The following is a 57,671-nucleotide window of genomic DNA, read 5'->3' as shown; positions in this document are numbered from 1 at the left end:
TCTCTTTGATGATCAAAACCGTGAGATTGTGTTGCAGGATGGGGAATCATGGACAGGAGATCATATCGGTGTAGAAGTCACCAATCAGGACAGAGCGCCTTCGCCGCAAACTTTTACAAGAAACTATGGTCTTTATGCACCTGAAGGAACCACATTTATAAAGCTGGGCAATACACTCAAGATTAAGCTGGGATCAAGCGAAAATTATTTGTCGCTCGCTACCCTGCCATCTGCATCAGAATTAGCATACTATTACCAACACGCCTATGCTTTTGTAACGGATACGAAGGTCGATTACGACTATAACGAGAGCACTTCACAAGTTACAACGACCTTTAACTCCGTTACACAAACGAAGCGTGCCAACTTTTCCGCCGACACATTAATGGCTTTGTTCCCGCACCAGTGGAAACTTGCAACAACTCCACTCACGGAGCTCGCTTATCCTTCTATTCGTGGAATGATGATAGTGAGCGAAGGCAACAGCTTTACGACACAGGATCGTTTCTACGGAATTATTCCGCAATTTGTGGAGCCGGATGATCCGACATACTCACGCGCGCAATTAATCAGTTATCTGGATCAGCTTGATGCAGATACGTCAGGCAATTTAATGAGCGAAGATCCCTACTGGCAGGGGAAAAAGCTTCATCCGCTTGCACTAGGTGTGCTCATTAGCGATCAGCTTGGAGATCAGGAACGTCGGGACCACTACCTGTCCCTGTTAAGAAGCATTTTGACCGACTGGTACACCTATTCACCGGATGAACGTCTGCACTCCTATTATTTCTATTACTCGGAGCAATGGGGAACGATCTTCCCTTATGGAAGCGGGTTCGGGGTCAATACCGGACTGACGGATCATCATTTTACGTATGGCTATTACGTCTTTGCATCTGCGGTGCTGGCTATGTATGATCCAGCTTTTGTACAGGATTATGGCGATATGGTTGAACTGTTGATCCGGGATTATGCCAATCCTTCACACACAGACGATCAATTCCCATGGATGCGTAATTTTGATCCTTATTCAGGTCATTCCTGGGCGGGCGGTTATGCCGACAATCGCAGCGGAAACAATCAGGAAGCTGCAGGTGAAGCTCTGTTCAGTTGGGTTGGACAATATATGTGGGGCGAAGTAACGGGGAACAAAGCCTATCGCGATGCGGGCATCTGGGGCTTCGTCACAGAGGAAAAAGCGGCCGAGCAATATTGGTTCAACTACGATGGGGACAACTGGCTGGAAGGATACAAACACGCTACCGTAGGGCATGTATACGGCAGTGCTTACCTGTATGGCACGTACTTCTCCAACGAGGCCGAGCATATTTACGGCATTCACTGGCTGCCGCCCGCAGAGTGGATGACCTATTATGGTCGTGATCCGAAGAATACCGCGGCACTATACAACGGTCTGATCAAGGATCTTGGTGGCCAGCAGGAGCACACATGGCAGCACATCATCTGGCCATTCCAATCCATCGGGGACCCGGAGACTGCTCTTGCAAAGTGGGATACAAAAGAGATGCAGCAAAACGAAGTCTTTAACGCCTACTGGTTCATGCATAGCATGGCATCCACAGGAACACGTACCATGGATATTTGGGCAGATTCTCCCGCAGCAACCGTATACGAAAAGGACGGTGTCTACACGGCGCAAATCTGGAATCCGTCAGATACCGCCAAAACGGTTCGTTTTTATAATGCAAGCGGAGCTTTGGGTTCAGCTACCGTCTATGCGAAAGCTCAAGTGAAAGTCAATCCATTGGAGCATACAGTGGTCAAGCAGCCAGATGCTTCACAAGGCGTCACCTATCTGGATCGCAGCGAATGGACGATTACCGCCTCTTCCAGTTCGGAAGCAGTCGAACGCATGATTGACGGAGATTTGACTACCCGCTGGTCATCTGGACAAACGCAACAGCCTGGAGACTGGCTCCATATTGATCTGGGCAACGAGCAGATGATGGACACACTTTTCATGAACTCCGGCAACAGCGGAGGTGATTATGCCCACGGGTATGAAGTTTACGTTTCGAAGGACGATGAAAACTGGAGCAAGCCAATTGCACAGGGAACAGGCTCATCTCCAAGCCTGTCCGTCGATTTGGGTATGCAGACGGCGCGTTATATCAAAATTGTATTGACTGCTCCCGCAGACAGTTGGTGGTCCATCTCGGAACTCAAGCTCGCCCGATTTGGAAAATTGCCTCAGACCCCTGAGTATCCAAATCCAGCTCCGTTGTCCGATCGCTCAAACTGGATCGTGACCGCTTCCTCCACGCAAGGAACGGATGTCACGACTCACATGCTGGATGGAAATAAAGACACGTTATGGACGAACGGGCGAAAACAAACGAGCGGACAGTGGATTACGATTGATCTTGGGGAAACGAGTGCTTTTGACGCAGTAGAGCTGGACCCGGGGAACGCGATGGATGACTATCCACGGCAATATCGCATTTTCGTTTCCGATGACGGGCAAAACTGGGGAACCTCTATTGCTGGAGGCGAAGGCGTGTCAGGACGTCTCTCCATCACCTTCCCTGAGCAGCAGGCTCGTTATGTGAAGATCATGCAGATGGGTGAATCCGATCAATGGTGGTCGGTCTCCGAGCTATTTGTTAATCACTATGGAACAGGAAAACAAAAACGTCTGCTTTCAGATGCATGGTCCGTCACAGCGTCTTCCGATGAGGAAGCTGCAACGGCGATACTGGATGGCTCGAACCAAACACGCTGGACTTCCGGTCAGGCACAAACAGGCGGTGAGTGGCTTCAGCTGGATCTGGGCAATTCAGAGACAGTGAACCGGATTGTACTGGATAGTGCGCACAACAGTGAGGATTATGCTCGCGGTTATGAAGTATACACCTCTCTGGATGGCATGGATTGGGGTAAAGCTGTGGCTATGGGTGAAGGGAAAAATGCCTTGCTCTTCATTGCATTCCCTGCTCATGAGGCCCGCTATATCAAAATCGTTCAGACCGGAACGGATTCTCACTGGTGGTCTGTAGCTGAAATCGCAGTTTATACTGCCGATCAGACACCATGGGCACCCGGGGAACAGGATGATCTGCTGCCTACCGAACTGGATCGGACATCTTGGACAGCTACAGCCTCCACGTCTGAAGACGTTGGTGCACTGCTGGATGATGATCTGAACTCACGCTGGACCTCTGCATCCGGACAACAAGCAGACCAGTGGATTCAGATCGATCTGGGAAGCATCCAGAATTTCAGCCGATTAACTATGGACTCAGGCAGCAGTACCAATGACTATGCCCGCAGTTTTACAATCGTCACTTCAACGGATGGCGAGCATTGGAATCCGGTTTCAGAAGCTTTGGGAACAGATTCTTTAATCTCAGCGACATTCACCAACCAGAAGGCACGATATGTCAAAATTGCTTTGACTACGGACAATGCTGAGTGGTGGTGGTCTATTGCTGAATTGAAGCTGTACCATTGATACGCTGAATTAAAAAACCATCAATTTTACGCAGCATTAAAAAATCATTAATCTAAGGAATTGAATATCGTTCATCCAGCCACCTCTCTCCCTCAATTTTGCAGGACAGGGGTGGTTTTTTGGTAATCACCCGCTTCTAAATGTAATAAGCAGTAGCAACTTTAGAGACCAGCATATGCTTCTTTGCGCTGTTCCCGAGATCAAAAATATTGGGAAATTGAGGATTGACAGCGCAAGTTATCCAATCTAATATAATCTTAGCGGAAAACTATGAATAAATTCAGTATCAATAAACCCACTAAAGGAGACTACAAAATGGCTGCCCTCCAAACGTTTAAAGCATCTGCTCATCTGCAAAACGGAGTTCAAGTGAAAGTAACATCTCGAAACTTCGAGTTTATTATCGACGAGCCCAAAAACTTGGGTGGAACCGATACCGGCATGAATCCGGTGGAAGCTTTACTCGCCTCACTGGGAGCATGTCAGTCGATCGTAGCTAGGGTATATGCACCTAAATTTGGGGTGAATCTCAAGGATTTTTTTGTGGATGTAGAAGGCGATATTGACCTGGATGGCTTTTTCGACAAATCAGAGGTGCGTCCGGGCTATTCCGATATTCGGTATACATTCCGTATCAAAACAGATTCTCCCCAAGAGCAGGTTGAAGCATTTGTACAATTCCTGGAGAACAAGTGCCCGGTTGGAGATACGTTGGCACATCCGGTTAATCTCAAGTTGGACAGAATTATCATCGAAAACTAAGCAGCCTATAAATACCGTGAAACCGGACTGATATTGGATTGCTAACCGTACAACATATTTAGATATTACAAAAGCCCGCGTTTTTCGCGGGCTTCTGGTCATAACCTAATAAACTCGGCTATAAACTTCGTTTGGCCCTTTGAGAAAATATCCTGTTCGAATTAAAGACACTCTCCTTATTTGTTTCCAACAAGCGCCTTTCTGTACGAAGTAGACATAAATTGGCAGCTTTTTTTGATTCATGATAACAAAAAAACCGTGATGGACATCTGTCCACCACGATTGAATAATGAAATCTATTATTATTGCTTTTTACTTAACGATACATTTGCTGTTAACGTCTTGTCGATCGTCGCCCAGTTGACATAAGCACCTAGTATTTCATTAATAACAGAGACCGGAACTACAGTTTCGCCATTTAAAAGCTTTGGTACGTTACTATTGAACACTAGTTTATCGTTAATTGAATACACATCTGAACCAATTTGAGCACTTATATTTTTCGTGCCTAATTTGATTTGAGTTGTACGCGTCTTATGATCCCATACTACTGTACCGCCCAATAGCTCCGAAATTGTTCGAATCGGTACGTAAAACTCATCGTTATGAACAACCGGTTTGATTGTCGTACCACCTACATTCATGGCAACGTCAACATATTCAAGGAAATCGGTCTTTCGAATGAGTCCATGAACGCCTTTCGTTCGGTCTACCACCTGAGATACTTCATAATCCGTTGCGGCCGATAGGTAAGCATAAGCTACACTTCTATCCATATCAAGCTTATCGGATAAGAATTGAATCGATTCACGTACGGATTCTTTCATTGCTTCATCCAAATCAGGGTCCAGTCCAATTGGAATCCAATAATCCTCTGTTTCAGCAAAGGGTTGCGTGAATTCTCCACGATGGGGCAGTGATGGATCACCTTTCTTTAACACCGTTAACCGAACTGTCCCCCTTAAGGAAGCTTCCAATGCAGTTAACGCTACTTCTCCATCTCCTTGAGCAAAGTGCGGATCTCCAGTATAGAATAGCCCGCCTTTAACTTGAATCGGATAATAAATAGTTGCACCAACACCCAACTCATTAATATCCATATTCCCTCCTGTTTCAATAGGTGGGATCGAACTCACAACTTCGCTGGTATTTGGTGCAACCCCCATAACACCTAAAAACGGGTTAATTGGGAAACGTACATTCTTGCCAGCTTTTGTTGGTAATACCCCATACCAATTGCCGTTGATTTCTTCAATAGGCGTAAATATAGATACATTATTATATAATTCCGGTTTTGTTGCGCTAGCTCCCTCTTGTGGACCTGTGTTTTCTGGAAATTCGTTAGGAAGAGCACCTTTACCATGGCGATTAGAAATGACACCATACGGAACTCGAGTCTGCAACGAAAGGACTTCTACTTTAAGAACATCTCCTGGCTCCGCTCCCTCAATCGCTACCGGCCCAGTGATAATATGAGGTCCGTCTTTTACATAATCATGCTTAATCGCAGAAGCCGCAATTGCCTTCGCATCATCCAACACTCCATCGGGTGAGATACCGAATTTGCCGAAGTACTCCACTGGATTTCTCCCCTGATCCTCTATCAATCCCTCATGGGATACCGTATCAAATGTTACAGCACTTCCTGATGGTACAGTAAGAATCGGAGAGCTGTCTCGATTAGGCAGTGATCCCCAGCGAATGTTCTCAATCGCAGACGTTACATAATAATCACCTTCTACCTTATCGATGGTTGTTGGTTGCAGTGGCATACTAAAGCCCACTGAAGGTAGAGCAAATGTAAACATACTTATAATCCCTACTGAAACCCCAAATTTCCTAATCGTTCGGTTAATAAACATTACGCTCCCCCTCTATACTATGTAATATTTTCTAACACAAACACACAATAACATATAAATACATTTACAACAATATTTTTTTGTCAATAAAAGTAACATTGAATAGCTGAAAATAAAGAAAAAACTTATAAAAACAAAAAAATATGTCATTATACTTATCATACGAAAGGCGTGTAAAACTAAAATAGTTCTAGTAACTTGAGGACCCTACTTGAGAGATTGGAACAAACGAAATTAAGTTGCATGGAAATTATGTATGTCTTTCATGTTTCTGAACTCGCGCAGGTATACTACTACACTCTCCGTTTCAGGCTTAATCACCTGTCCGTACGTGATTGCACTGCAAGAAGCGGGATTCTCGAATGTGAAGTTGTATTCCGGAAGCTGGAGCGACTGGATTAGCTAAGAGGGGAATGCCGTGGCTAACGGGCAAAAATAAAGACTAAAGAGCCCACGTTTTGCGCGGGCTTCTCTGTGCTTTCATTATATCCATGTAGCATTTTAGATGCTTACATTTCCGACTTCTGTCACGTTCAGATTTAGCTTATGTTTTCGGCATAATTCGTAAAAATCTTTTGAAACAATGGGTTTGAAGATATTTATATAATCCAGCATAAAAAATTCATGCTCGCCAATTCGCTCTTCATGAAGGCAGATTGAAGATACAACTTTGACGATCTTACGTGGAGGCTGTTGTACAGATGCAGCAATGACCGCTTTGCGCCCATATTCCGAACGTTCATAATCGAAAACATCCAAACGATCGAGCTGATGTGCAGTCCAATAGTTTTTTTCAACCGCACGACCGTCGTGGTAACACACCGTTGTCGGAATAAACTGTGTATTTGTTTTCGTTTCCTCCAACAGCGTTTTAAAACGATCTGATACATGTCTCGTTCCTGTGATCGTCTCAAAATAATCCACGTTCAGGTCCCGCACCGTAGGCAGTAACTCAACCTCTGCCGTTGTTCCCTCGGGCAACGGATTCTCTATCGCCAAATAATTCATATCTAATTGGGGAGTGAAGGTTGTTCCGCCACTAATAAACCCTCTACGTGGATATTGAGATTCCAGAAAATAATAGTTCAAAAAATGATGCCTCCTTTCCTAATGAAGTGCCTTTCAATCGATTATACGGGTAAATGGCCCCTCCAATTACTCCGCGGTTTTAAGCAAGTTATCCACAATAAAATCAAGCTGTTTGTCTAATGAATAAATATCATTGTAGAAAAATAAACCAAAGCTCATATCAATCAGACGTCCTTCTTTGACTGCCGGGATGTTATTCCAAATTGAATTGTCTGACAGATCAACCATTCCTTCAAAGGAAGAACGGAATATATAATCACCCACATATTCAGGTAATACTTCATAAGAAACGTCCTTGCTTGTCGCATCGTTTCTTGCGTTTTCAATTTCACGTTGCAAGACTTCAGGTGCTTTCATTCCTAAATATTGATAAATAATCTGCGACCCCCGGCCATAACCCAAGCCTGTCATTACAGCCATGGAACCTTTGTTACTTTCCATAATTGTGACGGTTTTATCCAAGATACCTGCTTGTTCAAGTTTTTCCTTGCTTTGCTCAACCTTTTTATGAAGGTTATCTAACATCTCCTGAGCTTGTCCCTCTTTACCCAGAATTTCTCCAAGCAAATTCATACGTTCTTCTACTGGCAGGTCATAAGGAATATATACTGTAGGGGCAATCATTTTAAGTCCTTCATATATTTCTTCATTGGTAACAATAATGAGATCGGGATTAAGCGCAGTTACTGCTTCCGGGTCCGGCTTAAATGCTCCTAATGAGGTGGCACCTTCCAGTTCGCTCGCAAAAGCCGCTCCTTCTTCTATAGAAGAAATCCCCACAGGATTTACGCCTAAAGCAAGCAAATCACCCATTAGATACAGGACAACCACTCGTTGTGGATTAACCGGTACTTCAATATCACCTTTTATGGTGGTTACGGTCTTCATTTGAGATTGTGTAGCTGTATTGTTAGAGCTGTTGGCCGCTACCTGGTTCGTTGGCTTCCCAGAACCTTCATTTGCCGAAGGACTTCCTGCCCCACCAGTTGAACAAGCGCTGAGCAATAGGGTTAAACAAAGTAATAATGTGATAGCCAAGGGTGTCTTTCTACTTCTGTACATCAATAATTCCTCCTCAAATATATGCTGATTATGATAATCATTATCAATATATAAGGAAGTTAGATCCTGTACAATGCCTAATCGTGCCACATTCGATGGTACATTAGGACTTTCATGCTGCTTTCGATAACGAATAGGTGCAATCCCCATATATTTTTTAAATATTTTAGCAAGATAATAACCATCCGGATAACCAACAGCCTTGGCAATCTCCTGTAAAGTAGCATCTGTAGCAAGCAGCAGTTCCTTCGCTTTGTTCATCCGGATTTGAATGACAAAATCAATCGGACTATGACCAGTCTGGCGTTTGAATAGCCTTGATAAGTGACGTGGACTGCTGTCCATAAGCTCTGCTAACAGGTCCATTGTAATGGGTTCAGCGTAATGTTCCTGCATATAGTATTTCATTTGTGCAACCAGGTCTGGCTTTATTGTAGGCAAGCGTCGATTGTGGATTTGCCATAATAACTCGTATACAAATTGATAAAATAATGACTTCACATGGAACTGTTCCAGTGCCTCTTGCTCTTCCCAAGCTGTCATCATGTATTGTACTTTGCTTAACAAGGAAACAGGCTGATCAGGTGTAAAGCCATATTGAAGCTTGAAGGGATTACGGTGCTCCATCAAGACCAGGATATCCTGACGCTCAGGTAGCGGGATGATGGCTTTGTAATAAATCATATAATATTCAAGGACCTCTTCAACAGGCAAAATGTTCAGGCAACAGCCCTTCCCACCATGCAAAACATGGAATCGCGAGACCTGATGATCTTCTCCATCCAACTGTATAACAGCATTGCCACGCACCGTGTATAAGAAACAGCTCGCAGGGAATCGATAGGAGTAAAGTCCCTCCTTCCTTTGCATAGTTATATGGCGAATATCCATTATTTTAATAGATGCCTTGTTCCATAATAAAAGATGTTCATTGAAATGTAAGATGGCTTCCCAGCTCCTTAAAAATCATTGGTCATATATAGTCAACAGAGAGTCAACTTGCATGCAAAATAGGGGCCGGATCACCCACTAACGTGAGTACCCGACCCCTTTCTTTAATATACATATGAATATACAGACCTTAATCAACACTTTAACAGATTGAAAATAAACAGTCTATATTTTTGGGAAAATATTCTATATATTTAGGTAGCTGGCCGGCAAAATACAGATGAAACGGAGCATACATCAATGATGTCCAACAACCATCTTACTCGTGAAGAATTACAGGATTATGTGTACAATGTATTTGGTGCCGGTTACCACATAACGCAGAGCGCAAGAATTCATGGAGGCGCACAAAAAGTCATTTACAAAATTGATTGCACGAATGGTTTCACTTGTATGTTGTACGTTTGGGATATTTCCAGCAACTATTTTCAGGAAGAGATCTTGAATGAACCCACTTTCCACAGTTCCTATGGCAGCGAACTTTTCACTTTGAATACTCGCTTTCTCGCTCAACATGGAATTCGAACACCAACTTTGTATGATCTGAATAACGATAGAGACCGGCACGCTTATGATTTTGCTCTTGTTGAGTATGTGGATGGACAGAAAGCCGAAGCCTATTTCCAGCATAAAAATCACAAAGATCGGAATGAGTTGTTTCAACGGATCGGGGATATGTTGTCTACTATGCATAACATCCAAAGAAACGTTTATGGAAACGCCAACGATAACAGCAAAAAGGCTGGACCTTGTTACAAAATTCAGCGTTTGGATGCCGAAACAGCCTTATCCTATGCATCCAAACATATGACAGATATCAGGAAAAATAACGAAAGGCTGCTTGAGAAACTTTACGAATTGGAAGCAGCCATTCAACCCAGAGATCTCTATAGTTTCATTCATGGAGAGTTAGGTCCGGATCATATATGGATAGATCATGCTATGCAACCATGCCTTATTGATATTGAGGGCGCAGGATTCTTCGATCTCGAATATGAGCATAGCTTTCTGGAATTTCGATTTGGAGACTTTTATCACTACTTAAAAAATAACGATCTCGACCCGGAGCGGATGACATTTTATCGATTTTGCCATCATTTGTCCTTGATATCAGGAGGATTGAAACTGCTTCACAGACAATTCCCCGATCAACAATTCGCTAGGGGTCTCGCGGAGTATCATGCCAGATGTGCAATTCAGATGCTTATGTGATAAGAACCATATACATGAATATGGATATAAGCCTGAAAGGAGGTTTGAGCATGGAATTTATTTACGAAGATGAAAAACTTGCAGTGAGCGTTATTCAAGCCATTCACACTGGAGATATTCCAACGTTAGAGCAGCAACTGACAGAGAATCCGGGATTGGCAAAGATAAGAATATTGGAAAGAAAGCCTGACAACGTAGATGCAGACTCCAGTATCTCTCGAACGCTGCTGCACGTGGTGACGGATTGGCCGGGGCACTTCCCTCATGGAGCGGATACCGTGCGAGTATTGATCAAGTTCGGTGCGGAAGTGAACGCTCCTTTGGTCGGTCCAAACATCGAGAAACCTTTGCATTGGGCTGCAAGCTCCAATGATGTTCAAGTGCTCGATGCCCTTCTTGATGCTGGTGCAGACATGGAAGCGCCTGGCGCGGTGATCGCCGGTGGCACACCGCTGGACGATGCTATTGCTTTTGCACAATGGGATGCAGCACGACGCTTGGTTGAGCGCGGTGCGATCTTTGCCCTTTGGCATGCGGCCGCCCTAGGAGATATTCACGCCATACTAGAACATTTTAAAGGAGTCAAACTCCCGGAACGTTATCCTTGGGGAACAAGCACCTCCCCTTCTCCTCCCGATGCAGTAACCGTTGCCTTCTGGTGCGCTTGCCATGGAGGTCAAAGAGAAACAGCCGAATACCTGCTTGACCACGGCGCCGAACTGAACTGGATAGCCACCTGGGATGGAATGACTCCACTGGACACGGCAAAACGCAATTTTTCAGCCGAATTAATCCCGTGGCTTGAAAGTCAAGGTGCCACGTCTGCTAGCTAGTTTCACAGGTAGATAAATGGCTAGCATGGAATTGCCAATCGCCAGCGATTTAGTTATGAGGAGAATCCAGTGGCTACTGGGAAAGTGTAGAAGACTCCAACAATCATACACAACGAAAAGGACATCGCCACTTGAGCGATGTCCTTTTCGTTGTGGAGTGATCCTAGAACCGTGAGAGGCGACAAGGGTCTAATTCATTTCTTGATTTGCCATCAATAATTTCACTTGCAGCCAGATTCGCAATCAGCGGCGCCAGCGTAATTGCAGAATGCATTAGCGTCAGATAAAGTCCATCAATGTGATCATGGAAGCCCACAATCGGATAACCGTCCTCAGGCATGGGTCTCCATCCAACCTTTATGCTCTCCAGTTCCAGTTGATTTCCGTGCTTGAGACTGTGACGCAATGTGTCGTAAGCTCGCTTACCGACCGCCTGTGGTCCGTTTTCCTCCGACTCGTCGATATAATCTTCCGCAGCCAGCAGCGTATAATCTGTCAGTTGACGCGCTTCAAATTGCGCATTGGATATTAATGTGTGTATCAGTTTATTAGCAGTTTTCATCCGAATCAGAATCGAAGGTGACGAAGTTACCGGCACGTGACAACCTAACGGGTTACAAAGTTCGGGTGTACCTGTTCCTGCCGCCAATACCACAACATCCGACTCCACAAAACTTTTGGATGTATGAACACCAACCAGACGGGAACCCTCTTGCTTCAGCTGTGTAACGTTGGTGTCGAACTGAATCTTTGCTCCGTACTCTTGCGCTTTGCTCAACAACAGCTCCGTTACAGCAATAGGGTCGACCGCACCTTCTTCGCTGACAAACATGGCTTCATCCGGATATTCCTTCAGATTGGGCTCCAATGCCTCAAGCTGCTCCCGGTTTAATTTTTGAAAGTGTTGCTCCCTTAGAGGCGGAGTGTCCCAAGTTAGCGCGCCATGCCAATGAATGTTCAGTTCGGACAACTCTTGCTGAAGTGTGTGATATTCTCCCACAGCTGCATCGTACAAATGCCAGTATTCAGGAGCCACTCTATGCGTCGTATGTATCCAGGCAAATGATTTTTCCGTGACTTCACGCGCCGCGGCTGAATGCCGTTCAATAACGGTTACATTTTGATTTCGTTTGGCTAGATGATAGGCCATACACGCCCCAACAATCCCTGCACCAATGATCACAATTTTTTGTTTATTCAAAACTAACTCTCCCTTGTCACCCTATCCCCCCAAGGAATCGATTTTCCGAGGTTAGGATGGGTGTGCTCCTTTTTCATCTTCTTCGCCGTACAGCTTCTCCATATGCTGCATATGGCCGGCTCCCCAGTTGCTCATTGTCTGGAGCACAGGTTTCATGAGCTGTCCGTACTCCGTAATCGAGTATTCGACCTTTGGCGGAATTTGCGGATACACTTCCCGATGCACAATATCGTGATACTCCAGTTCTTTTAACTGCTGGGTCAGCATCTTTTTCGAAATATCTGGAATGGCTTTTTGTAATTCGCTGAACCGCATTGTACCGTTGCTCAGCAGGCGTAGAAGAATCAAAGATTTCCATTTACCCGTGAGGATATCCAAGGCCGTTCCGAATCTGCAATACACCGTCATTCTTTTTCCTCACTTTCTGACCATACCCAGGTTTACTTTTGGTTACCTGGTTAGGTTTAAGTGCCTACTTCCTGATTCGGCTTTCTCACTTTAGTATAGAGGCAGATATTAAAATCGAGCAAGTAAGGGGAAAAGAAAAGATGAATGTAACGTTATGGATCGTACAAATCATATTGGCGCTAGGTTTCGTATATTCAGGATGGATGAAAACCATTCGTATCGAGTCGTCAAAAAAGACCTGGGCCTGGGTCAATGATGTGCCGAAGAATCTAGTTGTTCTGATCGGTATCGCGGAGCTACTAGGAGCACTTGGCCTAGTTTTGCCTTGGGCGCTGAACATCACTCCTGTGCTTACACCCATCGCCGCGATTGCTCTGGCTACGGTCACCCTTTTCGGGATGCTGTTTCATATTCGGCGTAAAGAGTACCGGGAGCTCGGCGTAAATATCTTTTTTATAGTTCTGGCATTGGTCATAGTTTTTGGAAGACTATAAAGGAAACGGTGAAGTACAAATCCCAAAAAACCTTAAAAGTGGATGGACAGGTGATAAGAGTGGGGATTCCGTTTTTGAAGGTCCTATCTGGGATAACCTCCCTGCTGTCCAGAATAATCACGTTTATCGCGAGGAAAGCCGTGGCTTCGTGTTTAGTGACCCAATTTCGTTGGAAGCCCAACTAAAATTTGTCGTAGACAGCCTAACCAAAACAGAGTGAATTTGAGTAGGCCACGGTATGTACGAGGCGAGGAGCAATCCTCCTCTTTTTATGTTTTTGTATAGTCCTTATCTTTCATTTGAAGAGAGTTTGAAAACAAAAGCACACACATAAACAGGGACCTCTCACCATGTTGGCAAGGGTCCCTGTCTTTAAATCTGTTATATAGCCCATTTTCCGTTAAGTGATGGTAAGGCCGCCGCTTGCATATCCAGCTACGGTTGTAGCCACATCAATTCCGGCTGTTACTGATGCTGAGAACACCATAAGCAGGCGGTCACCGGCAGATACCGGAATACTCAGTCCTGTTGTCACTCCGCTGGATATTGTGCCCAGTGCCAAAATGCCGGTCAGTGGAGGAGCTAAGGTTACCAATGCACCCGGTACAGCTGTAAAGGAGTTATTAGGTGTAGTGGATCTGAATAATTGTGCAGTTAAGGTTACTGTAGATCCAACCAAACTAAGTCCAGCTGTCGTGCTGAAATAAGCGGCCAGTGAAGTAATCGTTCCTGCACGCGATGCCGAGAAAGCAAAGTTAAGCAATGTGCCTGCAGCGCCTGTGAGATCAATAATTCCTCCGTTAACACTTACTCCGGTAGCACTGTTGCCAAAACCAACTAAACTGGAAGTATTCAAAAGTCCACCCAAAACTGTAGTCAAGACAACGGGAAGTCCTGATGCATAAGGAATAATTGTTCCAGAACCTGTCGCTCCCGTAGCCCCGGTTGCTCCGGTTGTACCTGCCGTGCCTGCCGTGCCTGTCGCTCCCGTTACACCCGTTGTACCCGCTGTGCCTGTTGCTCCCGTTGCACCTGTTGTGCCTGTTGCTCCCGTTGCTCCGGTTGTACCTGCTGTACCTGTCGCCCCGGTTACTCCGGTTGTACCCGCTGTACCTGTCGCTCCTGTTACTCCGGTTGTACCTGCTGTACCTGTCGCTCCTGTTACTCCGGTTGTGCCCGCTGTACCTGTCGCCCCGGTTAATCCGGTTGTGCCCGCTGTACCTGTCGCCCCGGTTACTCCGGTTGTGCCCGCTGTACCTGTCGCCCCGGTTACTCCGGTTGTACCCGCTGTACCTGTCGCTCCCGTTACTCCGGTTGTACCTGCCGTGCCTGTTGCTCCTGTTGCTCCTGTTGTACCTGGCGTGCCTGTCGCTCCCGTTACTCCGGTTGTGCCCGCTGTACCTGTCGCTCCCGTTACTCCGGTTGCACCTGTTGTGCCTGTGGCTCCCGTTGCTCCGGTTGTGCCCGCTGTACCTGTCGCTCCCGTTACTCCGGTTGCACCTGTTGTGCCTGTGGCTCCCGTTGCTCCGGTTGTGCCCGCTGTACCTGTCGCCCCGGTTACTCCGGTTGTGCCCGCTGTACCTGTCGCCCCGGTTACTCCGGTTGTACCCGCTGTACCTGTCGCTCCCGTTACTCCGGTTGTACCTGGCGTACCCGTCGCTCCTGTTGCTCCCGCTGTACCTTGTGCGCCTGTTGCACCTGTCACTCCAGCTGTCCCTGGTGTGCCTGTCGCTCCCGTAGCCCCGGTCGCGCCTGTAGCTCCGTTGATGCTTGGGGTTTCACCCAGCAATTCGGAAGAAACCAAACGATGGGCAGTTACCAATGCGCCTGTGCTGCTCTTACCCCATACTGATACTTGAACAGGATCATTAACCGTCGCTGGTGTTGAAAAAGTAAACTCGAAGGCATCAAAATTAGCATAATAGTTGTTGGTTATTACTTGATTGGGTACGATGTCAAAAGACTCACTGACGTACAGTACTCTTATTCCACTTTCCATGTAATACCCTTGTATCTGTACGGTTGAAGCTGTGGCATTACTACGGTTATCAATTCTGACAGTAACGGTCTGAGTCGGTCTTACACCGCTAACAGCATTATTTTCAATCGGCCCTGTTGATAAAAAGCTCATCGCTACATCTCCTCTTTTGGGGATTTTGATCTGCTAGATGTCATTAACTGTTTTTTCGTGCTGTACCACTCGGTGTGCATCAACCAATTGTCCAGAGGCTTGTTTGCCCCACACTGAAATCTCTACTTCCTCCACGCCTTCCACATCTGTTCCAAAAACAAACTCAAAAGCATCTAAATCTGCAAAATAATTTCTGGTCGCTGCTTCATTAGGGGCAATACTGATTACTTCACTCACATACAGCGTTCTTGTTGTGCTTAGCACATACCCCTGAATGGATACTGTTACAGAATCCACCTCAGCCCGACTTACCAATCTAATCGTTACCTGTTGGGTCGGTCTAACCCCGGAAACCAGATTGTTTTCAATCGGCCCAGTTGACAAAATAGCCATTTTCCCATCCCACCTTTATGAACCTCTGAGTCTAGCAGTATTTGGCATAAGCTCACTCGATAGTAATATTCAAACACTCAATCAACGGTGTGGACAAAACACAGGGGGCAATCCACCATTATCACTTAACAACCCTTTACGCACAGGGCTTTAGCTATACAAAAATTGGAATCTGTACAACAAAGAGAAGAAATTATGCAATGTCAAAGTTGGTCAGCAAGTAAGAGTAGATTTTGTTATGTAACCAGGATCGATTTCAGAAAATAACGAAATGACCGTTCCCCCGGTAGATTCCAGGGAAACGGTCGCAGCTTAAGACGTCTTTTTCTCGTATCTAATTGTTGGCCGGGCAAAGCTATGCTTGAAAGTGTAGTTTTATAGAGTACGAGATAGTATTTTTACCATCAAGCCCAATGTTAAACACACAGAATAATAATGGTCTTCTTCATTCTCTACTAAAAATAGAAAAAGATTGTATTATCTTAAAATTGTGATATGATATCGTCAAGTTAATAAACATTTAAAAGAAAATATGAAAAATAATTACATTTAAATGTGACCAAACTTCTTTCTTCGCCAAATTTCAGTGTTCTAACCCATTTTATTGAAAGCGATTACAAAAAGAAACCTGACAGATTATAGCTTTTCTAATCGCACTCATAGATGCAGGCTTACTTCGGGTTATAGCCACTCCCCTTGCTGCCGTGACCACGTACCCGGTGCACAGGTCGTCTGGCTTAAACCATATATGACAACATGAAGACTTATCCTAACAGCCAACCTAACCATTATTTCAAGAAGGGGGTGACATGAGGGAAATCTCTTCGTTTTTTCGGCATTTCATCATCTCAGCTATTCTGAATTTCAGCTCACCAACTAATCCAATCTCATGGAGGCGAAACGTATGATTCGTAAACCGCTAGTTTTGTTGTTGTCGTGTCTGCTAATCTTTGTCACCCTGCCCGTTGAATCCAGCCATGCAGCCAATGCAGCCGTTGCCAAACTTCCTGGAAACTCTAATCCCCTCATCGATCATAAACTGGGAGCCGATCCTTATGTGCTCGTCCATAACAATCGGGTCTATGTCTATATGACAGGTGATGCATATCTGTACAACAGTGACGGCTCTGTCCGAGAGAACCAGTACAGCACGATCGGGAAAATTAACGTCATCTCTTCAGCTGACATGGTGAACTGGACAGACCATGGTTCCATCCCGGTAGCGGGCGCGAATAATGCGAATAATGGACAAGGGATTGCCAAATGGGCTACTCAGTCCTGGGCTCCTGCCATGGCGAAGAAAACCATTGCTGGCAAAGAAAAGTTTTTCCTGTATTTTGCCAACTCAGGTGGAGGTATTGGCGTACTCACGGCGGATTCCCCCATTGGACCGTGGTCCGACCCGCTCGGACGTGCCCTCCTGACACACGGAACACCGGGTATGTCCGGCGTAACCTGGCTCTTTGATCCGGCTGTACTTGTCGATGATGATGGTTCTGCTTACTTGTATGCTGGAGGCGGCATTCCAAACGATACCAACGCTGCTTCCATTGCCAATCCCAAAACAGCTCGGGTCATTCGTCTCGGTGCCGACATGACCAGTGTGGTGGGCAGTGCTGTGACTATTGATTCTCCTTATATGTTCGAAGATTCCGGCATCCACAAGTATAACGGCAAATATTATTATTCCTACTGTATCAACTTCGCGGGAACACATCCCACTGCATATCCAAAAGGTGAGATCGGATACATGGTCAGCGACAGTCCGATGGGGCCTTTCACGTATAAAGGACACTTTCTGAAAAATCCTGGCACATTCTTCGGCGTAGGCGGCAATAACCACCATGCCGTGTTCCAATTCAACAACGAATGGTATGTGGCGTACCATGCGCAAACGGTAAGCAAGGCATTCCTCGGTGATGGTAAAGGGTACCGTTCCACACATATCAACAAACTGACACATAATGCGGATGGAACAATCCAGGAAGTTCAGGGGAATATGACAGGTGTACCTCAGACTACTAGCCTCAACCCGTATGTCCGCGTGGAAGCAGAAACCATTGGCTGGCAAGCAGGAATTAACACTGAACCAAGTCAAGCGAGCGGTGGCCCTGTAGCCAATCAGAATGTCACTAACATTCATAACGGGGATTGGATCGCGGTCAGTAATGTTGATTTTGGCTCAGCTGGAGCCTCCAAGTTCAAGGCCAATGTCGCTTCTACCGGAAATGGCAACATCGAGGTTCGACTGGACAGTCCGACAGGCCCACTAGTTGGAACACTTAACGTAAGCTCAACTGGTGGTTCGCAAACTTGGCGCGAGATGGAGACCAATGTTACCAATGCTACAGGGGTACATCGTTTGTATCTGGTGTTTACAGGCTCGGGCAATGGAAATCTGTTCAAACTGGACTACTGGCAATTCACATCCGGTTCGGGCGGCAACCCTAACCCAAATCCTAATCCTAATCCCAATCCAAACGTTACCCGTTACCAAGCCGAGAATATGACGCTTGGCGGCCAATACGCTGGCGTAATCAGTTCCCCTTTTAATGGAGTCGCTCTTTACGGGAACAATGATTATGCAGCATACAATCAATATTTTGCATTCCCAACCCATCAATTCTCTGTTCGCGGCGCTTCCAACAACAATAATACAGCTCGTGTTGATCTGGTCATCGGGGGTGTAACCGCTGGTTCTTTCTACTTCACTGGAACGGAGCCGACCGTTCAAACCCTCACCGGCATCACTCACGCTACAGGCAATCAGGAAATCAAGCTGGTCGTAACAACGGATAATGGTACTTGGGATGCTTACATTGATTATCTGGAGTACTCTCTTTAATTCATAGGACATGATCAATTGGGAGGATAGAATATGTGGAAAAAAATCAGTACTCTTCTACTCGCTCTTCCTTTGCTTATAACATCATTCCCTTTGACAAGTCCCGCTGCTTCAGCCGCAACGTTCAGCAATCCGGTTATTTACGCGGATGTTCCTGACAGTGACGTCATTCGGGTGGGCAATGCATTTTATATGACAAGCACAACGATGCATATGAATCCGGGAGTACCCATCATGAAGTCTTATGATCTGGTCAACTGGAGCATCGTAAACTATGTATACGATATGCTTGGGAACGGGGACATACAGAATCTGAACAATGGACAAAACGAGTACGGACGTGGTTCCTGGGCAAGCAGCTTACGGTACAACAACGGTATATATTATGTGGCCTTTGGCTCACTTTCCACGGGCAAGACGTATATTTACCAAACCAGCAATATTGAAACAGGACCATGGACACCTTACACATTGAACAGTTATTACCATGACCCTTCCCTTTTGTTTGACGGGAATCGAACCTTTCTTGTTCATGGCAGTGATAACATCAGTATCGTTGAGTTGACACCAGATGCCAAATCCGTCAAATCCGGCGGGCTCAATCAGGTCCTGATTCCAAACGCAAGCAGTGTAGCCGGCTCCAACATGATTGTAAAGGCAGAAGGAGCACACATTCAGAAGATCAATGGTATGTACTATGTATTCCTGATTGCCTGGCCTTCGGGTGATGGTCGCATTCAGCTTGCCTATCGTGCAAACACATTGACAGGTCCATACACAGGTAAAGTTGTACTCAGAGACTCGGGAATCGCCCAAGGAGGCATCGTGGATACCGCATCCGGCGCTTGGTACGGCTTGCTGTTTCGTGATAGTGGGGCCATTGGACGCATCCCCTATCTCGTTCCTGTGACGTGGTCGGATAACTGGCCTGTGTTTGGGGTGAACGGCAAGGTTCCCCTTAACATGAATATGCCCGTTGAAGGTCAGCCTGCTGCCAAAATCTACGGGTCGGATGAGTTCAACGCAACCACATCAGGCACACCCTCAGTAACGCAACTGTTAGTGAACGGCGGCTTTGAGGAAAGTAACATTCAGCCGTGGACCAGCAATAATACGGCGAACATCACCGTAACAAATGCCGAAGCGTTCAGCGGTACAAAAAGTCTGCTCGTCAGCGGCAGACAGCAGACAGCAGGCGGAGCCAAACAGATGGTTACAGGCAAGCTGGTACCGGGAGGAACATACTCTTTTTCGGCAAAGATCAAATACACTACTGGTCCTGCAACCAAAACGTTCAATCTTAGCATCCAGAACGGTGCAAGTTATACCGGAATTACCATTATGGGCAGTGCGACGTTAACCCGCGGACAGTGGGGTACCATTCAAGGTACGTATACCGTTCCGTCAAATGCAGACCTGTCCCAAAGCTTTATTTTTGTGGAAACACCGTATAACTCGAATCCGGACCCGACCAATGATCTGATGGCGTTTTATGTGGATGACGTCTCCTTGACGAGCAATTCATCTTCCGGTACATCCAGTCTCGCTACTTTCTGGCAGTGGAATCATAACCCTGATGCTGCCAACTGGTCCCTGCTCCAGCGGCCCGGTTTCATGCGGTTAACCGCAGGCAAACTCAGCAAAAACCTGTTAGAAGCCCGCAACACGCTGACACAACGAACCTTTGGTCCAAAAAGCACAGGGATGACCGCTTTGGATACAGCAGGCATGAAGGATGGTGATTATGCTGGACTCGCTGCTTTTCAGGCCAAATATGGTTTTGTCGGGGTAAAAATGACGGGCAGCACCAAATCCATCGTTATGGCTAATGCCAGTTCTGGCATCATGACTGAAGTAGCAACTGTGCCATTAAACCAGAACAGAATCTATCTCCGCCTCATCTGTGATTTTACGAACCAGACCGACAAAGCCTACTTTGCTTATAGCCTGAATGGCAGCAACTGGACAACCATTGGCAATACACTTCAAATGTCTTACACCCTGCCACACTTTATGGGATACCGGTTTGCACTATTCAATTATGCAACGAAGTCTACCGGAGGATATGCAGATTTCGATTATTTCCGCGTAGAATAAATGTAGTTTTATTCGGTTATTAATTTTTCGTTTATTGATCAGGACCTGGACTTCACCATGTGTGGAGCCAGGTCCTTTCAGTACATTTCTTATGAAGAGCTTCACCTTTTAACTTCAAAAATCCCGAATCTTGATAAGGATGAAGCATAACTCATGTAAACTTCATGTTCCATATATCACCTCTATAGTAAGATATAGATTAATGTAAATACTTAATCATTTCTAATCTGTAAGGAGGGTTTCATGTGAAAAATATAATTGTCTTCGGTGCAAGTAAAGGATTGGGCGATGCATTCGTCCGAGGCGTGCCACAGTCCGGCGATAAAGTTTGGGTGGTCTCCCGCAGCAAGCCGGAAAGTCTGTCCGTGGAGGATGGCGTCGAGCGAATATGGATTCAAGCTGATCTTTCCGAGCTTCAGGCCGCGGAGCAAGTTGCCAGCCAACTTCAAGGCGAGACGTTGGATGTGCTTATTTATAACGTGGGAATCTGGGAAAAGGAAGGATTTGAAGAGCACTACACGTTTGATAAGGATGAACCCGCAGATATTAGTCAGCTGATCCATGTGAATGTGACTTCTACGATTGTATGTATACAGGCTTTACTGCCTCAGCTCCGCCAATCTGAAGCAGGGAAGATCATCCTGATCGGTTCAACAGCCGGTTTGAGCAATGCAGGCAGCAGCCAGGTTTCTTTTGTCGCCTCCAAATTTGCCATACGGGGTATCACGGAAGCTCTAAGAGAACATACGAGAGATGACCGGATCGCGGTGACATGTATCAATCCGGGAGAACTGGCGGCAGAAATTCCGTATGAAGACGGAATGGAACGTGCACTCGCCGAGTATGACGGGACCCGTATTCCCCTACAGGATATGGTCGCCATCGTTCGATGTATTATCAGCTTGTCCAAAGCGGCCTGCGTGAAAGAGATCAACATACCCGCATTAACGGATACAAACACCTAGATAACAAGACATCTGCCCGCCTCAATCGGTCCGTTCACCTAAGTTCGTTCTGTATATATGCTGGACAAAAGCTCGTTTACATTAATACTTGCGACAAGTGTGCAATACCTATGGAATTCATGCGTTCATGTTCAGGGATATTTTCATATAACAAATGGGATTTTCCTGCCTTGGCCAGCTGATCACGCATAGCTGCAATCCGTCCTTTATTAACATCAATAAAACGAAAATCGATTTGGCGCAACTGCTCCATCCCGGTTAGTCCAGCAAACGAATCCGCCTTGAGCGCCGTATTCATCTCTTTCAGTTCAATAGACTCCAAAGCACGGGCTGTCCATAGATGTGTGGTATCTCGCAACGATTTCATATAGTCCAGTTCGAGCTGTCTGAGAGAGGTCAGATGGGAAAAGTCGCATAACTGCTCCAACTTGGGCAACGACAGATGCAGATATTCCAACCCGCGCATCTGTTCGAGTCCCTGAATACTCGTCAGCTTGCGAACAGAGCTTAGCTTCAACATCGAGATGGTCGACTGTGTCAATACATCCAGTCCCCCTTTTAACTCACAGTGATCCAGTGACAGATACTGAAGCATGGGCAATTCCGCTAACACATCAACACTTTCGACCGTGCAGTTCAGAATGAGCGTATGCAGTTGGAGACAAGCCGCAATGGAGTCAAATCCGTTGAATTTGCCACGCAGTTCAAGAAAGGTCAATCGTTTGTAGTGTTTAATAAAATCGAGCCCGGTCGCCTTTGCAGGTGAATTCAATCTTAGAAACTGCATCTGCTCCATCGCACCCAGTATCGTCAAATCCTGTGCCTGCGAAAGATCAAGCTGCAAGGCAGACACATGTTTCAACTGTGCCAGTCGCCCTAAAAATCCCGACGAATATACCCCTTTAGGGTCCATATGTGATATGTGCAGGATCAGATCCGGCCGGGCAAAGAACACTTTAGCATCTAGCTCGGCAAGGTCCTCGTATGTATCCGCGTCAACGCGAAAATGAACCGTTGCTCTGCGGCGCAACAGATGCACCGCCTGGTGCATCTTTTCGGCATTCCATGGAACCCCCTGTATCGAAGCATGCCATGTCTTATTCACAGATAATCCCCCTTTTTCCACGCCTATGGTTCCAATTCATTCCATTATAAACAACATTACCTGGATGAACCACCACTGGACCCTGTTTTTTTTCATACCTATCCTCTTTCCCCCTTTCATTTTCTCAGCCCTTTCCTTCCCGTTGCTTTCAGGATTATTCGACAGAAATCTACAGAAAACTATAGAATATGCCGACATATAACTTAGGCGTTTTGAGCTTTTTATTAATCATCTGGGGAGATGGGATATGTCGAACATGTTGAACAAGTGGGGGAAAAAGGGAGCACGGACATCCAGTATGGCAAATACGTTGTCCATTGTGCTGCTCGTCATTATCGTAGTTGTCTTTGCCGTACTGGGAACATTTATGTTTGCAAGCACACGAAACATTCTGGTGAAACAGCAGGAATCCATGCTCGAGACCAAGACACAAGCCATTGTTAGTGAATTTGATGCACTATTCAAGGAAAAGGGCGCGCTGGTCAAGCAAATGTCCACCAACACATTATTTCAGCAATACATAGAAACAACAGCATCTGCTGCGGATGCGGCAAGTTCTACCTACGCTGCGGAAACACAGGCGACACTCGCCGCTATCGTTAAGGCAGAGCCTTCGTTTGCCGATGCCTGGGTGGCGGGTCTGGATGGAAAAGGCTTTTGGATTCAAAACGATGGTGTTGTATCTGCACCGGACTTTGATATCCAGTCACGTCCATACTACAAGCCGGTTACCGCCGCAGACGGACTTTATTTCTCCGATCCGTACATTGATATTGCAGCAGGCGATGTACTCATGGGTATCTTTTATCCGATCAAAGACGACAACAACAACACGATCGGCTTTGCCGCAGCGGATATTGCATTCAAGGATATTCCGGCGATTATGGAGAGTTATTCCCTTGGAAGCACGGGCTATTCCATGTTGCTCTCCAAGAGTGGGGAAATTCTGTACCATCCGGATCAAGAGAAGGTATTGAAGGAGAACATCCTGGACAGTACGGGGGACATAGGGGACATCGGCAAGAAAATGCTTGCCGGTGAAAACGGCGTACAGCTTATGAACGACAATGGGGAACGTCGTTATATCGGCTACGCAACCAGCAAGGATACGGGATGGTCCGTTGGTCTGACCATATCCGAAGAAGAAGTTCTCGCGGAATTAAAAACATTCACGTGGATTACGCTTGGCGGTTTTGCTGCAGCCACCCTTCTACTTGTGATTATCTGTTACATTACCCTTCGCCGTCTGTTACGCTCCATACCACAGCTGCTGGCCAAGATTAAACAGATTGAACAAGGTGACCTGACTGTGAAACTGGATATCAAATCTAATAATGAAATTGGACAGATCGCCACAGGCTTGAATTCCATGGTGCAGAAAATTCAGAGCATGCTGCAAATGGTCGGTAGCTCGGCGCAAATCCTGAACCAGTCGTCGAATGATCTGCAAGCCATCTCCTCTCGAACAGCTGTAACCATGAATGACACATCAACAGCTATTAACGAGATTGCCAATGCAACGAATTATCAGTCCATCGAAACGGAAAATATTTTACGCAAAACAGGCTCTTTATCCAGCCAAATCGATGAAATTGCGACCGATGCGCAGGCTATGGGAACGGTCGTGCAGACATCTGCCGATCAGAGCAGCCAAGGACTCGCGGTCGTGGAGCAATTATCAAAATGGTCCGAGGAGAACCATCAGTCCACCCAAGCAATGTCCTCTATTATCCAGGAGATTGACCTGAGTCGGAATGAAATATCCAGTTTTGTGGATACGGTCAAACAGATAGCCTCTCAGACAAACCTGCTTGCCCTGAATGCCTCCATTGAGGCTGCACGTGCTGGCGAACATGGACGAGGATTTGCCGTCGTTGCCGAAGAGGTCCGCAAACTTGCAGAACAGACGGCTCAGGCAACAGAGGAAATCAACAAAAAGGTGAATGTTATTGAAGAGAAAACGACCCTATCGGTTGAACATACCATGCGCGGTATGAAGATTGCGGAGGAGAATGCCAAATCCGTAGAAGATACCAAACATGTATTCTTCAGTATTAACCAAGACCTGAAAGATCTGCAGCAACGTATGATGCAGATTACCACTAATACCGCCAATGTACACAAACACAAAGATGAGATATTCCAGGCACTGGAGATTATCTCTTCCACCACAGAGGAGAACTCGGCATCGACGGAAGAAGTAAGCGCCAGCACGCAGGAGCAGCTGGATAGTATCGAACAGGTAGCGGATCTGTCAAAACAGTTGAACCAGCTATCTGGCAAACTGCAAGAGGAACTAAGTCAGTTTAAAGTAAAGTCATGATCCACAAGCTTTCCTCTGCTCTTCTCTTTTAGTCGCTGTCCATTTATTATTAATGAATATGCGTACGAAGAGGATTGGAGGCTGAATCATCATCATGAACTTTGCTAAACGAATGGATCATTTCAACGAAGGAATTTTCACCCGGTTGCTGGAGATCAAGCGCCGCAGACTGGAGAACGGACTGCCGGTTATTGATCTCAGTGTGGGTACGCCGAATATCCCACCTGCGCAGCATATTATAACTGCACTATGTGAGGCCGCAGCTGATCCGGCTAATTATATATATGCAGTGAATGATCAGAGTGAGTTGCTGCAAGCTGCAAGCGATTGGTACAAGCAACGCTATCAGGTCGAGTTAGACCCGGCAACACAGATCTGTTCCTTGCTCGGTTCACAGGAAGGGCTGGCACATATATCCCTCTCCATTGTCGATGAAGGTGATCTGGTGCTGGTCCCTGACCCCTGCTATCCCGTCTTCGCGGATGGGCCGTTACTGGCAGGTGCAGAACTGTATTATATGCCGCAAAAAGAAGAAAACGGGTATGTTATTCAGCTTCAGGATATACCGGAAGATATCGCTCATCGAGCGAAATTCATGCTGGTCTCCTATCCCAACAATCCAACAACCGCGATGGCACCGGATCAATTCTATCTTGACCTGATTGCCTTTGCCAAGAAGTATGATATTATCGTGCTTCACGATAATGCGTACAGCGAGCTTGTGTTTGACGGAAAGTCATGTGGAAGCTTTCTTGCGTTCCCTGGCGCCATGGACGTCGGTGTGGAGTTCAATTCTCTATCAAAAACGTACGGACTGGCTGGAGCTCGAATCGGCTTCTGTGTGGGCAATACAACCATGGTCTCCATGCTGAAAAAGCTAAAATCCAATATGGATTACGGGATGTTCCTTCCGATCCAAAAAGCAGCAATTGCCGCCATTACCGGTGATCAATCCGAGGTTGAACGGGTCAGAGCTATTTATGAACAACGCAGAGACATCCTCTGTGAGGGCTTCAGCAATCTCGGTTGGCCGATTGCCAAACCTGAAGCAACGATGTTCGTCTGGAGCCGCATTCCCGCTCACTACGACAGCTCAGAGCAATTTGCCATGGATCTGGTTACACATGCAGGAGTCATTGCAACGCCAGGAAGTGCCTTTGGTCCTTCAGGGGAAGGGTATGTGCGCTTCGCCCTCGTTCAGGATAATGAAATATTACAACAAGCGGTACAATCCGTCGATGACAGCGGGATTCTGAAATCCAGCTAACGGGAGTACGATTCGAATGTGCTCAAGCAAAAATCCCCTCAAGGTCCACAGGGAGTAAGAGTTTCACGTTTGATAACGTGATCTCTACTTCTTGTAGACGTGAGGGGATTTTGTCATTTCGTGCGGGAGCAGACATTCATTGCATTAGGTGATTTAAGGTAGCGGCTGAATGGTACCACGTGACAGCAAAAGCCTGCTCGGGGAGCAGGCTTCTTGTTTCAACGATTTATACAGACTTGCGCCAGTTAGAACGATACATCAGATACAGGAAGTACGGTGTTCCGATGATTGCAATGAGTATGCCTGATGGAATCTCTGTCGGTGCCATGACGGTTCTGCCGATGGTATCGGCGAGCACCAGCATGACTGCACCCGCTAATGCGGATAGGAACATGGATCGTCTTAACTTATTCCCCGTCAGTAGCCGTACCATATGTGGTGCAATCAGGCCGATAAAACCAACGGTTCCTACGCAAGCAACCGCACCTGCTGCAAGTAATACACCAACTGTCATGGCTAATAATCGTGTACGACGTACTCCGAGACCAAGCCCGGATGCACTATTGTCGTCAAATACCAGCAGTTCGAATCTGCGTGCAAGCCACCAAGCCACCGGTACCAGAATAACTAAAAATAATCCGATAACCCTCACCTGTTCCCAGGTACGAGCATAGGTACTTCCTGTCAGCCAGATATATCCGCTGCTACCGTATACCGCACCACGGACAATCAGAATCTGAATACCTGCTCCAGCAATGGCAGACATCGCGATCCCCAGCAACACAACCGCCGAAGGGTTCAGTCCTTTCTTCCAGGCGAGGGAGAACACAACCACTGCAGCAATGGCTGCACCGATGATTGCCGCAATTGGCAACAAGTATATCGGAAGACCTGGCCATAAGATGATGACCATCATCGCTCCAAGCCCTGCACCTGAGGACACACCCACAATTGAAGCATCTGCCAGCGGGTTACGTACCGCCATCTGAATGAGCACACCACTGATTGCCAGGGCAGCTCCTGCACCTGCGGCAACAAGTGTACGCGGAATCCGAAGCTGAATCAGCGCGGAGAACAGTCCATCCGATTGGAACAGACTTGGTAACCAATCAGCCAGCGGAATTCGCATACCGCCAAACATCGTACTGAGCAAGATAAGCACGACCGTTATGACTGAGAATAATACAGCCATCGGGCCAAATGCAAAGCGACGCGCAGCTCCTCCTGTGCTCATTGAAGTTGACATGCCTGATCCGTTTGCAGCCTTCATACGTGTAAGAACAAGCCAGATGAGCCACGGTGCACCAATGATCGCCATAACGGCACCCGTTGGCAGTTCCATGCTGGAGTTATGCACCATCTTAGCGAGGACATCTGCTCCAACCAGGAGCGCTGCGCCCCATATGAACACACCGGGTAAAAGTAATCGATTAGAACGTACACCACTCAATCGAACCAGATGAGGTGCAACCAATCCCACAAAACCAATCGGTCCAATTACACTGACAATCACGGCGGCCAGCAATACAGCGAGGATTAACCCTCCTGCACGAGCCAATGCAACCTTTTGTCCCAAGGAAGAAGCCGTTGATTCATCCAACTCCAGCATATCCCACTGTCTGGACAGGATTAATGCGAGAAGGGTAATACCAACCACCCAAGGCAAAGCATAAAACACACCACTCCAGTCATTCTGGACAAGTGTTCCTGAACCCCAAAGGAACAACCCTTGTGTCTCCATGGAGAAAAAAATATGTAATGCACTCGTAAATGAACCAAGGACCATCGATACAATCATACCGGACAACGCAAGTCGAACCGGGCTTGATGTTCGTCCGCCGCCCATGAAATAAGCCGCAAATGCTGCCAGCAAACCACCCAGGGCTGCGAAAAGAAAAGGTGACTGACTTAATAGACCTGGAAAAGCGATAGCTCCCAGCACCACCACAAAGTATGCTCCCGCATTAATGCCCAGCGTATCTGAAGCAGCCAGTGGATTACGAGTAATCGTTTGCAGCAAAGCGCCCGCAACAGCCAGTGCGCCACCCGCAAGAATACCGATCACTGTACGCGGCATGCGCAAGTCCCAGACCATATTGTGCTCTAATGAATCCTGTCTGCCTGTAAGAGCGTCCCAAACGACATGCAAAGGAATGGATGCTTCTCCATAACACAGACTTACAAAAAAAAGCACGATGAGAGCGGTTAGACCGCCCCCATATATGCTTATTGTGCGCCAATTCATAGCTGGCTTAGATCCTTGAACCGAACTCATTTGGTAATCGCCTCGACTACCCCATCAACCAATACTTTGGAGGAGATGGGTCCACCAAATGTCCATGTTGTGCTATCGAGTTGATATGTGCGTTTTTCCTTCACAAAGTTCAGTCCGTTCCAAACCGAGTTATCTTTCATGGCTGTGCCAAAGACGTCATCGTCTGGTTGTGTAATATAAATGAAGTTACTGTCCTTCACATCGGTTAAGGATTCAATGCCTACTGTAGAGAAGCCATAGTTTTCAACTTTGTCCGGCTGCCAATCGTTAACCAGTCCGATTTTGTCCAAAGTACCAATCACAACCGAGTTATCGGTAAACATACGCAGGCTGACTGCATTTTGATATGTGAACGCTTGTGTCAGTGCAAAGTTAAAGTTTTCTTTCCCCGCAGCAGCCAGTTTTTCTTTGGCTTCTACATAGTGCTGATCGAGATTACTCAGAACTTCTTTTGCTTTGTCTTCTTTACCGAGAGCTGTTGCAATGTTATTAAAGATCTCTGTCATCTTGTCATAATCATAGCCGTCACCATCATACGGATCATATTCAATCGTTGGCGCAATCGCGTTAAGCTGATCGTAGACCGCCGTGTTATTATCTGCATTAGCAATGATCAGATCTGGCTTCAATGCAGCAATAGCTTCCAGATTTGGTTCACTGCGTGTTCCGATATCCGTTACACTGTCATCCAGTGCTGCTTCGGATGTTACCCACACTTTATAGTTAGCGTTATCTGCGTTACCTACTGGTTGAACACCCAGGGCAACAACATCTTCCGTATATGTCCATTCAAGCGTAACGACACGTTCTGCTGGCTTGTCCAGCTTAAGCTCTCCACGTTTATGCTTCACAGTAACAGGACCTGCTGTCTCTTCAGCCGGAGCACTACCCGAGCCACTACCTTGACTTGTATCTGTTGTAGTCGTGGTTTTACCACAGCCCGCCAAAACCAGCACAAAGGCCAGCATAATCAACAGTCCATTCAACCCTTTTTTCATATCTCTATTCTCCCCTGTTAATATGTATTTATATGATAACAATTATCATTATCACTATTGGATTATGCCGTAGGAATGGATTTTTGTCAATGGAAAGTACCTTATTCCAATTCTTTTATGAAATAAAAAAGGAAAGGGAGAGCTCAAAAGCCATCCTTCCCTTCTACTGTTTGCTGTTTGCATTAACTCAACTGCATCGTAGTGATGCATGTATTATCATTTTCGTATGTAGACAATTGCGTTTCCGCAACCTTTCCATCTCGAACAATACGAATCAGATAGGTTCTGTCTCTAGGCACCCAAAAATCCATAAATCCGTTTGCACCAGACTTCATCACTTCATCTTTCATAAAAGTGTTGCCTTGAGAATCGTGAATGGTAACACTGAATTCCTTATTGCTCATTTCCCCCTGACAACCGGTCAAGCTATGAATTGCACAGGGATGGGTCTGATCCACATAGGGTGCAATGGAAAGGAAAAATTCATTTTCAGGCAAATCGTATGTAGTGGTCTTTTTATCTTGATCGGTTACGATTAACTGTTTGGCATTGATGGAGGCAGATTCGGGTGTCTCTTTTCCTGTGCTGATATCTTCCACCAATTTTCGGATGTTGGGCGCATTGGCTGCACCCGCCTCTTCCTTGCCCGTATTACTTGCAAACAGATAGGTTCCGATTACAATCACAGCTGCAATACCTGCAAAGATCCATATTTGTTTTTTCATCTGGAGTCCATCTCCTCGTCCGTTTTGGTTTATTATAAGGTAGAACACAGTGATACGGACAGTTTACGACACCAAAGTCACCATATATTCACATTTTTGTATTGTAGTAAGCGTAATCTGCTGCCTGTGCACTGTATCATTGATAAGTAAGGGAGGTTGTGTATATGTTTAAGTCTCCATCTGTATCTGACACCGATCGAAGAGTACACAAATCCAAACATGCTCTGAAGTCAGCCCTTCTGGAATGGATGTCCCGTAAGCCATTGGCCAGTATAACCATCACCGATATTGTCAAATCCGCGGATTTGAACCGCAGCACATTTTATAAGCATTATGTATACAAAGAAGACCTGTTTGATGAATTGTTAAATGACGTGATTGACGATTTAAAATTAGCCTATCGAGCACCCTATCAGCATTTCCGAGATTTCGATATTAAGGACCTTAACGCCTCAGCAATTCAAATTTTCGACCATGTGCTGGCTCATGCCTCCTTCTATACATTGCTGGTTAATTCTAACGTGCTACTGGATTTCAGGGATACACTCTATATAACACTTAAGAACTTGTATCTGGAGGATGTGACCGATCTGTCACCTGATCCACGGTTGGATAAGGAACTTCTCGCCTGTTATCAGGCTAATGCCGTTCTTGGTTTAGTTACGAGTTGGGTGAAAAGCAACTTCAAATACAGCGCCTCCTATATGGCTGAACAACTGTTGGAATTCACACGCATGAACCGTTCCCAAGAGATTTATCGGTCTAATCTCCATTCTGCAACGAGTCCATCAAGATAAAGTTATGCCATGACTCTGTAGTGGGATCTGCTCTTAAAAAGAGGTACTGTCTCCCCTGAAGCTTGAGATACAGTACCTCTTTATCATGTCGAAACATTTATTTTAATTAGTTGCTGATCCAGCCACCATCTACAGGCAACTCAACACCTGTAATGAATTTGGATTCATCAGATGCCAAAAACAGGTAGGCGTAAGCAATATCCATAGATTCACCAGCATGTGGAGGCAGTGGAGCAAGATTTTTGTAATTCTCCCCCATCTCCACCTGGGATTTGATGCCTGCTTTCTCCACCATCCCCGTAAACACAGCACCCGGATGTACGGAGTTCACACGAATATTGTCTTTGGCAAACCACTGTGCCCCGTGTTTGGTCAATGAACGTACAGATCCCTTGGAAGCACTATAAGCTGCGCCCTGGGCATCTGCTATTCCACCAATGATTGCTGCTATGGAAGAGGTATTAACGATGGAACCTTGTCCATTCTTCTGCATATAAGGAATGACTGCCTTCATGCCGAGCCATACACCTGTACCATTAATGGACATAACCTTGTCCCAATCCTCTAGCTCGGCTTCCAAAATGCCTTTGGCCATATGAATTCCGGCATTGTTGACCAGAATATCTATTTTTCCGAATTTCGATACGGTTTCTTCCACAACAGCGTTCCAGGACTCTGGACTGGATACATCCAGCTTCAACGCAATGGCTTCCCCGCCATCGGCTACGATCTGTTTAACCTGTTCCTCCAAAGCTTCGATCGCCACATCGGTAGCCACTACCTTGGCTCCTTCTCTTGCAAATAATTGAATCCCTGCCAATCCCATTCCACTTGCGGCACCGGTTATAATTGCAACTTTTCCAGTTAATCTGCCCATTTCATATCATCCTTTCCTATTACGATGAATGCCTCATTCTGACACCCAACCTGTTAACACCTTTAGTATACGGATGAAATGAAAGCTCTTTCAATCAGCAAATAAACAGCCTTTTGTGGGATAACCGATAGCTAAGTATGGATCTGTTTATTCCCCAGATGTTAATCAACAACATGGACAACTTATGTTGGTTTTATTTTCAATCTACGAGTACTGCCAAAATCCGGCGATGGGATCTGTCCATCTACATTCACTGAATTGGCAAGCAAGTACAGTGCCCCATAACCAAAGACATACTCTTCAAACATTCCATCCGAATAGCCATCCTCATCAATTTGGATGAAAAAATCGTATCCGTCCTTATGCAGAGCTAAAAAGTAACTATCCACTTGCTTAAGTATCTTGTCCAGCTTGAACATAAAGACGGTCGTAATCTTAGTGCCCCCATACCTTCGGTAGCTACTAGCACCGTGATTCTTTTACCCAGACTTGGGGAGCTTAGCTTCGAAAACGGAGAGAGTAGCGGCGATGCCCTTTAATGTCATCGTCCCGCCACTCTCAAGCCCCCGATAAATCAGACTATCTTTTTGAATAAATAGACTTATTGACTGGATAAAACACATAAACTTTTATTTTTATGCTGACATAGACTATATTGAGAATCCGAATTAAGGAGTCAGTTTTAGAATGGTCACAGTGGTATTTAGATTGTTATGCAACTGTGCAGGAGTTGCATTCGCATTTACCAGCTGGATCGTCGTCGGAACCGTTGTAACCGTAACAATAACTTCAGCAGATATAGGTCCACCTCCATTACCTGTGAATGGCACAGGTGTTATGGGCGTTCCATTTACCGTGAGGTTGAAATCCGCATTGCCCTGATTATGAATGCTAAAAGAGATCAAGTAACTTCCTGTTTCATTGATTGTTATCGTGGAGGACGGCGGCACAAAAGTGAATGCACCTCCAACATTAGCCAAAACCCCGGTTAAAGTTATTGGTGAGTTGCCAGGTACTGTGTCTGTGCCTGTGCCAGGATCTGCTCGGAAAACACTTAGGAAATCGGATATTCCAGCCCCAACTGGACCGGCCGGACCTGTTGCTCCTGCTGGGCCTACTGGACCCACTGGACCTACTGGACCTACTGGACCCACTGCTCCGAGCGCGCCTGCTGGCCCGACTGGCCCTTGTATACCCGGAATCCCTTGCAGTCCTTGTGGTCCCGGTATCCCTTGAGCACCGGTCGCTCCTCTGAGACCTATCGGTCCTTGTGGTCCCGGTATCCCTTGAGCGCCAGTTGCCCCTTTTGGACCTATCGGTCCTATTGGTCCAGAAGTTCCTTGAGCGCCTTGCGGTGCATTAACAACAACCTTAGGTCTAACCTTTACCACCTTAACCTTAACACGACAATGCATGCTTTGTTTAAATTTACGTCTACAAATGCGTTTTCCATGACGATTTAACAATGAACTCACCTCCGTGATATTTCTCCCCATACTATGTGTATCCATCACAAGGGGCATAGACTATTAACTATAAATTAGAAAATTTTAGTGCCCATAATGAGAAAATTGGTCTATGAATCCAGTCTATAACATGAATGTATAGACCCATTTTCAATATAAAATGCAGATAAAAAAGCCAGTCGAACACGAGATATTCTCGATGTTTGACTGGCTTTTGCTATGCTTATCCCTTTCGCACAGGTTCTTCTTATTTTACAATAGTGCTTTGTTTTTCTCATAGAACCGGGCATTGTGAGAGGATACACCTGCCATATCGGAAGCAGCAGGTTCCAGATACGTCTTGGCGCTGTTGACGGCGAGCACCGCATCGTTAAAAGCACCTGCGATCAGCCTGACTTTGCTTCCATAAGTGATAAAGTCACCTGCTCCGAATATGCCTGGAATGTTGGTACGCATGCGCTGATCAACAGATACGCCGTAGTCTTCACGCGCTAGCCCCCATTGCACGAGGTTACCAAAATCACGATCATACCCATGGCTTACAACAACTTCATCCACTTCGACATGTGTGATCTCATCGGTTTCTACATGGGCCAACTCGACACGATCGATTTTATCACCTTTACCGTATAAGCGAGAGATAGTATATGGCGTCATGACGTTGGCTTGAGCTTTCATCTGAGCAACAGGCGACTCATGTCCGGTAAATTCATGACGTCTGTGTGCTACTGTAACTTCACTTGCGATCTTGCCTATTTCATTCGCCCAGTCGACTGCGGAATCGCCGCCGCCTGAGATCAGAACACGCTTCCCGGCAAATCGGTATAGATCAGTTACGGTATAGTGCAGATTTGTCAGCTCATACCGATTGGCACCCTCGACATCCAGCTTTTGCACCTGGGTCATGCCTCTGCCCGCACATAACAGGATGGTACGTGTGTAATGACGTTCGCCTGTTTTGGAAATGAGTACAAATACACCATCCTCACGTCGTTCAAGCTCGGCTATTTCCTGCCCAAATACAATCGTTGGATCGAACGTTCTCGCCTGTCTCTCCAGCGATTCAATCAGCTTCTCACAGCGAATCGGATCAATCCCGCCCACATCCCAGATCAGCTTCTCCGGGTACGTACGCATGAATCCACCCAGTTCCTGCTTGGCTTCGATGATCTTGGTACGCATGGCTCTCATACCACTATAAAATGAGGCATACATGCCAGCAGGCCCACCACCAATGATCGTAATATCGTAGATGTCTAATTGTGTCTCCGTTGTCATTTAAGGCACCAACTTTTCAACAACATAGTCCATCAATTTTACAGATCCAATCGGACCCACACCGGATACGAATTGGCTTGTCTTCAACGGGAAGACATGATCATTCTTCACAGCCTCCAGATTCGACCACACCTGGCTTGCTTTCAGATCTTCCATGGATTTCTTCGTGTCATAACCTACGAGGGTTCTATCTTCCAGAAAAATATAATCTGGATTCATCTCAGGCAAAAACTCCAGTGAGAACTGGCTAAACCAATCTGTAGAGTCTTTGATCGCTTCAGGGCTATTCAGACCCAGGATATCATAGAAGAAAACACTGCTGCTTCCTCCTTTGGGACCCATGAAACGGTAACGATTGTGCTCTACCCGGAGAACCAATACGGTCTTGTCTCCCAGGGCTGCCGCAATTTTCTCTTTCGCTTGTGAGGCTTTCTCATCAAATTCAGCCAATACTTTGGCAGATTCTTCGGTCTTGTCAAATATGGCAGCCAGCTTTGGCATAGCACGTTTCATTTCACTGTTGGCATCCAGTGCCACCGTAGGAGCAATTTTGGACAATTCATCATATACGCCCTGTTCCATACCTTCGCCAGCTGCAAGGATCATATCCGGTGACAACGCAAGCAACTGCTCATAATTATATTGATATTGCTCAACTTCAATGATCTGGACTCCATGTTCTTTCAAATAATCAGGGCGATATTCCGCTTCAACTTCTGGAGTTAACAAAACGATTTGAGGTGTAACACCCATTTCAATCAGATACTCGGCATAGATCGAATCAAACACAACCAGATTTTGAGGATGAGTTGGAATCGTTACTTCTCCAAACTGATCCTTCACCACCTTAGTCCCACTTTCAGTCGCTGTTTCTTCTGTTGTATTCGTTGCTCCTTCAGTTGGAGTACCTGCTGTTCCAGCTGTAGCGTTCCCTTCAGTAGTTCCACCGGAACATGCCGCCAGCATCATACTGATCACCAACAGCATGATGGCTAACCCTTTAAATCTTCGTGACATGATATACTTCGCCCCTTATGTACATTGATAATGATAATTATTATCAAATAGTATCAAATAAGAAGTGTTGCTTCCATAGCATATCGTGCGTATTCGGTTGGATTATTGTGCTCTCTCATGAAAAGGTTCCGTAAGATGGCGAACGATCTGATTTAGAATCAGAGTGTGACCCGTAATTCCGTGACCGTCTACCCACAGGTGAGTATCTACGTAAAATACCCGATTATTTTTCACAGCCTTCAGCTCGTTCCATTGCGGACTCTCCCATAGTTTCCTCATATTCTCTTCAGCGCTGAAGTGCTGCATGATCCGCTTCTCCACAAACACATAATCGGGATTGGCTTGTGTCAGTAGTTCAAGCGAACAAGGATTAAACCAGGCTGTACCTGAATCCAGTGCTTGCGGCAGTGTTAATCCAAGCTGTTCATATAACAAGTGTGATACCCCGTGTGAATGCCCACCCAGATATCGATAACCAAACGCTTCTACCCTTAGCAACATGACTGTGGCCGCGGATTGGATGATGGGTTGCAACTGTTGCTTAGCTACGCTGACTTCGTGTTTCATCTGCTGATGCAGTCTATAAGCTTCTTCTTCTTTAAGAAACCAGACTGCCAATTGATCGAGCATTGGTTCTACATCTTGATGAAGTCCAGTTAGAATCGGTGCAATTGTGCGCAGCTCCCTTTTGACCTCTTCCGTCAATACGCTTCCTATCAACATCTCCGGTTGAATTTGTCGAACAAGTTCTATCTCCACCTCATACTGTGTTACCTCCAGCATCTCTACTCCATACGCTGTAAATTGTTCATGATGATGTGGGGACAACAGGATCGGGGTGACCACTACGGCATGGGGGATGACACCCAGATGAATCATAATTTCTGCACAGATTGGAGAAAGTGATACGATCTTGCGCTGCGTCATCGTCTGCCTATATATCTTAGGTGATACGCCAGTCAGTTGTTTGAAGCGTCGGCTAAAATAATGAGCATCTTCAAATCCAGTCTTTTTGGCAATATCCTGTGAGGTTGCAGCTGTTAATATCAATTCTTCCTGCGCACGGTAGATTCGGTAGTGTGCCAGATAATCCAGAGGTGGCTTACCATATCGCTCGCTAAATTTGCGGGAGTAATGCCATGGACTGATTCCGGCAATCTGAGCTAACTGTGTACGTGTAATGACCTGATCATAATGCTGCTGCATGTAGTCAATGGAGCGAAGTATACCGTGTTCTGGCTTCAACTCGTTATCCGGCTGTTTCCGATATAGATTACTTAACAACTCATATAACAAATGCTGATGGCCAACCCTTTCTGCACTCTGATCCTGTGTATGTACTTCACTCCAATGCTGAATGATACTTGCCAGACCTCCACCGGACAGTTGCACTTTCTGATACGCCTCTCCTGACGGTAACCGCCATTCAAACTTCTCAGCTTCCCGTCGATCATGCAGCACCGAATATGTATCGAACTGAACATGCCAGCCTGCCAGATCCAGGTTGCCACCTTCAATGACCTCCATTACAGAGTTCTCTTCAAGCGCAATTAATTCACCATAGGAGACGTGAACTCGGTGTCCATTTATATTCCAGATCGCTTTTCCATCAATGATAAATATCAAGGTGTGACTGGGAAAGTGATGCAGCTCGCCTTTTGTTATCCATGCGTTGCTTAGTGCATTCGTTGACTTCCATTGCGCAATCCATTCCATGTTGTCAGACATAGGTTATCCTTTCAAAGGGATTAGTAATCCAGATTTATAGGTTTCACTATATCAAAATACATGACAACTCCATAACCAACAAGCTATGGCTTGAATAAAATGGTGGACAGCTACTGAGCATTTCATACTTGTATTATTCAGATAAAACTCAAAAGAGCCCGTACCATCAGGTATAGGCTCTTTCTTACAACTTTAACACTACTTTTTCAAAAGTACGTTTTACGTATTACTCAATGCTGGCCTTCGGTGACCCCTGTCCCCGTTTCTGTCCTTTTCTTGCCATCCAATACGTCAGTCCACCTGAGACACCGAAAGCAATAACCACACCAATGCATGTGTGTAACAGATTCAGGCTACCCTCTTCGATGAAGAGAGGGAGGCTGACCAAGCTCGGATTCCCCACCATAGAAAATGCCTTGACAGATAACAGTCCTAAATACAGTCCACCCGCAGCTCCACCCAGCAATGCAGCGTAGAAAGAGGATCTTTTTCTCATGTTGACCGCATACAATGCAGGCTCTACAACTCCAAGGAGGGCTGTTCCCGTTGCCCAGAAAGCAAGTCTTCTGGATGCTGGCTCTTTCGAATGCAAAGCGTTTGCAAGCGCAGCCCCTGCTTGTCCTACAATCGCCACTAACATGGCAGCAATCACCATAGAACCACCATTCATAACCATTTCATTAATGATGATGGCAATTATCCAGTAGTGTAATCCCGTAATTAACATCAGTGAGAAGACCGCTCCCAGTAACATCACCGACACCACTGGAGCATTAGTTACTAGTGTATCCAATGCCTCCGGCAGATGTTCATCAATCCAGGTGCCGACTGGACCAAGAATCATCAATACTAGCGGAACAAGAATCAGTAACGTCAGGAATGGAGCAACCATCCCTTTGGAAAATTTTGGACTACATCGTTCAACAACTCTTTCCAAGAAGGCGGCTACACAGATCGTTAGAATGACCCAGATGGGCGTAGAGTAAAAAGCAGGCTGGGACACCAGTGGCAAACCCAGGAAATGCACCTCTTTTTCCCCTGACATCAGCATCGTCATCTCCGGATAAAACATGAGTCCGCCAATCGATGCAGCAACATAGATGTTGCTCTTCAACCGATACGCTGTGCTGATTGCTACCAATATAGGCAGTACATAAAATACACCGTCTCCAATGATCCTGAAGATCGTAAAGGTCTGGCTGTCCATCAATACAGAAGAATCCGCAGAACTGTACGTATCCATTAACGCAATAATGGCGATTATAATTTTAATAACAGCGGCTCCGAGAATTGCAGGCATCAAGGGCCTGAACACATCGGATACAAAATGTAAGATCGAGAATCTGTTCTTCTTCGTGTGTCCTTCTTCCTGCAACGCTGTCGTTGTCGATTCCCAAGCGTCCATACCCAGTAACGTATTGTAGATAAGTGAAGATTCATCTCTTATTGCCAGATGGCACTGCTCACCCGTTATCCGAATATCTGCCACGACATCTGAGGAAGCAAGAATAGACATGTTCAATTGAGTACTGTCCTTTATTACCAGCGTCGTTGTGCCCTTATCATGTTCTACAAGCTTGATGTTCTCCTTGCCACCTGCGAGTTTCAACCAATCTTCAATCTGTGTGTCATGCATTATGTACAATCTCCTCATATTACGGTAAACCCGTGTTTTGTGATGTGTTATGATCTAATATGCCTCTATCTATATACACATTTCCATGAAAAAACTTCAATAGGATAAAAAAACTAATTTCCCTGACATTGCATGTTCATTTATACAAGGTATATTGACCTATGAAGGTCGAAAAAGCAAAAAAAGCCTACTCTTATGTAGGCTCTTATCCATCTTTACTTATGAGTCATACTCTTCATACTCACAACCGACATTCACAGTCATCAGATGGCGTTGCACGTAAATATACATCCTATGACAGTGCCAACATCGCGTTCATATCTTCTTCTGCTGTTGTAATTAACTTCAGACCAAACATATCCACGAGTACATCCAAGACACCTTCCGATATGAACTCAGGCGGTTTTGGTCCAATTCGAATGTCCTGAATGCCAAGGCTGAACAGGCCGAGCAGGATCGCAACTGCTTTTTGCTCAAACCAGGACAGGACAATGCTGACAGGCAACTCGTTCACGGTACAGCCAAAAGCATCCGCCAAAGCCATGGCAATTTTCACCGTAGAACCAGAATTATTGCATTGACCCAGGTCGATATAACGCGGTATACCCGTGTCTCCAACCGTACCATAATCCACATCGTTGAAGCGGAACTTACCACAGGATGTCGTCAGAATAACGGTGTCATTTGGCAACGATGTAGCGAGTTCACGATAGTAATTGCCACCTTTGCCTGGTGCATCACAACCTGCAATAACGAAGAATCGGCGGATATGACCGTCTTTTACCGCCTGAATAATCTCGGGCGCAAGTCCAATCACGGTCTCATGATGGTATCCTGTCGTTAAGACTTGCTCGGACTGTACATTAGCCGCAGGCAGTGACAATGCGCGTTCAATTAGAGGTGAGAAGTCATCCTCTGTAATTTTGGCAACACCCTCCAGACCCGCCACTTCGTAGGAGAAAAAGCGGTCTGCATATGTGCCTTTGATCGGCATGACACAGTTGGTTGTTGCAAGAATAGCACCCGGAAATTGTTCGAACAGTCTGCGCTGATCGTACCAGGCTTTGCCGATATTACCCTTGAGATGGGCGTATTTCTTCAGCGCAGGATAACCGTGCGCAGGCAACATTTCCGAGTGGGTATAGATGTTGATTCCTTTCCCTTCAGTTTGACGCAGCAACTCCTCCAATGCATACAGATTATGTCCCGTCACCACAATGCACTGTCCTTCAATCTGGTTCTGGCTAACCGTAATCGGTTGCGGTACACCAAAGCGGTCCGTGTGCGCATGATCCAACACATCCATAATGCGGATTGCTGCATTACCTACCTTCATCGCCATCTCCAGATGTTCCTGTACATTAAAATTCGAGTTCGTTAATGTCATATATAATGCCTCATGTGTAATCCGATCCACCTCAGGATCAGAATATCCCAACTGGCGTGCATGTGTCGCATAAGCAGCGATGCCTTTTAACGCAAAAATCATCGTATCCTGCAAACTTGCGATTGTTTCGTTTTTGCCGCATACCCCTACCACAGTACACCCGCCACTCGGCGTCTGTTCGCATTGATAACAAAACATATGGATTCCCCTCCAAACTTAGATTAAACGCAGTTCGTTATGTAATAGCGTAACAGACCCTGATATGAGCTAGTGTGATGGTGCACACACTTTCTGACCAACATCTAAATATAGTTCTCTAGACCATCATCCAAACTGGAAATAATAACATTCAAAAAAAGGCATATCTCGGATCATTATGAAAAATACTGTGTACAGCTAAAAACGTATAAATCCATAATTTTAAAAAATACGGAAATGAAACGATTCTAGATTTTGCCCGTAAGGGTAATACACAGAGAAATCTAATATTCAAGGAGCTGGTCAATTGCAACATTACAGACACAGTGCGGAGGAAACCCTTCAGGATGTGCAGAGTTCCTCCAAGGGACTCACAACATCCGAAGCTGCCAAGAGACTTGAAACGGAAGGATATAACGAGTTAAAAGGTAAAGATGCAACACCAGTCTGGAAATTGTTCCTCGAAAATTTCAAAGATCCGATGGTCATCGTGCTGCTGATTGCAGCCGCTGTACAGGTTGTACTTGGACACCTGATTGAATCGTTGATCATATTCCTGGTTATTTTGCTCAATGCGGTAATCAGCGTAGTTCAGACCAAAAAAGCCGAGAGCTCGCTCGACGCGCTGAAACAAATGTCTGCTCCTGAAGCCAAGGTCATTCGTGACGGGCAGAAAAAGACCATTCCAGCAAGAGAACTCGTTCCCGGTGATATTGTTATGCTGGATGCAGGTGATTATGTCCCGGCAGACGGGCGTATCCTGGAATCAGGAAGTTTGAAAATCAACGAAGGCATGCTGACCGGAGAATCGGAAGCTGCGGAGAAACACGCCGATACCATCCCGGATGAAGCTCCTATTGGAGATCGTCGCAATATGGCCTTCAGTGGCTCACTCGTCGTATATGGACGGGGCATGCTTGTCATTACAGGTACGGCTCTCAAAACCGAAATCGGTAAAATTGCCGAACTGATTGAAAATGCCGAAGCCAAAAACACGCCATTACAGCGCAAGTTGGAATCTTTCAGCAAAAAACTGGGCTTTTTCATCCTCGGCTTGTCGATTCTCATCTTTGGCATTGAAGCCGGTCGTGTATGGTTGACCGAAGGTACGGAGAATATCGGGCCATCCATCGTAAATGCACTGATGTTTGCCGTAGCTGTTGCGGTTGCTGCCATTCCTGAGGCGTTATCCTCCATTGTGACTATCGTATTGTCACTTGGAACAAATAAGATGGCCAAACAACATGCGATCATTCGCAGACTGCCTGCCGTGGAGGCGCTCGGTTCTGCCAGTATCATCTGTACAGATAAAACAGGAACACTAACTCAGAATAAGATGACTGTCGTCGATTATTACATTCCCCATGGCACCAAAGACGAATTCCCCGATGATCCCGATCAGTGGTCGGAAGAGGAACGACGTTTGTTACATATTGCGGTGCTCTGCAATGATTCGAATATTAACCAGGAAGGCAAGGAACTGGGTGATCCAACCGAAGTGGCCCTCATTGCCTTCAGCAACCGGGTGAACAAGGATTACAATGAAATCCGTGACCAGTTCCCGCGTGAAGCTGAGCTTCCTTTTGACTCGGATCGAAAGCTCATGAGTACGGTGCATACCTTCGAGGGACAGACGGCTTTGCTGACCAAAGGTGGACCGGATGTGCTGTTCAGTCGCTGTAGCCATGTGTTTATCAACGGAGAAGTTCAGCCACTCACACCCGAGATTCGCACACAGTTTGAAGAGAAAAATGAGGCATTCTCCAAACGCGCCTTCCGTGTGCTGGCCTATGCGTACAAAAAATTCGATGACAAAAACCAGGTCACCATTGATGACGAGCATGATCTGACACTGGTTGGCCTGACAGCGATGATTGACCCACCGCGTGAAGCGGTATACGGCTCTATTGAAGAGTCCAAAAAAGCGGGCATTCGCACCATCATGATCACTGGAGATCACAAAACGACGGCTCAGGCCATCGGTGTGGATATCGGCCTTGCCGAACCGGATGACCTCGCCATTACCGGAGCCGAACTGGACAAAATGTCCGATGAAGAACTGGATCAACAACTTGAACACATCTCGGTATACGCCAGAGTATCACCTGAGAATAAAATCCGGATTGTGCGTGCATGGCAGCGTAAAGGCAAAGTTGCAGCCATGACCGGAGATGGGGTTAACGACGCGCCTGCGCTGAAACAAGCCGACATCGGTGTAGCGATGGGTAGCGGAACAGATGTCGCCAAGGATGCGGCTGCCATGATTCTGACGGATGATAACTTTGTCTCCATCGTGAATGCAGTTAGTGTTGGGCGGATGGTGTTTGATAACATCAAAAAAGCCATCGCCTACCTGTTCGCCGGTAACCTCGGCGCGATTATCGCCATTTTGTTTGCCCTAGTGGTCGGTTGGGTTAATCCGTTTACAGCCCTTCAACTGCTGTTCATCAATCTGGTGAACGACTCCCTGCCTGCCATTGCTTTGGGTACAGAGAAACCCGAGCCGGATGTCATGCGACGCAAACCGCGTGATATTAACGAGGGGATCTTCGCAGGCGGAACCCTGCAAGCTGTGATTACACGTGGTGTCCTGATTGGTGCGGCTGTTATTGTATCCCAATATATCGGACTTGGCATCTCGGAGGAAATCAGTGTGGCTATGGCCTTCACAACCTTGATTCTGGCACGCAGTCTGCAAACTTTTGCAGCACGTTCCAACACACAGACCATCTTCCAGGTGGGCTTCATGACCAATAAATTCGTGCTTGGCTCCATTCTGGTATGTCTCTGTCTCTATGCAATCACACTGATTCCAGGTGTTCGCGGCGTCTTCGCAATCCCGGATACATTCGGCTGGAATGAGTTCTTCATTGCAGGCGGACTCGCTCTTGCAGCCGTCATTCTGATGGATGTCATCAAGTGGGTTCGCAATCGCGGCAAACAAGTTACTGCGGCATAAGTTCTGCAGATATCGCATGCACAAACAGGCGCTCTTATCGGAGCGCCTGTTTCTGTATCTAATTATCCCTGTTTGATGCCAAAAGCGATCCATCGTCCATCAATATCCTCGATCACAAACTCCTTGTTATTATAGTCTGTATGATTGAGGGTACGTACGATGTTCACATCGGCGTTGATCAATTCCTGTTGAAGCTCTTCCTGGTTCTTGGTAATAAAATATGCATCATATCCATACCCATATAATTTTCTGTTGGGAATGACTTTCTGACCATTGCTTTGGGTTAAAATAATCTCGGTAAGATCACGATACAGGCAGATATGAGGTTCCGCGGCATCAAGATATTCGACCACCCGAAAGCCCATCTTTTCTTCATAAAACTGCGCGGTTCGCTTCATATCCAGAGTCGGAAATACGCTGTGGGACATTAATAATAAGTGAGTCATACTGTAGTCTCCTTCAAAATCTCTTCAAAACATGATTATGTAATCCAACCATCATCTTACCCAATTTCAGGGAACTAGTCTATAAATTCCGACTCTACATCACTTAATTTTACTTATACTGCGCAATATACAGTATGACATTATTGCCATATAATAAAATAGAGCGTAAAATGATATATTGCTTTTCATCACATTTTCATCAAAGCTCCATCCGAATTCACATTCATAGATAAGACAGGAATGGTACCGTGAAAGATAAAATTGTCATGCCACTCTGGACATGCTGTTTATTCATCGTTGTGATGAACACCACCATGTTCAATGTTTCTTTGCCAGTCATTATTCATGATCTGCAGATTACCTCGGACCTGGGGTCTTGGGTCATCTCAAGTTATTCCATTGGTTACGCCCTGTCGACGGTAATTTACAGCCGATTGTCAGACCGTATTCCGGTACGCAAACTGCTAACGGTCGGGCTTCTTATTCTGGGGTTATCTTCGTTGCTCGGATTGTTCGCGCATAACTTCGCGATCCTGTTGCTGACACGCATACTGCAATCTGCGGGTGCAGGAGTTATGGCCGGGCTGGGTCTCGTCATTGCAAGTCGTTACATCCCGGTGGAACGGCGCGGAGCTGCCATCGCTCTCATCTCATCAGGTAGCGCCATGGCTTTTGGACTTGGCCCCATTGTCGGCGGACTCATTAGCGAGTACTGGGGCTGGAACGGACTTTTTGCCATAACGGTGCTTGTCCTGCTCGCCCTGCCTGTATTGCTCTATTTTCTCCCCCGTGAATCCGTCAAAACAGATCAGCCGTTCGATGTTATTGGTGCCATATTAACCGTCATTAATGCCACTACACTTCTGGTCGCGATCACCCAGCAGTCCTGGTTATGGTTTGCCATTGGCGTTATTTCACTTGTTGCACACCTCTTGTATATTCGGAAAGCAAGTCTTCCGTTTGTGAATCCACAAGTATTCCGAACGCCAGGATACACCCGGTTAATCCTTATCGGATTCTGCGTGCTGGTGGTAAATCTGGGCAATCTGTTTTTGATGCCACTTGTGCTTGCTGATCTATATGGACGCTCTTCGCTCGCCATTGGTTTGCTGATTGCTCCCGGAGCTATTGTTGCAGCATTTTGCACCCGCTTCGTCGGACGCTGGATCGACCGTTATGGCAATATGCGATTTATGATCATCGGACACATCCTGCTTGCAGCGGTACTTGCCCTATTCATGCTCGGACTGGATCAATCCGCCCTGGTCATTACCAGTGGTTATCTCTTTTTCTCACCGGCACTGTCAGCCTCCATGGCTTCACTGAATAATGAAGCGTCACGAGTGCTGCCCAAAGCGCAAATCGGTTCCGGTATGGGCATGTTACAACTGATTCAATTCTTCGGTGGTTCGGTGTCTGTAGCTGTGTGTGGGCTGTTACTGCATAGCATTCCGGGAGTCTCGGTAGAGAAAGCTTACCATGTGGTGTATGCATGTCTGTTGTTCGTCTGTGTCGTTTCACTGGGGCTAGCCATCTGGCATAGCAGAGCTTCACGCTCAAGCTTTAAACCTGTTCCATTGGACAATTGATAATTGATGTTTAAAGTTCAGAACCAAAAAGGCCCGCGCCAAGCGCGAGCCTTTTTTAGTTTGGAACAGAAATGCCTTTTTTTTAAAAGTGGATCACTCAATGAACTTGAACTTACAGGTTACTTTTCTTATTTCCTCCTACAGCAGCATGCCAACTATTTCCCGTCCAGTGCGAACTTCCAGGCCTCCATGATGCTAATTGGGGCTTTACTGCTGCTCTCGCCGTCACCTTCCTGCGTCCAAAGTGGTGGATAATACGCGAATACTTGTCCCGTCTGTAGCTGAGACATATCTTCCTGCCAGCCTTTCCAGCGAAAGGTCTGATAGAACTGCTCCAGATCCCCATTTGCGAGCCAATTCATGAAACCTGAATATGTCAGTTCTGTCGATTCCCACTCGAGTGTATCCGGGGCAAAATAATAGACCTGTCCCGTGCGGCCATACTTGCCTGTATCCATTCCGAAGAAACCGCCTGCCGCATCATATGCGACGACCATCATACCTTCCAGTACATCTACCCAAGGTTGCTCACTCACACCATTCCAACTGGTTAGACTTCCCGATGTACTGTCACCACCCGCACCAAGCAGCGTGATCCAGCCATGGTCCAGTACAATGCCCTCTGTCTCATAAGCAACAGCCCCCAGATAGGATTTGGTGCTTATTTGCAGACGATAGAGGGTATCCTCTCCAGCCTCCTGCTTTGCTGGAACATACACATATGTATTTTGCCCGCTGTCCAGGAGTTCCTTGAGTTCTTCCCATGCGTGATTCTCCCGATCTACTAATTCAGCTATCGTTAATTTATTCATGAGCAGTCTCCTCGCTGATTTTATTAGAGCATATCATGGCTTATTAACCCGTTCAAATCTGCTATAATCTATCTTCAAAGCTAAATTCAAGGGGGAAACGATTTGATTCGCGTAGTTATACTTATGATTCCGATTCTGATGGTGCTTATATCCGGTTGTCAGAATCATACATCTTCCATGAAGGAACCCGTGTCTGTTCAAAAGTCTGATCCCCAGGTCATCCATTACATATCACCCCAAGGAAACGACTCGAATAAAGGAACCATTCAATCTCCATGGAAAACGTTACAGCACGCAGCTGACCACGCTTCGCCAGGAAGCACGATTTATGTGCGGGAAGGTGTGTATCATCAGAAAGTCAAAATCACCAGGAGCGGTAATTCTTCCGCTAATCCAACCCTATTTTCAAGTTATCCTCAGGAGCAGGTTATCATTGATGGTAAAGGTTTATCTGTCCGGGGCATTGAAGGGTTGATTGAAATTGAAAATGCCAGTTATATCACGATTCAGAATCTCGAAATTCGTAACTTCACGACCACACTTGGGGGCCAAGTTCCAGCCGGGATCTATGTCCACGGAGCAGGTGAGCATATTCAGCTGTTAGGCAACACCATACACGCGATCGCTAGTTACGCAACTCCTGAAGGTCCCGATTTGCGGGGCAGGGATGCCCACGGTATTGCCATCTATGGCACAGAGCACCCTCAAGCATTACGCGATATCATCATCAAGGATAATGAATTATATGATCTTACACTTGGTTCAAGCGAGTCACTCGCAGTCAACGGTAATGTTGATACCTTTGCCATCCAGGACAATATCATCCATGATTCCGACAATATTGGTATTGATCTGATCGGGTACGAGGGTACATCTGAGGATGATACATACGATCAGGCTCGGAACGGCATTGTACGAGGCAACGAAGTATACGATATTACGTCCAATAATAATCCCTCCTACGGTACAGACCTGCCCAATGATACCAACTCGGCCGGTGGCATCTATGTAGATGGTGGGAAAGATCATATCATCGACCAGAACCGGGTATACCGGAGCGACATCGGAATTGAGATTGCCTCAGAGCATGCCGGACGTTCAACCAGCAACATTACTGTGCGTGATAACCTGATTTATTCCAACAGATTGACGGGTATTGCCATGGGAGGTTATGACGAGGAACGAGGAGCTACCGAGGATAGCAAGATTATGTACAATACACTTGTGGGAAATGATACCCTGAATGCAGGCAATGGACAGCTATTCACACAGTCACGGACGAAGAACAATACGTTCATGCGTAACATTCTCGTATCGGGCAGCTCGGAAGTACTGATATACAACGAATATACTAGCAATACCGGCAATGTGTTTGACCATAATGTCTATTACTCACCAGGTGAGCAGGGAGATGCCCTGTGGGTTTGGAAAAATAAAGCCTACTCCGGCATCGCCGCCTACATCAAGGGATCTGGCAATGATGCACACTCCATATATGTGAACCCGGCATTTATGGATGAACTGAGCGAAGATTTTCGTCCTCAGGCCAACTCTCCGGCTAAGGCGTATGGTTACCTTGCTCCGCGATAAAGTTAATCTGATGTTACTCAAGTGGAATTAGCCCTGCCTATTTTCACGCAAATCAAAGGAGCCTGTGCTATGTGGGATCATTTCCCTCATACTGCACAGGCTCCTTTTTGCTTTTTTTTGATGCAATCCAATCTTTAACTTCTTACCATCTGAGCTGCATGTGTCACCCGGTTTCGTCCTCCGGTTTTGGAGGCATATAGGGCGTTGTCCGCTCTTTGGAACAAGGACTCTTCCGTATCTTCCTCTACCACAGTAGCCGCACCGATACTCACAGTAATGTTATATTCGCCCCAGTCGGCTAAAGCAACCTGTGAACGATATCGTTCTGCAATACCGATCGCTTGCTCCTCTTCACAATTTGGAAGAATGATCACAAATTCTTCCCCGCCATAACGTGCAACCACATCCGTACTTCGCGACAACGATTGCAGCAGCCCTGCCAGATTGCCGAGTACCAGATCTCCGATCGGATGTCCGTAGGTATCATTAATGCTTTTGAAATGATCAATGTCCACAACCAGAAGGGAGAAATAACGTTGTTTTTCACGGAACATCATCAAGCTTTCAAGCATTTTTTCCTGGAAAAACCTGCGGTTCTTCAATCCTGTCAACAAGTCGGTGGAGGCCAGTGTCTCCAACTGATCATTCACTTTAATTAACGCCTGCTCTTTAATTTTATATTCCTCATGCAGTCGTTCAAGCTCCTTGTTCGCTTCTTGCGTCGCTTGATACAGCTCCTGTAGCTTCGTTTTGGTATGCAAAATATCCTTCTCATGTTCGATTCGCTTACGCATGACAACAACGACACAATCCACAACACTTTCCCCGTTACGGGTCTGACGAACACCGTTAAGCAGCACGGGAACAGCCTGCTGATCACGGGTACGGAACGTGAAGTACATCTCGTCCACATGTCCATATAACTGGATATAGGGATAGAAATACGTATGGAAAAACACCTTGTTGCTCACCGACATGGTCGATTCAATATGTTGCCCTATCAGCTCATCACGTTCATAGCCAAGCATCGTAAGAAAAGTTTGATTAATCGACTGTACGACGCCCGAATCAGAGATAGAGAAGTATCCACAGGGAGCCAGATCTAATTGTATATCCATGGAATAACTGCCTTTCTTCCGCGTTTTATGCGCTCGTTAAATAATCCTTAATCATTCGGATGGTTTCTTCCGGTTGACTTAGATGCGGATAGTGTCCCTTGGCCGTCATCTGTTGCAACCTGCTATTCTTCAGATGAGCGTGTAGATAATCCCCTACCTCTACCGGGGCAATGCTGTCATCCGAGCACTGAAGAATCAATGTTGGCACAGTTGCCTGCTCCAAATCAATACGACAGTCCGATAAAAACGTCACTTCAGCAAATTGTCTCGCAATATGCGGATCTCTGGAGCAGAAGCTTTTCTCCAACTCCTCCGTCAGCTCTTTCCGTTCCGGATTGTTCATCACAATGGGTGCCAGATAACTTGCCCACCCAATAAAATTCATCTGCATCATCTCAAGCAATTCATCGATATCATTCCGATCAAAACCTCCATAATAATTCGGCAGATCATTCACGTAACGTGGAGAGGGTCCCAACATAACGATTTGTTTGAAATATTTGGGGTTCTGAATCGATGCCAGCATACCAATCATACTGCTGACGGAATGCCCGACAAATATGGTGTCCTTTAGCTCAAGCGCTTCCATAATTTCCAGCACATCCTGAGCGTATCCTTGAAGATTGTTATATTTGACAGCATCATAATAGTTAATTTGAGATTCGCCAGATCCAACATAATCAAACAACACCACACGGTAGTTCTCCATAAAACCTGGAACAATGTAACGCCACATATCCTGATCACATCCAAAACCATGAGCAAATACAATCGTTTGGCTACCCGAGCCAAGTACCTTAACATTATTTCTTACAAGTACATCAACCGTCATTGCATATCACCTCTCTGAGGTAGTATTCACTTGAATCATTTTATCTGATTATTATATCGGAAAATGTTGGGATATGGATTAAAAATGTTTAATTACTTCTCTCATCCACAAAAATTCATGCCTCCATGCTCTAAATGCGCGCTTTACAATCTGACTACCGTCAGGTAAAATCAGTTCAACATGTCGCGCGACAGAGATTAACATTACGGAGGAAAACCATGAGTACTTCAACACATAGCTCTACACCTCAGCAACTCTGGGGAAGATCATTCCTATTTATCATGTTAGCCAACGCATTATTGTTTATGGCATTTGAAATGTTGCTTCCCACCTTGCCCTTGTTTGTCTCAAGCCTGGGTGGCGAAGCCTCCCAAATTGGGCTTGTTACCGGCGTATTTATGTTTTCCGCCATCTTGATTCGACCCTTCACTTCTGTTTTGGCAGCTCGAATAGATAAAAAATATCTATTGATTATCGGCATCACTATCTGTGCATTAATGACAGGCGCATACTACCTATCGTCAGGTATTTGGATGATTCTTGTATTTCGAGTAATCCACGGATTCGGATTTGGTTTGGCAACGACATATTTTGCAACGATTGCCACTGAAAACATACCAAGAGATCGCCGGGGAGAAGGCATGGGATATTTCGGCGTAGGGGAAACGGTCGCCATATCCATCGGTCCATTGATTGGAACAAGCCTGTTGTTTAGGTACGACTACCAGAGCCTGTTTATGGGAGGTATGTGTATTTTGCTGTTAGCTCTCCTGATGACAGTGTTTGTATCCAGAAAGCCGAAAACAGAAGTTCGTAGCGAGCCCATGCAAACCCATGTCCCTTCGGTGAAACTGATTGAAAAGAAGGTACTCTTCCCTTCCCTTCTCATTATGCTCGTTGGTATTGCAGCGGGTTCAATCATGTCCTTTGTGGCTTTATTCGCCACCGAAAGAGGGTTCGAGAATATAGCCTGGTTTTTCTTTGTCGTCGCCATCGCCAGCTTCGCCGTTCGACTGTTCTCAGGGAAAATGTTTGATCGATGGGGACCAGGTTCCGTATTGTTACCTTCTGCCGTGTTTGCAATCGCGGGGCTACTGGTTCTGATTATCGCCCAAAGTGATGTGCAATTCCTGATCGCCGGCGCATTATACGGCTTTGGCTTTGGTGCCATATTCCCGGCTATTCAGACCTGGTGTGTGAATCTTGTAGAGGAACATGAGCATGAAAATGCGATGGCTTCCTTCTTTAATTTCTTTGACCTCGGGATTGGCGGTGGCTCGTTAATCCTGGGCGTAGTGGCTTCTGCATTTTCCTATACGGTGGTGTATGCTATCTCTATAGGCATTTTTGTGGTATATATCTTGTTATATTTGGTATACTCCCAAAAACAGCAAAGGTATACAGCTCGCCAACTGGAGGTAGACATTGAGTAAAAAACGAATCAAGGAAATTGCCATTCAACATTTTAATCGTCTGGGTTACGAGGGGACCAAGATGGCGCAGATTGCCGAAGAGGCAGGCATTCGCAAACAATCCCTGGCTTATCACTATTCATCCAAAAAAGCGTTATTGCTGGAGTTATATGAGGAAGTTGTGCAGGAGGAACAGCAGTTTGTACGCCAATTTTTCAGCGCGTCTGTTAGCCAAACTCTGGATCAGCAACTATATGCCTTTTTACATGAACACAAAAATCGTTTCCTGACAAATCCAAACGTCGCTTTTATGTATATCCTGTCCTTTATCACACCGCTGGAAGTGCATGATTTTGTGCTGGCCCAATATCGAACGTACCTCGGAACACTAAAGGAAGAGTTGGCAGCCGTATTTACCAGACATTCCGATACACGCCTGAGTCCGGAAGAAGCCACCGTAGCTTTTGTCACCGTGATGGATGGATTGGATGTACAGCTCGTGTATGAGACACGGCAATCCTATGAACAAGCTTTGGCGATTACCTGGAATGTCTTCTGGTCAGGCATCCAGCGTTAAAGGATCAATTACGATCAGACTACACAAATAAGAGGGGCGTCCCACCAGCCATGTTGATGACTTTTGGGACTTCCCCTCTATTTCTTTATTTCACGGTTAGGATCACACGTTGATAATGCTTCAACTGATGCTCTCCATCATCCTGTACTTCGGCAACGATATGAAGGGTATCACCCGATTTGGCATCGTCAGGAACGGTAAATGTCACCGCTTCGGTATCACTGCCCTGCAATTTTATCGTATCCACCTGCTCATCCTTGGCAAGTTCGCGATGCAATCCAAGCTGCAGATCACCCGCCATTTCAGGCTGAACTTTGTTCGGTGTTACTTTGGAATCCTCATACGTGTCCGCTTCGAAATATCTCCACCACGTATACGTCAGTTGATCTCCATCCGGGTCTGTGCCTTCCGCGTGAAGAGTAACTTCCTCCCCGGGACTAACACTTAGATCCAGCCCTTCCTTAATCGTTAATGACGGATTATGGTTGGCACCTTCGTAAGTGTCTGCAACTGCCCAGTCTGCACGTGCTGCAAAATCATCCTGCACATCGTCAAACCATCTCATCAGAGAGTATTCGGCTTCATAGCGTTTGGTGTAGGGATCGTAATCAAGCACATTGTTTCTAAACAGCTTGTCGTTCACGACGCCAAAGCGACCACCCCAACCGCCATAGGAAGGGTCTTCCATACTGCGCAGCCCATTATCGATCAGATAAAAGAAGGAAGGAGAGTCACCCTCAGATATAAAATCGTACTTGTCATATTGCGGATTGTTCTTCAGATATTCAGCACTTCCCCGTTGTTCTTCGGCTAGTTCGCCCTCGATCATTTTGCCGTCACCCATCGATGCATACATGTCCATCAGCTTGCCATGTCCGTTCAGAATATTCTTGACCATCCAGTCGCCATGAAGCTTGCTGTTCACTTCTTCGGCATGCATCTTCCATGCATAGGCAAAATGCCAGAAGTTCGATTGGTCGTTAAGAATGCGGATATCCGGCCAATTCTTCGCAATGTATTCGTTGTAACTGTCATCCTGATCGAGGATGATGTAGAGGACCAGTTTGTCGCTGACTTTTTTGCGGATCGTATCCCACTCAGCTGTGTCCTTGTACTGTTCCTCAATCGATTTCAGCGCTCTGGCTGTGGTATTGGTGCCACCCCATGTCTGAACAATCAGGTCTCGGGAGTCATCGTCGAGGAAAAGAGTTTCGAGGAACTCGGAACCTTCGGTTTCCTTCTCCATCTCCCCTTTATCGGAAATATTACCGATCTTCGTCATCGCTCGAAGCTGTTCCGGCTCCGGGTACCCATCCGCATGTTTGGACAAGTTCGGGTAGATCTCGCCATAGGCATCGATCATGTCGTATACCCACTGTGTGCCTGTCCAGCGGAATGGTTGGATCCCTGCTTCCTCGTCTCCAGCATAATGATACACCGAACTGGTCAGTACAATTCCGGCGAGATCCATCTCATTCGAATACAAGAGGAAACGAATGACGGAGTTCATATCATCCACTTCACCGTCGGTTGTAATCACTGTTCTGCCTTTGGCAGCTTGGTTGTTTGCAGGTTCCTGGGTTTCATTCTCTGTCTGCTCTGTCGCCTGATTCGGTGTATCACTCGCGGTTTGTGGCGCTTTGGATGCGCATCCACTGATCACCAGGATGATACTTAGACAACCTGCGGCAAAACCGTTTAACCATTTTCTCTTGTTCATAATGCTCCCCTTTCTTCTGTACAGCGTGATGTTAGTTGGGTTGGAATAAGTACGTCCTCTGTTTTTCTATCCTTAATATGGACCGTAGAATGCAAAAAAACCCGAACTACATTATGAATGGAACAAAGTCCACGCATAGTGATGTTCAGGTTTTGCCTGCCCGAAGCAGTAACAATCCTTATTTGAGTGAAAGTATACCATGTCCACTCATGAATGTAAACGTATTCAAATGTTTTTTTGAATTTATCTTTGATATAGTATAATGCTTATAGCCAAGAATCAAACGAATCGGCCTGTTATTATATCAATGTTATTAGGAGGAATCAGACACCATGCAACAACTGGATGCGGCCTTGACCCGTTTTGTGGAACAGCAGGATTTATATAATGAAGCTTATGGACTTTTCAAACATCATGATCTGCGTCCTCGCGAACAACATCACCAGCCGGAAGTGGATACACGAATACCTCTTTCTCCAGAACTTCAGTATCTGTACACTCACTATGAAATGATAGATGCCAGTGCTGAAGGTACACTCAAAATGAAAAATGCCGCCGTCGAAATCGGTGATGCAGCGTTGATCTCCTTTGTTGCACCTGAACATCTGCACCGTCAGCAACTAGGTTACCGCTGGATTGGCATGAATGAACCTTATGAGGAGTCCTCCAATTGGCCAAAAAATCACGTCGTCATCGCAAACTTTAACGATGACCCGTTAATTGTAGATGTGGAAGCACCAAACTCTCCTGTATACGCCGCTTTTACAGGTGGAGAACCAAACTGTGTTGCTGATTCGCTGTCTGATTTTTTCAGTGCACTAGCCATCCTGATCGAAGCGGCACGGAGCTATGCCGGGGAAGTGAAAGATGAAGAAACCTATGAGACCAAGCCCGAGTATCTGGAGCATGTGGAACCGCTAATGAATGATCTGTTGGGAGAAGAGTATACCGCTCATCTTTTCGAGTATCTGTCCTTTTGTTAAAACGGTGAATTGAAGGAATTGGAGGGGCACCCATATGATCTATGTGGCTTTGCTACGAGGCATTAATGTAGGCGGGAACAATAAAATCAATATGAAACAGCTGAAAGAAACGTTTGAACAAGCAGGTATGCTGGATGTTGTTACCTATATCAACTCTGGCAATATTATTTTTGCCGATCATCAGGAACGTGCCAATGCAAATGTGGAGATATCCCATGTGTTAGAACAGGCCATCGCCGCCGATTTTGGCTTACAGATTAGGGTAATGGTGCGGAATATGGATGAAATCCAACGCGTTATTGAAGCACTCCCGGAAGAATGGGTTAATGATGATACAGCCAAAAGTGATGTGATGTTCCTCTGGGATGAAATCAATGAACCCTCCGTGCTGGATCAACTGCCCATCAAATCGGAAATCGGCACACTGATCTATGTTCCCGGAGCCATTTTGTATTCAGTCAGCAGAGAGGATGCATCCAAAAGTGGCATGAACAAGCTTGTGGGATCCAAAGTATATGCCTATATGACGGTTAGAAATGTGAATACCACACGTAAGATTTATGCCCTGATGCAAGCAGCAGCTGAGAAATAACTCGGAACCAGCACAATGGATAGTCCGTTATGTATCGTCCAATTCATATGAAAAATAAAGCATGCAGAAAACATCCTTATGGATGTCTCCTGCATGCTTTTTGTCAGCTTAGGGAACAAATCTTTTCTCTGTATATTAGTTAATCTGAATGCGTCTGCGAGATTGATCATCCCCAGGACGTTTCGGAATTTCAAGCTTCAGCACACCATCTTCCAATCTGGCCTTAATATTCTCCTCATCAATATGATCCACATAGAAACGCCGGATAAATTCACCTGAACGACGCTCCTGCCGAATGATCCGATTGGAGTCGTCCTTCTGTTCAACCATGTCATGGCGTTTGGCACGAATGATCAATTCTTTACCTTCAACCTGAATGTCTATGTCCTCTTTGGCAATGCCCGGAAGCTCGGCTTCTACCGAATATTTGTCTTCTTCCTCACGAATGTCGGTCCGGAATGGCTGGGAGCCAGTTCCAAAAGGGGAGAGGAATGAGTTCTCAACCATGTCATTGAAGGATTTCAACATGTGTCCGAACGGGTCTTCATTTCGTTTACGAAACGGAATCAGATCAAACATGAAAATCAGCTCCTTTTGTGTGGTTGGTTAATTGGTGTTGCTTACATTGATTATTATAATACCCGTGCAAATAAGGCTCAAAGTCCGTAAAAGACGAAAAAAAACGATTTTCTTTCATCATAGTTCACTATTATAAAATAGATCCTTTTTTCTTTTATTTTGACCTTTTTTGACTTTCTGACTTTGTCTGACTATAACGAATGAATGGGGTCCGTTACAGTATTGGATTGTTTTTTCCTCATTCCCAGCATCATGATTGCCAGCATGACAACCAGAACAGCTACGAGCATAAACGGAACATGTTTGTCTACCTGATAGAGTGTCGTTGTAAGTAAAGGCGTAATGACGGCGGATATCCCCTGAATCGCTGCTACCAATCCCGCTGCACCGCCCTGCTGTTCTTTGCTAACTGCAAGCGAAGCACCTGCCATGAACCCCGGCATCATCAGACCCGAACCCATACCAAACAGGAAAAACGAGAAATAATACATGGATAACACATTGAAGACCAAAAAGAGGATCATGCTTGCGATCAGGAAAAGGGACCCGAGCAAAATCATCGGGCGTGGCTGCCATTTCAACCATTTCATCTGAATGACCTGCATGATCAACATCGCTGCTCCAGAGAACATGAGTCCAAACGAAACCATTCGGGCCGTCGCCGCTGGGGATAGAGCCAGTTGATCCTGAAAATAAAATCCTCCGACAACCTGCAATGTCATGATGCCCATCATCGTAACCAAGCCTGCAGCAAGGTACATTCGTAAACCACGTTGGAACGGGTTGACTTTAGGCGGTTTTGCCTGAATGACCGGTTTGGCTGCCGGGATTAACAACAAGGCAATAATAAACGCAGCGATCGCTATAAAAATGCCAAAATAAAGCGGCCAGAGCAGACCGATAAGGGTAAAAGCTCCTGCAATCGCAGGTCCAAATACAAGGCCAAGTCCATTCGCAGCACTGATAATCGCCATTCCACTTCCCCGCTCTTCCCCTTCTGTCACATCACCCATATAGGCTTGGGCAGAAGAAAGTACAGCCGGAATAAACATACCGATCAGACTGCGCGTCACAATCAGAAGGGTTAACAAGAGCCCCCCTCCGATCCATGCATTTAATCCCCCGTACAATGCCAGTGCAAATAATGCACAGCTCACAGACATGCCTATGAATCCAATCAATATGATTGGTTTTCTTCCTCTATCACTCCATCTGCCCCATACCGGAGCCATAACAGCCATCATAATGGACCCAAGCGAGATAATAAGACCGGAATGGCTTTCTTTCATGCCCAACTCGCGAATAAGCGGTGGCATGATGGGTGCAATCAGCATCAGACCCAGCATGGCTGCCAATACGCTAAAAAAAATACTTCCTCTGATTCGGTTCATGCTCATACACTCCTCTATATTTCAGTACAGTATCCACTGTACCTGGAGTATACAAGGCTGAGAGAATCCCCACTGCCTCTATACGGAACAATTCACGGCAAGCCGGATTTATTAATCTTATTTTTAAAAAGATGAACCCTTAAAACTTTACACAAGACCACTACGATTACAGTACCATCTTCCGATCGATGTTATCACCGGATTTCCGTGATTCCCT

The 57,671-nt window shown here is 46.0% G+C and carries 44 protein-coding genes and 2 pseudogenes (1 of these 46 running past the window's edge); 20 read left to right on the top strand and 26 right to left on the bottom strand.

All coding sequences use genetic code 11. The features are described 5' to 3' along the window. Both NSQ38_RS13665 and NSQ38_RS13660 read left to right on the top strand, forming a co-directional pair. Nucleotides 1–3,472 carry the 3' portion of a discoidin domain-containing protein gene (locus NSQ38_RS13665; RefSeq protein ID WP_339789987.1) on the top strand. It extends 1,502 nt beyond the left edge of the window, so only the last 3,472 of its 4,974 coding nucleotides appear in the window; the start codon falls outside the window, past its left edge; the stop codon is at nucleotides 3,470–3,472. A 315-nt stretch (nucleotides 3,473–3,787) separates the two neighbouring features. Continuing rightward, the gene (locus NSQ38_RS13660; protein WP_339789985.1) at nucleotides 3,788–4,234 is read left to right on the top strand and encodes an OsmC family protein; all 447 of its coding nucleotides are present in this window, start codon (nucleotides 3,788–3,790) and stop codon (nucleotides 4,232–4,234) included. 302 nt (nucleotides 4,235–4,536) lie between these two features. Here NSQ38_RS13660 and NSQ38_RS13655 read toward each other — a convergent pair whose 3' ends face one another. After that, the gene (locus NSQ38_RS13655) at nucleotides 4,537–6,096 is read right to left on the bottom strand and encodes an acetamidase/formamidase family protein (RefSeq protein ID WP_339789983.1); all 1,560 of its coding nucleotides are present in this window, start codon (nucleotides 6,094–6,096) and stop codon (nucleotides 4,537–4,539) included. A gap of 307 nt (nucleotides 6,097–6,403) precedes the next feature. Between NSQ38_RS13655 and NSQ38_RS13650 the strand changes: the two are divergent. Beyond that, nucleotides 6,404–6,502 (top strand): annotated as a pseudogene (locus NSQ38_RS13650) (sulfurtransferase); the annotation flags it as partial. A 95-nt stretch (nucleotides 6,503–6,597) separates the two neighbouring features. Here the strand turns inward: NSQ38_RS13650 and NSQ38_RS13645 are convergent. Then, entirely contained in the window at nucleotides 6,598–7,185 is a 588-nt protein-coding gene (locus NSQ38_RS13645; RefSeq protein WP_339789980.1) for a DUF1629 domain-containing protein, read from the bottom strand. A gap of 66 nt (nucleotides 7,186–7,251) precedes the next feature. After that, on the bottom strand, nucleotides 7,252–8,961 hold the full coding sequence (locus tag NSQ38_RS13640) for an AraC family transcriptional regulator (protein ID WP_339789979.1): 1,710 nt from the start codon (nucleotides 8,959–8,961) through the stop codon (nucleotides 7,252–7,254). Nucleotides 8,962–9,438: 477 nt separating this feature from the next. On the opposite strand from NSQ38_RS13640, the gene NSQ38_RS13635 reads away from it, so the two are divergent. Continuing rightward, a complete protein-coding gene (locus NSQ38_RS13635; protein WP_339789977.1) occupies nucleotides 9,439–10,410 on the top strand; it encodes a phosphotransferase in 972 nt (323 codons plus the stop codon). A gap of 50 nt (nucleotides 10,411–10,460) precedes the next feature. Beyond that, complete coding sequence (locus NSQ38_RS13630; protein ID WP_339789974.1) at nucleotides 10,461–11,243, top strand: ankyrin repeat domain-containing protein; 783 nt, start codon at nucleotides 10,461–10,463, stop codon at nucleotides 11,241–11,243. Nucleotides 11,244–11,406: 163 nt separating this feature from the next. On the opposite strand, the gene NSQ38_RS13625 is transcribed toward NSQ38_RS13630, so the two are convergent. Together NSQ38_RS13625 and NSQ38_RS13620 are read right to left on the bottom strand one after the other, a co-directional pair. Then, nucleotides 11,407–12,444, bottom strand: a complete 1,038-nt coding sequence (locus tag NSQ38_RS13625; RefSeq protein WP_339789971.1) for an FAD-dependent oxidoreductase — start codon at nucleotides 12,442–12,444, stop codon at nucleotides 11,407–11,409. Between the two features lie 51 nt (nucleotides 12,445–12,495). Further along, nucleotides 12,496–12,852 carry a helix-turn-helix domain-containing protein gene (locus NSQ38_RS13620; protein WP_339789969.1) on the bottom strand — a complete coding sequence of 119 codons (357 nt, stop codon included), beginning with the start codon at nucleotides 12,850–12,852 and terminating at the stop codon, nucleotides 12,496–12,498. A 140-nt stretch (nucleotides 12,853–12,992) separates the two neighbouring features. Here NSQ38_RS13620 and NSQ38_RS13615 point away from each other — a divergent pair, with 140 nt between their 5' ends. Then, the gene (locus tag NSQ38_RS13615) at nucleotides 12,993–13,346 is read left to right on the top strand and encodes a DoxX family protein (RefSeq protein ID WP_339789966.1); all 354 of its coding nucleotides are present in this window, start codon (nucleotides 12,993–12,995) and stop codon (nucleotides 13,344–13,346) included. Between the two features lie 34 nt (nucleotides 13,347–13,380). Continuing rightward, a pseudogene (locus NSQ38_RS13610) lies at nucleotides 13,381–13,566 on the top strand (iron(3+)-hydroxamate-binding protein fhuD); the annotation flags it as partial. 180 nt (nucleotides 13,567–13,746) lie between these two features. Here NSQ38_RS13610 and NSQ38_RS13605 read toward each other — a convergent pair. Then, nucleotides 13,747–15,477 carry an exosporium glycoprotein BclB-related protein gene (locus NSQ38_RS13605; RefSeq protein WP_339789965.1) on the bottom strand — a complete coding sequence of 577 codons (1,731 nt, stop codon included), beginning with the start codon at nucleotides 15,475–15,477 and terminating at the stop codon, nucleotides 13,747–13,749. 33 nt (nucleotides 15,478–15,510) lie between these two features. Next, nucleotides 15,511–15,870 (bottom strand): hypothetical protein, encoded by a 360-nt coding sequence (locus NSQ38_RS13600; protein ID WP_339789964.1) that lies wholly within the window; start codon nucleotides 15,868–15,870, stop codon nucleotides 15,511–15,513. Nucleotides 15,871–16,774: 904 nt separating this feature from the next. Between NSQ38_RS13600 and NSQ38_RS13595 the strand changes: the two genes are divergently transcribed. The 3 genes from NSQ38_RS13595 to NSQ38_RS13585 all read left to right on the top strand — a co-directional run bounded on the left by NSQ38_RS13595 (nucleotide 16,775) and on the right by NSQ38_RS13585 (nucleotide 21,777). Continuing rightward, nucleotides 16,775–18,715: a carbohydrate-binding protein gene (locus tag NSQ38_RS13595; protein ID WP_339789961.1), complete on the top strand. Its 1,941-nt coding sequence runs from the start codon at nucleotides 16,775–16,777 to the stop codon at nucleotides 18,713–18,715. 33 nt (nucleotides 18,716–18,748) lie between these two features. Then, the gene (locus tag NSQ38_RS13590) at nucleotides 18,749–20,812 is read left to right on the top strand and encodes a family 43 glycosylhydrolase (RefSeq protein ID WP_339789959.1); all 2,064 of its coding nucleotides are present in this window, start codon (nucleotides 18,749–18,751) and stop codon (nucleotides 20,810–20,812) included. A 245-nt stretch (nucleotides 20,813–21,057) separates the two neighbouring features. Further along, nucleotides 21,058–21,777 carry an SDR family NAD(P)-dependent oxidoreductase gene (locus NSQ38_RS13585; protein ID WP_339789956.1) on the top strand — a complete coding sequence of 240 codons (720 nt, stop codon included), beginning with the start codon at nucleotides 21,058–21,060 and terminating at the stop codon, nucleotides 21,775–21,777. A 76-nt stretch (nucleotides 21,778–21,853) separates the two neighbouring features. Here the strand turns inward: NSQ38_RS13585 and NSQ38_RS13580 are convergent, their stop codons facing one another. Continuing rightward, the gene (locus tag NSQ38_RS13580; protein ID WP_339789953.1) at nucleotides 21,854–22,882 is read right to left on the bottom strand and encodes a hypothetical protein; all 1,029 of its coding nucleotides are present in this window, start codon (nucleotides 22,880–22,882) and stop codon (nucleotides 21,854–21,856) included. Nucleotides 22,883–23,129: 247 nt separating this feature from the next. Between NSQ38_RS13580 and NSQ38_RS13575 the strand changes: the two genes are divergently transcribed. Next, on the top strand, nucleotides 23,130–25,205 hold the full coding sequence (locus NSQ38_RS13575) for a methyl-accepting chemotaxis protein (protein WP_339789952.1): 2,076 nt from the start codon (nucleotides 23,130–23,132) through the stop codon (nucleotides 25,203–25,205). A gap of 94 nt (nucleotides 25,206–25,299) precedes the next feature. Next, nucleotides 25,300–26,472, top strand: a complete 1,173-nt coding sequence (locus tag NSQ38_RS13570; RefSeq protein WP_091028159.1) for an aminotransferase class I/II-fold pyridoxal phosphate-dependent enzyme — start codon at nucleotides 25,300–25,302, stop codon at nucleotides 26,470–26,472. 226 nt (nucleotides 26,473–26,698) lie between these two features. On the opposite strand, the gene NSQ38_RS13565 is transcribed toward NSQ38_RS13570, so the two are convergent. The 3 genes from NSQ38_RS13565 to NSQ38_RS13555 all read right to left on the bottom strand — a co-directional run bounded on the left by NSQ38_RS13565 (nucleotide 26,699) and on the right by NSQ38_RS13555 (nucleotide 30,470). Further along, nucleotides 26,699–28,747: an iron ABC transporter permease gene (locus NSQ38_RS13565; RefSeq protein WP_338588107.1), complete on the bottom strand. Its 2,049-nt coding sequence runs from the start codon at nucleotides 28,745–28,747 to the stop codon at nucleotides 26,699–26,701. Further along, a complete protein-coding gene (locus NSQ38_RS13560; protein WP_133385711.1) occupies nucleotides 28,744–29,745 on the bottom strand; it encodes an iron-siderophore ABC transporter substrate-binding protein in 1,002 nt (333 codons plus the stop codon). Before NSQ38_RS13560 ends, NSQ38_RS13565 begins: the two co-directional genes overlap by 4 nt. Nucleotides 29,746–29,927: 182 nt before the next feature. Beyond that, nucleotides 29,928–30,470, bottom strand: coding sequence for a CueP family metal-binding protein (locus NSQ38_RS13555; RefSeq protein WP_339789949.1), 543 nt, complete (start codon nucleotides 30,468–30,470; stop codon nucleotides 29,928–29,930). Between the two features lie 164 nt (nucleotides 30,471–30,634). On the opposite strand from NSQ38_RS13555, the gene NSQ38_RS13550 reads away from it, so the two are divergent. After that, complete coding sequence (locus NSQ38_RS13550) at nucleotides 30,635–31,267, top strand: TetR/AcrR family transcriptional regulator (protein ID WP_091028151.1); 633 nt, start codon at nucleotides 30,635–30,637, stop codon at nucleotides 31,265–31,267. Between the two features lie 106 nt (nucleotides 31,268–31,373). Here the strand turns inward: NSQ38_RS13550 and NSQ38_RS13545 are convergent, their stop codons facing one another. From NSQ38_RS13545 to hcp, 8 genes are all read right to left on the bottom strand, one after another. After that, entirely contained in the window at nucleotides 31,374–32,144 is a 771-nt protein-coding gene (locus NSQ38_RS13545; RefSeq protein ID WP_339789947.1) for a glucose 1-dehydrogenase, read from the bottom strand. A 182-nt stretch (nucleotides 32,145–32,326) separates the two neighbouring features. Then, the gene (locus NSQ38_RS13540; RefSeq protein WP_091028144.1) at nucleotides 32,327–32,563 is read right to left on the bottom strand and encodes a hypothetical protein; all 237 of its coding nucleotides are present in this window, start codon (nucleotides 32,561–32,563) and stop codon (nucleotides 32,327–32,329) included. A gap of 249 nt (nucleotides 32,564–32,812) precedes the next feature. Beyond that, a complete protein-coding gene (locus NSQ38_RS13535) occupies nucleotides 32,813–33,535 on the bottom strand; it encodes a collagen-like protein (protein ID WP_339789944.1) in 723 nt (240 codons plus the stop codon). 327 nt (nucleotides 33,536–33,862) lie between these two features. Then, complete coding sequence (locus NSQ38_RS13530) at nucleotides 33,863–34,888, bottom strand: NAD(P)/FAD-dependent oxidoreductase (RefSeq protein WP_339789942.1); 1,026 nt, start codon at nucleotides 34,886–34,888, stop codon at nucleotides 33,863–33,865. Next, a complete protein-coding gene (locus tag NSQ38_RS13525) occupies nucleotides 34,889–35,905 on the bottom strand; it encodes an ABC transporter substrate-binding protein (protein ID WP_339789939.1) in 1,017 nt (338 codons plus the stop codon). Between the two features lie 102 nt (nucleotides 35,906–36,007). Next, nucleotides 36,008–37,633, bottom strand: coding sequence for a helix-turn-helix domain-containing protein (locus tag NSQ38_RS13520; RefSeq protein WP_339789938.1), 1,626 nt, complete (start codon nucleotides 37,631–37,633; stop codon nucleotides 36,008–36,010). A 226-nt stretch (nucleotides 37,634–37,859) separates the two neighbouring features. Beyond that, a complete protein-coding gene (locus tag NSQ38_RS13515) occupies nucleotides 37,860–39,269 on the bottom strand; it encodes a PTS transporter subunit EIIC (RefSeq protein WP_339789936.1) in 1,410 nt (469 codons plus the stop codon). A gap of 292 nt (nucleotides 39,270–39,561) precedes the next feature. Next, complete coding sequence (hcp, locus tag NSQ38_RS13510) at nucleotides 39,562–40,854, bottom strand: hydroxylamine reductase (protein ID WP_339789935.1); 1,293 nt, start codon at nucleotides 40,852–40,854, stop codon at nucleotides 39,562–39,564. A 307-nt stretch (nucleotides 40,855–41,161) separates the two neighbouring features. On the opposite strand from hcp, the gene NSQ38_RS13505 reads away from it, so the two are divergent. Beyond that, a complete protein-coding gene (locus tag NSQ38_RS13505; RefSeq protein WP_339789933.1) occupies nucleotides 41,162–43,813 on the top strand; it encodes a cation-translocating P-type ATPase in 2,652 nt (883 codons plus the stop codon). Between the two features lie 62 nt (nucleotides 43,814–43,875). Here NSQ38_RS13505 and NSQ38_RS13500 read toward each other — a convergent pair whose 3' ends face one another. Next, on the bottom strand, nucleotides 43,876–44,259 hold the full coding sequence (locus NSQ38_RS13500) for a VOC family protein (RefSeq protein WP_339789931.1): 384 nt from the start codon (nucleotides 44,257–44,259) through the stop codon (nucleotides 43,876–43,878). A gap of 248 nt (nucleotides 44,260–44,507) precedes the next feature. On the opposite strand from NSQ38_RS13500, the gene NSQ38_RS13495 reads away from it, so the two are divergent. Next, complete coding sequence (locus NSQ38_RS13495) at nucleotides 44,508–45,848, top strand: MFS transporter (RefSeq protein ID WP_339789929.1); 1,341 nt, start codon at nucleotides 44,508–44,510, stop codon at nucleotides 45,846–45,848. Between the two features lie 155 nt (nucleotides 45,849–46,003). Here the strand turns inward: NSQ38_RS13495 and NSQ38_RS13490 are convergent, their stop codons facing one another. After that, nucleotides 46,004–46,660, bottom strand: coding sequence for a DUF2625 domain-containing protein (locus NSQ38_RS13490; protein WP_339789926.1), 657 nt, complete (start codon nucleotides 46,658–46,660; stop codon nucleotides 46,004–46,006). A gap of 177 nt (nucleotides 46,661–46,837) precedes the next feature. On the opposite strand from NSQ38_RS13490, the gene NSQ38_RS13485 reads away from it, so the two are divergent. After that, nucleotides 46,838–48,250 carry a DUF5123 domain-containing protein gene (locus NSQ38_RS13485; RefSeq protein ID WP_339790532.1) on the top strand — a complete coding sequence of 471 codons (1,413 nt, stop codon included), beginning with the start codon at nucleotides 46,838–46,840 and terminating at the stop codon, nucleotides 48,248–48,250. Nucleotides 48,251–48,384: 134 nt separating this feature from the next. Here the strand turns inward: NSQ38_RS13485 and NSQ38_RS13480 are convergent, their stop codons facing one another. Beyond that, nucleotides 48,385–49,368 carry a sensor domain-containing diguanylate cyclase gene (locus tag NSQ38_RS13480; protein ID WP_339789923.1) on the bottom strand — a complete coding sequence of 328 codons (984 nt, stop codon included), beginning with the start codon at nucleotides 49,366–49,368 and terminating at the stop codon, nucleotides 48,385–48,387. Between the two features lie 25 nt (nucleotides 49,369–49,393). Continuing rightward, on the bottom strand, nucleotides 49,394–50,200 hold the full coding sequence (locus tag NSQ38_RS13475) for an alpha/beta hydrolase (protein WP_339789921.1): 807 nt from the start codon (nucleotides 50,198–50,200) through the stop codon (nucleotides 49,394–49,396). Nucleotides 50,201–50,418: 218 nt separating this feature from the next. Between NSQ38_RS13475 and NSQ38_RS13470 the strand changes: the two genes are divergently transcribed. Continuing rightward, nucleotides 50,419–51,633 (top strand): MFS transporter, encoded by a 1,215-nt coding sequence (locus NSQ38_RS13470; RefSeq protein ID WP_339789918.1) that lies wholly within the window; start codon nucleotides 50,419–50,421, stop codon nucleotides 51,631–51,633. Then, nucleotides 51,626–52,189 (top strand): TetR/AcrR family transcriptional regulator, encoded by a 564-nt coding sequence (locus tag NSQ38_RS13465; RefSeq protein ID WP_339789916.1) that lies wholly within the window; start codon nucleotides 51,626–51,628, stop codon nucleotides 52,187–52,189. The genes NSQ38_RS13470 and NSQ38_RS13465 overlap by 8 nt, the downstream gene beginning before the upstream one ends. A gap of 85 nt (nucleotides 52,190–52,274) precedes the next feature. Here NSQ38_RS13465 and NSQ38_RS13460 read toward each other — a convergent pair whose 3' ends face one another. Then, nucleotides 52,275–53,909, bottom strand: a complete 1,635-nt coding sequence (locus NSQ38_RS13460) for a nucleoside hydrolase-like domain-containing protein (protein ID WP_339789913.1) — start codon at nucleotides 53,907–53,909, stop codon at nucleotides 52,275–52,277. A 332-nt stretch (nucleotides 53,910–54,241) separates the two neighbouring features. Between NSQ38_RS13460 and NSQ38_RS13455 the strand changes: the two genes are divergently transcribed. Together NSQ38_RS13455 and NSQ38_RS13450 are read left to right on the top strand one after the other, a co-directional pair. Then, nucleotides 54,242–54,892, top strand: a complete 651-nt coding sequence (locus NSQ38_RS13455) for a hypothetical protein (RefSeq protein ID WP_339789911.1) — start codon at nucleotides 54,242–54,244, stop codon at nucleotides 54,890–54,892. Between the two features lie 34 nt (nucleotides 54,893–54,926). After that, nucleotides 54,927–55,484 carry a DUF1697 domain-containing protein gene (locus NSQ38_RS13450; RefSeq protein ID WP_339789908.1) on the top strand — a complete coding sequence of 186 codons (558 nt, stop codon included), beginning with the start codon at nucleotides 54,927–54,929 and terminating at the stop codon, nucleotides 55,482–55,484. A gap of 135 nt (nucleotides 55,485–55,619) precedes the next feature. Here the strand turns inward: NSQ38_RS13450 and NSQ38_RS13445 are convergent, their stop codons facing one another. Beyond that, nucleotides 55,620–56,063 carry an Hsp20/alpha crystallin family protein gene (locus NSQ38_RS13445; RefSeq protein WP_339789906.1) on the bottom strand — a complete coding sequence of 148 codons (444 nt, stop codon included), beginning with the start codon at nucleotides 56,061–56,063 and terminating at the stop codon, nucleotides 55,620–55,622. A 191-nt stretch (nucleotides 56,064–56,254) separates the two neighbouring features. Continuing rightward, on the bottom strand, nucleotides 56,255–57,454 hold the full coding sequence (locus NSQ38_RS13440; RefSeq protein WP_339789903.1) for an MFS transporter: 1,200 nt from the start codon (nucleotides 57,452–57,454) through the stop codon (nucleotides 56,255–56,257). Nucleotides 57,455–57,671: the final 217 nt, after the last annotated feature.

The sequence above is a fragment of the Paenibacillus sp. FSL R7-0313 genome (assembly GCF_037969885.1).
Classification (GTDB): Bacteria; Bacillota; Bacilli; order Paenibacillales; family Paenibacillaceae; genus Paenibacillus.
Note: the sequence above shows the minus strand (reverse complement) of the source record. Positions and strands in the feature narration are given on the sequence as shown.

What these genes read in the sequence shown, in the direction of transcription:
- NSQ38_RS13560 (WP_133385711.1), bottom strand. Translation starts at nt 29,745, where the DNA reads ATGAAAAAAGGGTTGAATGGACTGTTGATTATGCTGGCCTTTGTGCTG.
- NSQ38_RS13595 (WP_339789961.1), top strand. Translation starts at nt 16,775, where the DNA reads ATGATTCGTAAACCGCTAGTTTTGTTGTTGTCGTGTCTGCTAATCTTT.
- NSQ38_RS13550 (WP_091028151.1), top strand. Translation starts at nt 30,635, where the DNA reads ATGTTTAAGTCTCCATCTGTATCTGACACCGATCGAAGAGTACACAAA.
- NSQ38_RS13475 (WP_339789921.1), bottom strand. Translation starts at nt 50,200, where the DNA reads ATGACGGTTGATGTACTTGTAAGAAATAATGTTAAGGTACTTGGCTCG.
- NSQ38_RS13485 (WP_339790532.1), top strand. Translation starts at nt 46,838, where the DNA reads ATGAAGGAACCCGTGTCTGTTCAAAAGTCTGATCCCCAGGTCATCCAT.
- NSQ38_RS13660 (WP_339789985.1), top strand. Translation starts at nt 3,788, where the DNA reads ATGGCTGCCCTCCAAACGTTTAAAGCATCTGCTCATCTGCAAAACGGA.
- NSQ38_RS13490 (WP_339789926.1), bottom strand. Translation starts at nt 46,660, where the DNA reads ATGAATAAATTAACGATAGCTGAATTAGTAGATCGGGAGAATCACGCA.
- NSQ38_RS13570 (WP_091028159.1), top strand. Translation starts at nt 25,300, where the DNA reads ATGAACTTTGCTAAACGAATGGATCATTTCAACGAAGGAATTTTCACC.
- NSQ38_RS13590 (WP_339789959.1), top strand. Translation starts at nt 18,749, where the DNA reads ATGTGGAAAAAAATCAGTACTCTTCTACTCGCTCTTCCTTTGCTTATA.
- NSQ38_RS13605 (WP_339789965.1), bottom strand. Translation starts at nt 15,477, where the DNA reads ATGAGCTTTTTATCAACAGGGCCGATTGAAAATAATGCTGTTAGCGGT.
- NSQ38_RS13530 (WP_339789942.1), bottom strand. Translation starts at nt 34,888, where the DNA reads ATGACAACGGAGACACAATTAGACATCTACGATATTACGATCATTGGT.
- NSQ38_RS13540 (WP_091028144.1), bottom strand. Translation starts at nt 32,563, where the DNA reads ATGTTCAAGCTGGACAAGATACTTAAGCAAGTGGATAGTTACTTTTTA.
- NSQ38_RS13470 (WP_339789918.1), top strand. Translation starts at nt 50,419, where the DNA reads ATGAGTACTTCAACACATAGCTCTACACCTCAGCAACTCTGGGGAAGA.
- NSQ38_RS13620 (WP_339789969.1), bottom strand. Translation starts at nt 12,852, where the DNA reads ATGACGGTGTATTGCAGATTCGGAACGGCCTTGGATATCCTCACGGGT.
- NSQ38_RS13515 (WP_339789936.1), bottom strand. Translation starts at nt 39,269, where the DNA reads ATGCATGACACACAGATTGAAGATTGGTTGAAACTCGCAGGTGGCAAG.
- NSQ38_RS13520 (WP_339789938.1), bottom strand. Translation starts at nt 37,633, where the DNA reads ATGTCTGACAACATGGAATGGATTGCGCAATGGAAGTCAACGAATGCA.
- NSQ38_RS13445 (WP_339789906.1), bottom strand. Translation starts at nt 56,063, where the DNA reads ATGTTTGATCTGATTCCGTTTCGTAAACGAAATGAAGACCCGTTCGGA.
- hcp (WP_339789935.1), bottom strand. Translation starts at nt 40,854, where the DNA reads ATGTTTTGTTATCAATGCGAACAGACGCCGAGTGGCGGGTGTACTGTG.
- NSQ38_RS13460 (WP_339789913.1), bottom strand. Translation starts at nt 53,909, where the DNA reads ATGAACAAGAGAAAATGGTTAAACGGTTTTGCCGCAGGTTGTCTAAGT.
- NSQ38_RS13555 (WP_339789949.1), bottom strand. Translation starts at nt 30,470, where the DNA reads ATGAAAAAACAAATATGGATCTTTGCAGGTATTGCAGCTGTGATTGTA.
- NSQ38_RS13545 (WP_339789947.1), bottom strand. Translation starts at nt 32,144, where the DNA reads ATGGGCAGATTAACTGGAAAAGTTGCAATTATAACCGGTGCCGCAAGT.
- NSQ38_RS13615 (WP_339789966.1), top strand. Translation starts at nt 12,993, where the DNA reads ATGAATGTAACGTTATGGATCGTACAAATCATATTGGCGCTAGGTTTC.
- NSQ38_RS13630 (WP_339789974.1), top strand. Translation starts at nt 10,461, where the DNA reads ATGGAATTTATTTACGAAGATGAAAAACTTGCAGTGAGCGTTATTCAA.
- NSQ38_RS13480 (WP_339789923.1), bottom strand. Translation starts at nt 49,368, where the DNA reads ATGGATATACAATTAGATCTGGCTCCCTGTGGATACTTCTCTATCTCT.
- NSQ38_RS13635 (WP_339789977.1), top strand. Translation starts at nt 9,439, where the DNA reads ATGATGTCCAACAACCATCTTACTCGTGAAGAATTACAGGATTATGTG.
- NSQ38_RS13600 (WP_339789964.1), bottom strand. Translation starts at nt 15,870, where the DNA reads ATGGCTATTTTGTCAACTGGGCCGATTGAAAACAATCTGGTTTCCGGG.
- NSQ38_RS13500 (WP_339789931.1), bottom strand. Translation starts at nt 44,259, where the DNA reads ATGACTCACTTATTATTAATGTCCCACAGCGTATTTCCGACTCTGGAT.
- NSQ38_RS13655 (WP_339789983.1), bottom strand. Translation starts at nt 6,096, where the DNA reads ATGTTTATTAACCGAACGATTAGGAAATTTGGGGTTTCAGTAGGGATT.
- NSQ38_RS13440 (WP_339789903.1), bottom strand. Translation starts at nt 57,454, where the DNA reads ATGAACCGAATCAGAGGAAGTATTTTTTTTAGCGTATTGGCAGCCATG.
- NSQ38_RS13450 (WP_339789908.1), top strand. Translation starts at nt 54,927, where the DNA reads ATGATCTATGTGGCTTTGCTACGAGGCATTAATGTAGGCGGGAACAAT.
- NSQ38_RS13525 (WP_339789939.1), bottom strand. Translation starts at nt 35,905, where the DNA reads ATGTCACGAAGATTTAAAGGGTTAGCCATCATGCTGTTGGTGATCAGT.
- NSQ38_RS13575 (WP_339789952.1), top strand. Translation starts at nt 23,130, where the DNA reads ATGTCGAACATGTTGAACAAGTGGGGGAAAAAGGGAGCACGGACATCC.
- NSQ38_RS13455 (WP_339789911.1), top strand. Translation starts at nt 54,242, where the DNA reads ATGCAACAACTGGATGCGGCCTTGACCCGTTTTGTGGAACAGCAGGAT.
- NSQ38_RS13565 (WP_338588107.1), bottom strand. Translation starts at nt 28,747, where the DNA reads ATGAGTTCGGTTCAAGGATCTAAGCCAGCTATGAATTGGCGCACAATA.